This is a genomic window from Paenibacillus whitsoniae (assembly GCF_003955665.1).
Taxonomy (GTDB): domain Bacteria; phylum Bacillota; class Bacilli; order Paenibacillales; family NBRC-103111; genus Paenibacillus_E; species Paenibacillus_E whitsoniae.
In genome coordinates, this window is record NZ_RXHU01000007.1 from 1 (window position 1) to 57,671 (window position 57,671).

At 49.5% G+C, this 57,671-nt stretch carries 38 protein-coding genes and 1 riboswitch (1 of these 39 running past the window's edge); of the genes, 33 read left to right on the forward strand and 5 right to left on the reverse strand.

Going from position 1 to position 57,671, the window contains the following annotated elements:
* The 7 genes from EJQ19_RS01325 to EJQ19_RS01355 all read left to right on the forward strand — a co-directional run.
* Window positions 1–980: Ger(x)C family spore germination protein (locus EJQ19_RS01325; protein ID WP_126139412.1), on the forward strand; the 980-nt coding region annotated here is incomplete at its 5' end.
* Between the two features lie 45 nt (window positions 981–1,025).
* On the forward strand, window positions 1,026–1,223 hold the full coding sequence (locus EJQ19_RS01330; protein ID WP_126139413.1) for a hypothetical protein: 198 nt from the start codon (window positions 1,026–1,028) through the stop codon (window positions 1,221–1,223).
* A 403-nt stretch (window positions 1,224–1,626) separates the two neighbouring features.
* Window positions 1,627–2,448, forward strand: a complete 822-nt coding sequence (locus EJQ19_RS01335; protein ID WP_126139414.1) for an AraC family transcriptional regulator — start codon at window positions 1,627–1,629, stop codon at window positions 2,446–2,448.
* A gap of 166 nt (window positions 2,449–2,614) precedes the next feature.
* Window positions 2,615–3,577 (forward strand): ABC transporter permease, encoded by a 963-nt coding sequence (locus EJQ19_RS01340; protein WP_420901654.1) that lies wholly within the window; start codon window positions 2,615–2,617, stop codon window positions 3,575–3,577.
* A 16-nt stretch (window positions 3,578–3,593) separates the two neighbouring features.
* A complete protein-coding gene (locus EJQ19_RS01345; protein ID WP_126139415.1) occupies window positions 3,594–4,466 on the forward strand; it encodes a carbohydrate ABC transporter permease in 873 nt (290 codons plus the stop codon).
* A gap of 68 nt (window positions 4,467–4,534) precedes the next feature.
* Entirely contained in the window at window positions 4,535–6,139 is a 1,605-nt protein-coding gene (locus tag EJQ19_RS01350) for an extracellular solute-binding protein (RefSeq protein ID WP_126139416.1), read from the forward strand.
* A gap of 78 nt (window positions 6,140–6,217) precedes the next feature.
* Window positions 6,218–7,837 carry a response regulator transcription factor gene (locus EJQ19_RS01355; protein WP_126139417.1) on the forward strand — a complete coding sequence of 540 codons (1,620 nt, stop codon included), beginning with the start codon at window positions 6,218–6,220 and terminating at the stop codon, window positions 7,835–7,837.
* Between the two features lie 16 nt (window positions 7,838–7,853).
* On the opposite strand, the gene EJQ19_RS01360 is transcribed toward EJQ19_RS01355, so the two are convergent.
* The gene (locus EJQ19_RS01360) at window positions 7,854–8,876 is read right to left on the reverse strand and encodes an S-layer homology domain-containing protein (RefSeq protein WP_164716258.1); all 1,023 of its coding nucleotides are present in this window, start codon (window positions 8,874–8,876) and stop codon (window positions 7,854–7,856) included.
* Between the two features lie 658 nt (window positions 8,877–9,534).
* Here EJQ19_RS01360 and EJQ19_RS01365 point away from each other — a divergent pair.
* The 3 genes from EJQ19_RS01365 (at window position 9,535) to EJQ19_RS01375 (ending at window position 15,351) form a co-directional block, all read left to right on the forward strand.
* A complete protein-coding gene (locus EJQ19_RS01365; RefSeq protein WP_126139419.1) occupies window positions 9,535–12,819 on the forward strand; it encodes an endo-1,4-beta-xylanase in 3,285 nt (1,094 codons plus the stop codon).
* A 210-nt stretch (window positions 12,820–13,029) separates the two neighbouring features.
* On the forward strand, window positions 13,030–13,698 hold the full coding sequence (locus tag EJQ19_RS01370; RefSeq protein WP_126139420.1) for a PepSY domain-containing protein: 669 nt from the start codon (window positions 13,030–13,032) through the stop codon (window positions 13,696–13,698).
* A gap of 123 nt (window positions 13,699–13,821) precedes the next feature.
* A complete protein-coding gene (locus EJQ19_RS01375) occupies window positions 13,822–15,351 on the forward strand; it encodes a glycine betaine uptake BCCT transporter (protein WP_126139421.1) in 1,530 nt (509 codons plus the stop codon).
* Window positions 15,352–15,413: 62 nt separating this feature from the next.
* On the opposite strand, the gene EJQ19_RS01380 is transcribed toward EJQ19_RS01375, so the two are convergent.
* Window positions 15,414–15,983: a DUF421 domain-containing protein gene (locus tag EJQ19_RS01380; protein ID WP_126139422.1), complete on the reverse strand. Its 570-nt coding sequence runs from the start codon at window positions 15,981–15,983 to the stop codon at window positions 15,414–15,416.
* Window positions 15,984–16,227: 244 nt separating this feature from the next.
* Here EJQ19_RS01380 and EJQ19_RS01385 point away from each other — a divergent pair, with 244 nt between their 5' ends.
* From EJQ19_RS01385 to EJQ19_RS01430, 10 genes are all read left to right on the forward strand, one after another.
* On the forward strand, window positions 16,228–17,244 hold the full coding sequence (locus EJQ19_RS01385; RefSeq protein WP_126139423.1) for a response regulator transcription factor: 1,017 nt from the start codon (window positions 16,228–16,230) through the stop codon (window positions 17,242–17,244).
* Window positions 17,241–19,040 carry a cache domain-containing sensor histidine kinase gene (locus EJQ19_RS01390; protein WP_126139424.1) on the forward strand — a complete coding sequence of 600 codons (1,800 nt, stop codon included), beginning with the start codon at window positions 17,241–17,243 and terminating at the stop codon, window positions 19,038–19,040. Before EJQ19_RS01385 ends, EJQ19_RS01390 begins: the two co-directional genes overlap by 4 nt.
* A gap of 102 nt (window positions 19,041–19,142) precedes the next feature.
* Window positions 19,143–21,350 carry a beta-glucosidase family protein gene (locus tag EJQ19_RS01395; protein WP_241242675.1) on the forward strand — a complete coding sequence of 736 codons (2,208 nt, stop codon included), beginning with the start codon at window positions 19,143–19,145 and terminating at the stop codon, window positions 21,348–21,350.
* Window positions 21,351–21,516: 166 nt separating this feature from the next.
* Complete coding sequence (locus tag EJQ19_RS01400; RefSeq protein WP_164716259.1) at window positions 21,517–22,974, forward strand: sulfatase family protein; 1,458 nt, start codon at window positions 21,517–21,519, stop codon at window positions 22,972–22,974.
* A gap of 113 nt (window positions 22,975–23,087) precedes the next feature.
* Window positions 23,088–24,602, forward strand: coding sequence for a type 2 periplasmic-binding domain-containing protein (locus tag EJQ19_RS01405; RefSeq protein WP_126139427.1), 1,515 nt, complete (start codon window positions 23,088–23,090; stop codon window positions 24,600–24,602).
* Window positions 24,603–24,624: 22 nt separating this feature from the next.
* The gene (locus EJQ19_RS01410) at window positions 24,625–25,581 is read left to right on the forward strand and encodes an ABC transporter permease (protein WP_126139512.1); all 957 of its coding nucleotides are present in this window, start codon (window positions 24,625–24,627) and stop codon (window positions 25,579–25,581) included.
* On the forward strand, window positions 25,582–26,436 hold the full coding sequence (locus tag EJQ19_RS01415; protein WP_126139428.1) for a carbohydrate ABC transporter permease: 855 nt from the start codon (window positions 25,582–25,584) through the stop codon (window positions 26,434–26,436).
* 39 nt (window positions 26,437–26,475) lie between these two features.
* Window positions 26,476–28,023, forward strand: a complete 1,548-nt coding sequence (locus EJQ19_RS01420; RefSeq protein ID WP_126139429.1) for a sulfatase family protein — start codon at window positions 26,476–26,478, stop codon at window positions 28,021–28,023.
* 13 nt (window positions 28,024–28,036) lie between these two features.
* Window positions 28,037–29,689, forward strand: coding sequence for a sulfatase family protein (locus EJQ19_RS01425; RefSeq protein ID WP_126139430.1), 1,653 nt, complete (start codon window positions 28,037–28,039; stop codon window positions 29,687–29,689).
* Window positions 29,686–31,002, forward strand: coding sequence for a sulfatase family protein (locus EJQ19_RS01430; protein ID WP_126139431.1), 1,317 nt, complete (start codon window positions 29,686–29,688; stop codon window positions 31,000–31,002). Before EJQ19_RS01425 ends, EJQ19_RS01430 begins: the two co-directional genes overlap by 4 nt.
* Window positions 31,003–31,032: 30 nt before the next feature.
* Here the strand turns inward: EJQ19_RS01430 and EJQ19_RS31665 are convergent, their stop codons facing one another.
* Entirely contained in the window at window positions 31,033–31,182 is a 150-nt protein-coding gene (locus EJQ19_RS31665; protein WP_164716260.1) for a hypothetical protein, read from the reverse strand.
* Between the two features lie 30 nt (window positions 31,183–31,212).
* Entirely contained in the window at window positions 31,213–31,395 is a 183-nt protein-coding gene (locus tag EJQ19_RS01435; RefSeq protein WP_126139432.1) for a hypothetical protein, read from the reverse strand.
* Window positions 31,396–31,600: 205 nt separating this feature from the next.
* A riboswitch (FMN riboswitch) is annotated at window positions 31,601–31,750 on the forward strand.
* 143 nt (window positions 31,751–31,893) lie between these two features.
* Here EJQ19_RS01435 and EJQ19_RS01440 point away from each other — a divergent pair.
* The 3 genes from EJQ19_RS01440 (at window position 31,894) to EJQ19_RS01450 (ending at window position 36,505) form a co-directional block, all read left to right on the forward strand.
* The gene (locus EJQ19_RS01440) at window positions 31,894–32,856 is read left to right on the forward strand and encodes a DMT family transporter (RefSeq protein ID WP_241242679.1); all 963 of its coding nucleotides are present in this window, start codon (window positions 31,894–31,896) and stop codon (window positions 32,854–32,856) included.
* Window positions 32,857–33,135: 279 nt separating this feature from the next.
* Window positions 33,136–34,779, forward strand: coding sequence for a response regulator transcription factor (locus EJQ19_RS01445; RefSeq protein ID WP_126139434.1), 1,644 nt, complete (start codon window positions 33,136–33,138; stop codon window positions 34,777–34,779).
* 37 nt (window positions 34,780–34,816) lie between these two features.
* Entirely contained in the window at window positions 34,817–36,505 is a 1,689-nt protein-coding gene (locus tag EJQ19_RS01450; protein WP_126139435.1) for a sensor histidine kinase, read from the forward strand.
* Window positions 36,506–36,515: 10 nt separating this feature from the next.
* Here the strand turns inward: EJQ19_RS01450 and EJQ19_RS01455 are convergent, their stop codons facing one another.
* Complete coding sequence (locus EJQ19_RS01455; protein ID WP_126139436.1) at window positions 36,516–37,529, reverse strand: DUF3231 family protein; 1,014 nt, start codon at window positions 37,527–37,529, stop codon at window positions 36,516–36,518.
* A 199-nt stretch (window positions 37,530–37,728) separates the two neighbouring features.
* Here EJQ19_RS01455 and EJQ19_RS01460 point away from each other — a divergent pair, with 199 nt between their 5' ends.
* The 10 genes from EJQ19_RS01460 to EJQ19_RS01505 form a co-directional block, all read left to right on the forward strand.
* Complete coding sequence (locus EJQ19_RS01460; RefSeq protein ID WP_241242676.1) at window positions 37,729–38,703, forward strand: ABC transporter permease; 975 nt, start codon at window positions 37,729–37,731, stop codon at window positions 38,701–38,703.
* Window positions 38,704–38,727: 24 nt separating this feature from the next.
* The gene (locus EJQ19_RS01465) at window positions 38,728–39,639 is read left to right on the forward strand and encodes a carbohydrate ABC transporter permease (RefSeq protein WP_126139437.1); all 912 of its coding nucleotides are present in this window, start codon (window positions 38,728–38,730) and stop codon (window positions 39,637–39,639) included.
* A 63-nt stretch (window positions 39,640–39,702) separates the two neighbouring features.
* On the forward strand, window positions 39,703–41,259 hold the full coding sequence (locus tag EJQ19_RS01470; protein WP_164716261.1) for an ABC transporter substrate-binding protein: 1,557 nt from the start codon (window positions 39,703–39,705) through the stop codon (window positions 41,257–41,259).
* A 12-nt stretch (window positions 41,260–41,271) separates the two neighbouring features.
* Complete coding sequence (locus EJQ19_RS01475; protein WP_126139439.1) at window positions 41,272–42,621, forward strand: hypothetical protein; 1,350 nt, start codon at window positions 41,272–41,274, stop codon at window positions 42,619–42,621.
* 239 nt (window positions 42,622–42,860) lie between these two features.
* Window positions 42,861–47,012 carry a glycoside hydrolase family 9 protein gene (locus EJQ19_RS01480; RefSeq protein ID WP_164716262.1) on the forward strand — a complete coding sequence of 1,384 codons (4,152 nt, stop codon included), beginning with the start codon at window positions 42,861–42,863 and terminating at the stop codon, window positions 47,010–47,012.
* Window positions 47,013–47,116: 104 nt separating this feature from the next.
* Window positions 47,117–47,887: a DUF975 family protein gene (locus EJQ19_RS01485; RefSeq protein ID WP_164716263.1), complete on the forward strand. Its 771-nt coding sequence runs from the start codon at window positions 47,117–47,119 to the stop codon at window positions 47,885–47,887.
* 624 nt (window positions 47,888–48,511) lie between these two features.
* Window positions 48,512–50,470, forward strand: coding sequence for a carbohydrate-binding protein (locus EJQ19_RS01490; protein ID WP_164716264.1), 1,959 nt, complete (start codon window positions 48,512–48,514; stop codon window positions 50,468–50,470).
* A gap of 238 nt (window positions 50,471–50,708) precedes the next feature.
* Entirely contained in the window at window positions 50,709–53,810 is a 3,102-nt protein-coding gene (locus tag EJQ19_RS01495; RefSeq protein WP_126139442.1) for a glycoside hydrolase family 2 TIM barrel-domain containing protein, read from the forward strand.
* The gene (locus EJQ19_RS01500; RefSeq protein ID WP_126139443.1) at window positions 53,807–56,413 is read left to right on the forward strand and encodes a glycoside hydrolase family 78 protein; all 2,607 of its coding nucleotides are present in this window, start codon (window positions 53,807–53,809) and stop codon (window positions 56,411–56,413) included. The genes EJQ19_RS01495 and EJQ19_RS01500 overlap by 4 nt, the downstream gene beginning before the upstream one ends.
* A gap of 108 nt (window positions 56,414–56,521) precedes the next feature.
* A protein-coding gene (locus EJQ19_RS01505) for a sensor histidine kinase (protein WP_126139444.1) crosses the window boundary here: on the forward strand, window positions 56,522–57,671 show its 5' portion. The gene runs 632 nt beyond the window's last position; the window shows 1,150 of its 1,782 coding nt (coding positions 1–1,150); its start codon is at window positions 56,522–56,524; the stop codon falls past the right edge of the window.

The window sequence follows — 57,671 nt, forward strand, 5'->3', positions numbered from 1 at the left end:
CCGGGACTACGCTTTTACGCAAAGCGACGGGTAAGGACATAGACGAGGCCATCATCGAGCTGCAGCGCAAATTGTCACGCTATTTATTCTGGGGGCACAGCGAGGTCATTGTGTTCGGAAAAGCGGCGGCGGATAAGGGGATTCGGCCCTATCTTGATTTTTTCCTTCGATACTTGCAGTTCCGGGAACATGCGTATGTGTATGTTACACCGGGCAGAGCGATTTCCGTGTTGGATCTGCAGCCGCTTCTTGAACGCAGCACATCAGAAGAGCTCAGGGAGATGGGCAATATGAAGCTCGGCATGCGGGTTACGCTGAAAAGACTGGCGCAGATGATAGAAGGGGAAAGTCAGTCGGCTGTACTGACAGTCGTTGATCCTGTCTCCTGGAGGCAGGTGAATAAACCGGCGCAGATGACAACCGCAATCCAAGACGTGGCTGTGTTCGACAAAGACAAGTTGTCTAGTATGCTGGACAGGCAGGAAACGATTGGACTGCTTCTTCTTCGCAACGAGCTGGAGACCATGAACTTTTCCTTCCGTTTGCAAGATACAGAAGGCGTAGTGGGGGTTCATCTGATTCAAGCGAACGCGCGCTTTACTCCCAAAATAACGCCTTTCGGAGAGTGGCGGATGGAAGTCGACATCCAGGCTTCCGGAGACCTGATTCAGAATACAACGAATACGAACAATATGAGTCATGATTTCATCCGGAAAGCGAAAGAGGCGTGGAAATTGCAGCTTGTGGAATCGGTTGAGTCCTCGCTGGCGAACGCTCAAAAAAAGCTGCAAATCGATGCGTTCGATTTCGCCGTTTTATTTCGGAAACACTATCCGCGGGAATGGGCGAAGAACAAGCAGCAATGGGATACAATATTCAGGGAGCTCCCGGTAGACGTTACCGTTCGAACCGAAATTACGCGAGTCGGCAAATCTGGTCTCCCTCAAGGCATGCCAGCAGATAAAATCCGCAAGAAATAGGGAGGGACGCGTCTGAAAATCCTTGCAGTAGCCGGTATCGTATGTGTGGCTCTGATTGTCTACTTCGGCTTGTCATCGGGCGCGCCGGGGATCAGCGTGAAGGAAAAGGCGGTGGCCGGAGGAATTACTTTGGCCGCCTGCCTATTATCCGTTATGCTTTTGTTCAAACCGGACATACCGGGGCCAAGCACCTGGATGATACCGGTGCTCAAGCCTCTTATTGATCTGCTGGGGTTGGATTGATCGCACATACGTAATTCATAAAATTTTGAAATACGATAACCCGAAAATTGATTTCGCTTTCAATTATCGGGTTATTTTAAAATAAATCGTGGATTGCTATTCTATCCTTTTTTTCTTAGGATGTTAGAATATTTTAGTGGGAGACAACAATAACGAGGAGGGAAGCAAAGGAGGAACTACATCCCACATAACGGCCAGTACGACAGAAGTGCACCTCGAATTCATAGCTCTTCAAACCAAACAGACTTGAACACCACCCACGAACAGCGAAAAGTCAGCTTAATTTCTAGACAAACCCTCATCTGGAAGATTCTTTGATCCATAGCTACATCATAATATAATATATACCAGTAGTAAGATTTGGTGTAATTGTATAATTTTATATGGAGAAAGGATAATTTCTATGGACGATGTCGAAATTAATCCTCAAATTGAATTATTCATTAATAGACACTCCACGCCCTCTTGGATAATTGAAGATGCGACAACGGATTTTATCGATTTAACTTATATTTTGAAAGGAAGAGCTTACTACGCAATTAATGGTACTACGTATGAGGTTAATCAAGGTGACCTCATCTGTATTCCTAAAGGCAGTCGCAGAAGCGCAACCACGGACCCTAAAAATTTGATGACCAGTTATGCACTGAATCTTCATCTCTATGATCTGAAAGGTCAAGACGTTCATTTGCCATTTCCTTTAATTACGCATATCGGTGAACCGAAAGAATTGAACTTATTGTACAATCAATTGAAATTGGAATGGTTAAGGCAAAATAAAGGTCATAAGTTGAAAGCGAGGGCATTGTTGCTTCTGATTCTTCATTACTACTTCAAATTTTTATACGATAAGAGCAACAATGGGAGTATAGACAACCGTATCCAGAAGGCAATTAGATACATATTAAGCAATTTGCAGAGCCAAATTGAAGTTGAGGAGCTAGCATCTATTGCCGGTTTGACATCAGCTTATTTTGGGACTCTGTTTAAGAAATACATGGGAGCATCGGTTAAAGAGTATATCAATCGAATGAAAATCAATAATGCTGAAAATATCCTGCTTAGCGGTGAATTTTCCGTTCAGGAGGCTGCTTATAAATGCGGTTTTGAAGATATTTATTATTTCAGCAAGTTATTTAAAAAAATAAAGGGTTTTCCCCCTTCTAGAATTCTCATAGATAATAGCAGATCGGATCGACAAGAAATGGACATCCTGGTCAAGTAGAATCCATTGGGCTTATCGCGGAATAGCGATAGGTCCTATTTATTTGCGTTTCGATTCATGAAAAAATATCCGTAATTAATACAAACGGTAAAAAGTTTATCCATGGAAATTGAAAGCGCTTAAAATTACAATTTAAATATAAAAAACAAAGAGGTGATTTCACCGAATGGAGAGGAATGATGTAATGAGAACTGAAGTTAGCACCGATACCTCAACTCTTTCAGTCAAAGGAAGTGGCATCGCCTATTTGAAACGACAATGGCCACTATACGCGATGATTGTCGTGCCGATGGCATTTTTCATAATTTTTAGGTATATACCAATGGCCGGCGTTATGGTTGCATTCAAAGATTACAATATTTTTAAAGGGGTGTGGGCCAGTCCGTGGGTAGGATTCGCAGTATTTAAGGAAATCTTCTCCATGCCTGAATTTTACAAGGCCCTTCGGAACACGCTGATGTTGAATGTGCTTGGCTTGCTAACGTTCCCGGTTCCCATTATTTTAGCGCTTCTTCTGAATGAACTTCGGACGCAATGGTACAAGAAGGTAAGTCAGACATTGATGTATTTGCCCCATTTTATTTCGTGGGTCATCGTAGGGGGGATGGCTATCGAGCTGCTGTCCACCAATAATGGTTCCATTAATCATATGTTGATTGCGATTGGCGCATCTCCTATCCCATTCCTGGAAAAGCCGGCGCTATGGATTACAACTTATGTTGGGACTGGGGTTTGGCGCAACGCCGGATGGGGAACGATTCTCTATTTGGCGGCGCTTACAGGCATTAACAAGGAATTGTATGAAGCTGCAGAAGTGGATGGCGCAGCCCGAATGCGCAAAATCTGGCATATTACTTTACCTGGCATTAAGCCAACAATCGTCGTCCTATTCATTCTTCAGATCGGGAATATGGCCAATATCAGTTTCGAACAACCTTATGTTCTGAAGAACGCATATGTGATGGATTACGCTCAGGTAATAAGCACGTATGTCTATTCGGTAGGCATTCAGTCGGCAAGATTTGCACTTGCTACGGCTGTCGGTTTGTTCCAATCCGTCGTTGGCTTGATCCTTCTTCTATCGGCAGAGTTCATTTCAAGAAAAATCAATCAACAGGGTATTTTTTAATGGAGGTGCAACATGTATGGTTCAAAATCCGGCTGAGAAAATCGGCAATATGGTTATTATCATTCTGCTGGGCATCTTCTGTCTGTTTTGCATAGTGCCCATGATCCATATCTTCTCCTTATCGCTCAGCGGTAATCGGGCCATCATGTCGGGCGAAGTGACATTATGGCCGATCGATATAAATTTCGAACCGTACAAGAACGTATTTGGTGATATGAGCATGATTCGCTCGCTGTTGTTTACGATTTGGCTTGTCGCGGGCTACACCATTGTGAGCTTGATCGCAACGATCCTGGCAGCGTATCCGCTTAGCAGGAGAAATTTCAAGGGGAAGAACATTCTGTTTGCCTTGATCATCATAACGATGTTTTTTAATCCGGGGATTATCCCCAACTATTTGTTAATCAAAGAGCTTCATATGTTAAATAGCGTATGGTCGCTGATCTTGCCACTACTTATCAATGCCTTCTTGTTGATTATCCTGAAAACATCGTTCACACAGCTCCCTGCCGAATTAGAAGATTCCGCTTGGATGGACGGATGTGGCCACTTTCGCTATTTACTGCGAATCGTACTGCCGCTGTCTTTACCGATTCTAGCGACATTGGCTCTGTACTCAGCGGTCGATCGATGGAACATGTTTCAGGACGCGTTATTCTATATTAACGACTCAAACCTATATCCGATTCAACAAAAGCTATATCAGATTGTGATTAACAGCCAGGTGAATGACGCCACGGCTCAGGAGGGGTTTGGCGGTTCTGCTCCGGTGCCGGAGAGCTTGCAGGCGGCAAGCATTATGTTTGCAACTGTGCCAATTTTACTCGTATATCCATGGCTCCAACGTTATTTTATCTCAGGCATGCTGGTAGGTGCAGTGAAAGGCTGATAGCTGTCTCGACCGTTTCATTCGGTTGAATTCACTATACATTCAATAGGCTTAAGGGAGGATTAAACATGCGAGTAAAATTTCATAAAACCATTCATGTCGCAATGTTAGTTTTAGCTTCGACGGCTATTGTGCTTGCAGGCTGCAGCAATTCACAAAGTAGCCCAAGCAGCTCAGCAACTCCGGGAAGTTCGACAGGGGCAAGCGAGTCCCCGAAGGGGCCGCCGATCACTCTAAATGTCGAGCTGTTTGATCGCAGTAATGCACCGGCGGGCGCTCCTCCAATCACTGATAACTTCATGACGCAGTACGTTCAGAAAAACTTTGGAGATCCGAACAATATTACAGTCAAATTTATCACGGTTCCTCGCTCCGAGGAGGTCAAGAAACTGAATGTATTAATGGCTTCCGGAACGGCGCCGGATCTCGTCTTCACGTACGACAAACCGACTGTGCAAAGCTACGTGCAAAGCGGTGGCATTGCGGATCTTGGTCCGGCGATTGAAAAATACGGACCTCAGTTGAAGAAAGTACTTGCTCCAACACTGAAAGACGGCGTTTTTAACGGCAAGCAATATACGATTCCAGCGCTACGGGTTATTCAATCGCAAACAACAAGTATCATTCGTAAAGATTGGCTTGATAAATTGAACCTGCCTTTGCCGACGACAACGGATGAATGGTATCAAGCATTAAAAGCGTTCAAAGAGAAGGATCCAGGCAACACGGGCGGCAAAGTCATTCCTTTTACATTGATCGACATGTTCCATATCAAACCGCTAACCAACTCCTTCTGGGATTGGAATAAAATCTCCGAAGAAGATCTATTCGCTGATCCAGATGGGTGGACACTGCCTGGTAACAAGGAAGCTTTCAAGTTCCTAAATAAACTTTACAACGAAGGCCTGCTCGATAAAGACTTCCCTCTGGAGGCAGACTTCAGTCAGACGTTTAACAAGCAAGTCGTCAGTGGCCTCGCGGGCTCGGCTACACCGAATACAAACGATCCGGTTTACAGCGGATATTATGCAACCCTGAAGAAAAACAATCCTGAAGCTGTCCTCGCGACGATTGATCCATTCAAAGCATCGAATGGTAAGTATCCGAAACCGATGTATTCTCCTAGCGGTGTCTATCTGATGGTTCCAGCCGCAAGTAAAAACGTTGATTCGGTGATCAAATATTTGAACTGGATGGCAGAGCCGAAGAATCTGATCGCACTGCAATTCGGACAAGAAGGCGTATCTTACAAAACGGGTGATGATGGCATTCCATTTGCCTTGACAACGCCTGAAGCCAATCAAATTCTCTTTAATAATCAAGATTACGCCATGATTATGAATGGGAAGTACGTGAGTACGGATGCACCTGAAAAGAACATGGCAGCGAATGCAACCGACCCGCAATTTAAAGACTTCACCATCAGCAGCATTAAGACCGGGGCTCGTGACGGCTATACAGGCCCGCGCGTTGACATTCCCATCCAAGCTGAAATTAAGTATTCGCAGATTCTGACCGATAAGGTCAAACAAATGTTGGCAAAAATTATTACAGCTAAGTCTACCGAAGTTGACAGCATCTATGACCAGCAGGTTAAGGAATGGAAAGATGCGGGGGGCGAAGCCGTTATGAAAGAAAGAAGACAGGCGTATCAACAAACCTACAAGAAATAATCGAATCCAACCTGACATACTCGGTTCTCTTTCAATGGGGACCGAGTTTGTTAATTTTAAGGAAAAAGGTGAGTCGAAGTGAAAAAAGTCATGCTAGTCGACGATGAAATTTCGAACAGGGAAGCGATAAGGACCTGTATTCCATGGGAGGAAGAGGGCTTTATATTGTGCGGGGATGCCTCTGATGGCGAAATGGCATTGACGTTAACAGAGCAATTACGACCTGATATCGTTATTACAGATATTAGGATGCCCTTTATGGATGGTCTGGAGTTTAGTGCCATTGTTCGAGAGCGAAATCCGGAAGTGAAAATTATTATTTTGACTGGCCATGAGGATTTTGGGTATGCAAGAACCGCTTTACGTATAGGGGTACACGATTACTGTTTGAAGCCAATCCGCGAAGCGGATCTCATCCAGCTTTTGCGTAATGCAAGCGAGTTGATCGATAAAGAACGTGAAGTAAAGGCCAACATTGAGAAATTGAGGCAGTGCGAGCTTGAGAAAATAGAGATTTCACGTGAGAAATTGCTTAATGATTTGTGTAGTGGTTTTGTAACAACAATGGAGGCTATTCGACTCGGTAGGTCTTTGTCGCTTGATTTGCAAGCGCGATATTACGTAGTGGTGATTGCTGATGTTCGTACTTTCGGAGACAACCCATTTCAACAAGCTCTTGATCGGAAAGATCTATTCCAGTTTAAGCGAAGCCGCACTGAAATTTGTTGGCTTATCAAAGGGGAGACACTCGAACAAATACAGCATGGTCTGAAAATTTTCAAGAATATACGTCAGATAAATAGAGAGCAAACTTCCACGGCGTCGGTTTCTATCACTATGGGATTCGGCAGCGTGCAGGAACGGCTTATGAATATTCACCTCTCTTTCCTGGAAGCTGTTGAGGATATGCATTGGAAGAGATTATCCAGTCAAAACCGGGTCACGCGCTGCGAATCGATTTCAGGATCTATGGAGCAGTACGTCTTCTTGGATCGCACGTGTTTCGTCAACTTCTTGAAAATAGGATCGCCATCACAATTATCATCGTTTATTAAGGAATACGCCTCGGCTTTAAAAGGCATAGACTGGGCAACATCCCCATTTGGTTTTTACATTCTAAATGATTTGACATTCGAAGTATTTCGTTCGGCGAAGGAGGTGTACCGGCATCGGGATACGCCCGAAGATACGCTTCAGCAACTGCAGCAAATGATCAAAACGATTCGTTCTTTAGACGAAGCGACGCAATATTTGATCAGCCTCACCAACCAATTCTGGTCATGGCGCTCTCAAACGAACGACAGATATGGCGAAATGCTCAGGAGAGTTAAAGCATATATTCATTCAAATTACAGCAATGACACGTTTTCTCTTCAGGATGCAGCGGAGCATGTCAACGTGAGCTCAAGTCATCTTAGCAAAGTGTTTAGTCAAGAAACAGGCCACACTTTTATTGAGTATTTGACGCAATATCGGATAACGAAAGCGATGGAGCTGTTTAAAACGACATCGTTTAAATCATTTGAAATTGCATTTCGGGTCGGTTATAACGATGCTCATTATTTCTCAACACTCTTTAAACGCATAACAGGGATGACAACCAAGGAATATAAGAAAAGTATACGTATAGATCGTACGCTCTTCGTCATGAATCGGAGCGATACCTTATCAAAAAAGCTCCCCTCCCCGGTGAAGTAGACGGGAAGGGAAGCCTTTAGTTCAACGCAGCCAAAAGCCTTTTCAGCACGACAACGGATTCCGCTCGACTTGCATATTCTTGCGGTGCAAATTCTAGTTCTGTTCTACCGTTCATTAAGCCGGATTCGACCGCGAGTGCGACGGCTTTTTTGGCCCAAACGTTGATGGCCGACTCATCGCTAAATGTGAGGGACTCGTTGACCGTCATATCATCCATATGGATCCCTGTCGCATGGGCCTTCGCTCTCAATAACATGGCTGTCATGTCCTCGCGGGTGATCGGTTGTTCCGGCTTGAACGCGTCATCCGCTACTCCGTTGATAAGTCCTGCTGCATAAGCTTTCTTTACGCTGCTTTCAAACCAGGCACCTGGGGATACATCAGCGAAAGGATTTTTCACGGTATCCTCTTTCAAATCTAATGCTTTGGCGAGCAACGTAGCAAATTGAGCTCTCGTTACATTCATATCGGGTGCAAAATGATCATCGTCCATACCTTCAACGACTTTTTTATCCACCATTAGCATAATATCGGATTTAGCCCAATGATCTGCAAGGTCGCCGAAGATTTTAATAAAACGAATAGATGAGTTAAGAGGAAAAGATTTGCTAACCAGATTGGCGTCTATGACTTTGATGCTAGTCCAATTAATGGTTGTTGTTCCTGGTTTTTTGGCCTTAAACGTGAGGGTTCCAAGGTCTACGTCTCCATTCTCACCGCTCGCTTTCCCAACTTTCGTATGAGCAAAAGTAAGTTCATTGTTCTTCAATATAGGCGGAACGGAGAAGCCGTTCATAGCCGTGGTCGCTTTAACCACTTCGACATGACTGACATCGATGCCAAGGTTTACTTCATAGGCGAATAAATCTCGGAGATCATGTCCTTTCAAGGTGACTGTAAATTCACCGTTGTCTGATTCAGTAACTGGAGCAGTCATCTCGAAGCTGATCTCGTCCGCTGCAATCGCAGGGGCTGCTGAGGCCGCTGTTAAACATAGATTGCAAATTAAAGTTGTTAGTATCAGTTTGCGTGTAAACATATGTCCCATCCTCTCAAATATGACGAGGGGGATGAAATTCTCCCTCCCGTAACACGGAAATGTACCATGAAACGCATATTAGTAGACAAGAACTTAGAACGGTTTCTTTATGCACTTTTATTATAAACCTAGGTCATAGCTGGAATCGATGAAGTATTTCATCTCAAAACGTCTAAATATTTATTTCATATTTGGATCAAGGACCAAATAACAAACTTTTCGAATAAATGATTCTACTTTTTGCTCATCTCACTTCAACACCGCACCAATAGGAACCGTCGGGCTAAGTTGTAAGCGCTCTCGAAAAAAATACAAATGATCTATTATCCATCCATGGAGTTAATGATTAGGTTTGGATATCATAGTATCAAACGCCAATAACGAGTGGCAGGGATAAGAACATAGTCAACACGATCGTACCAACATCGGATCTGCGTTCAACTGGAAGGCCGTCGATGGCCGAGACCTTGTATTGGTCTTAAATGAAAGCGTTTTCAAATCGTTAACCAACATGAAAAGGAGGTGATTAATTTGATCGTCAAGCCACGTATGACGTAGCCCAAGGGACAAATGCTCCGTAAGAAAGGGGGGCATTTTGATGGTCAATTCATCAAAAAATCAAAATTCCGAAATCCAAAATTAAAGGAGTACACCGAAGATGAACCGTGAAAAAACCTTAATCAACGTCTCACGCTTCCTCATTGCCATCATACTGATCTCTTTATTCGCGTTTACCCCCGTCCCGGCAGCAGCGGCCGGAGGGGAACTGACCCATGAACTGAACGACCTCATTGCACAAGCCGAAGCTTTAAAAGCCGGCAACGAGGAATTCCCGCTTCAGATTAGCTACACTGATGGTGGATCCGATGTAAACAAAGCGTTCCCCTGGGTGTACGCCGATGAACTCAAAGATCTGGATAACGCGCTTGAATTCGCGCGCAACGTGCTAACTCCCGCCAGCGAAGCCATAGCCAGCCTTGAAAATGCAATCGTGAGTTTCACTGGAAAGATCAAAGCCGACGGTTCAAATCCTTATTTCCGTCTTGATCCGGGTCCTGGTAAAATACCTGTAAAAATTACAGCGCCCACCAATGTCTGGACCGCAAGAACTCCGCTTGACAACCGTGTCCCTGCCGACTTTGCGGGTGGTACATTCAAAATGATTCCATACCCTTTTGCAGATTCCCAAGGCAAAGCCGACGTGCTGCAGATCAATTACGTTCATAACGGAAAAACCACCTTCGGAGGCATGTCCCTGCAATCTCCGTTGTCTCCGAGTGTAGATGTCCCGGCAGGTTCAACGATTGAGTTTGATGTCTACTATCCCAAGAGCGCGCAGGGGAAATTCATGAGGTGGAGAATCCGAAATGCCGGCTCTGACATCGATTCCTACCTCAGGGAATACGAGTACAACAACCTGAACCCCGACTGGATTGGCAGCTACAACGGTGAAACCTGGTTATTGAAGCACACCAGCATTACTGCTACAGCAGGCACTTCCTCGAACTTCATTCTTGAGCTCCATGGCGAGAACGGCCGTCCCGCAGAAACCGGCATGCTGCTTGTCGCCAACATCAAAATTACGGCACCGGATCCTAACGGCGTTGCGCTTCCTAACGTCTTCAACAAGGAAAACCAGAGTGTCGTAACGCCTTTAAAAAATGTATACAACAAGCAAAACGGCACGTTCATGGTCGGTACGATCGGAACCGGCGCCGTAACCGGAACCAGAGCCAATCACTATGAGATCTTTGTCGACGGCAACAATCTCAAGGCCGATGCAACGCATCCCCGTGGCCCAAGCTGGCTGAAAAGCTTGACTGGCGATGCTCTAAGCGGTGCAACCACCACCCCTGGTGTAGGTGAATACAGTTTCCCGACCAGCGCTTATCAAGCGATCAGAGATTCCGGAACTCCCGGACAGTATAAGTCTCACGCCCACGTTCTGGCCTGGTATAATCAGGCCCCTGCATGGATGAGACAGATGATCCCCGCGACCCTTACCTTGGGATATAATGGAACAACTGATTATTATGGATTGGGCAACGGGGTTACAACCACGGTTAAGGTAGACAAAGAAATGGCCAGAAGAGTGCAGTTTAACCACACCATGTATGTAATGCGGCACTTCCTGACCACAGATGCGAAGTATGGCTCAAGTGTATCCCGCGGAGTCATCCCCTTCAATTCATGGGACGTACTCAATGAAGAGGTTCACGAAAGCCGCCACAGCGAAACCATACCCGCGGATCCGAACAGCTGGAGACAGACACTCAAAAACACCAACTGGCTTGCTGCCATGTCGGATGATCGCATTGGCGGCGACATCTCCGAGCATTACATTTACTTGCTTTTCAAATACGCACACATCGCGGCTCCCAACGCCAAGATGGCGGCGGCTTACAAAGCCAACTACGCTAGCCTTCCCGAGTACATGAAGCTCGACGGACACGACAATGTGGGCAGCATTGACGCGTATATCGTTAACGATCCTCCGAAACTGACTTATAATGATTACGACATTTCTAATCGCACCAAAGCGAGGACTGTCTACAACATGGTTCGCGCACTGAACACAGCATGGCTCTCCGATCCGCTGTATGACGGCAGACCCCTTATCGAAGACATCGGTATTCAGGGACACGATTCGATTGGAAAGACCCTTGCCAGCGATAACCAATATGCCATGGCTCTCTATGCTTCCCTCATTGACGAAGGCCTGCTTTCCGGTATTGCCTACTCAGAACTTGACCTTAAGGTGCCGACAAACACCCCAGGCGGTGGCGCGGTCGCTCCTGCAGTGCTCAATGTCAAACAGTCTGACGCCCTTGGTTATGAGTACGCGCTGATGTATAAACTGTTCAACAAGTTCGCCCCTTACATCGATCACATCATCAGCTGGGGCGTGGCCGGTTCGGGATGGCAGGGAAGCTATGTGCTGTTCGACAGTCAGAGCAATGCCAATGCCGGCTACTATGGCGCCGTGAATCCGGACAGATTCGTTCTTGGACATTCCTACCTGGATGACTTCTTTGCAGGCGAATACGCGAAACTCCAGGACAGCTACGCCATTGACCTTGGCGATCTTGGCATCTATACACCCGGTAATGGAGAAGCCAAATCGCTTACAGCAACAATCGCAGCGAACAACAGTGTGATGCCTGAAAGTACGTTCACAGCAGCTGTTAGCCTGGACAGTGTGACAACAAGCGTGTACGCACAGGATATCACGCTAAGCTATGATTCCAGCGTTTTCGATTATGTCAGTGCAGCAGGGGCAACCACGAACATTCAAGTGCTGAAAGTAGATACGGCGACCCCTGGAAAAGTAAGAATCATTTCAGCTAATATCGGAGGAGTGATGGGAGCCAGTACACCCGTTTTGAATATCAACTTTAAGGTAAAGTCCGGTGTTCAGAATACAACGGGAACTATTGCAGTCTCTCAAGCGAAGGCCGGTGCTCTAAATGGAACCGTAACCTCTGCGGCGCTGAGCAGCAAGACGATATCCGTTGGAAGTATTGTTCATCAAGTGGATAAAACGGCTTTAAATGCAGCAATTACAAGTGCACAAGCCCTGTCCAACGCGGCTATCGTAGGTACTGGGCCTGGCCAATATCCGCAAGCGGCTAAAGACGCGCTCCTTGAAGGAATAAACATCGCAATTGGTGTAAGAGACAATGCAAGCGCAACGCAAACCCAAGTTGACAGTGCGCTCGCAGCACTCAACACTGTCGTGGATACCTTCAAAGCAGCAGTGAATAAGTCTGCAGACATTAACGGAGATGGTGACACCAACGTAGGTGACATCGCGATTGTAGCTTATCACTATGGCAAGAACGCTGCCAGCGCAGATTGGGCACAAGCCAAGGTTGCTGATATGAACGGCGATAACAAAATTGATATCTGGGATCTTGCATATGTTGCAACCAACATCAATTAATTCATTACTTTAACTGATCCGTAAAATAGTAATCCCAATTACAAATGAACTGCCGCTATGAGTGATGAAGCGGCAGTTTTTTTGTGGGCTATCGACAACCTTGAACAGTCCGGTTTCGGCGGTAATGCCAACGTTTCCTGAGTAATAATTTCAAAAATTTAGGTGATACTGAAGAAGATAAGAATTAATGTGTGGGGAGGGGCATTTTACATGTTAGCTTCAAAGATGTGTCTGTCTCTTTTGATATCACTTTCTGTATTAACACAAACTTCTGAAGGCCCCCCTGATTCTAAAAGAACACAATCACTTGTGGATAAGCTTCGAAAGGAAAGCCAGAATTCGTTGTCTGTGAGGTGGAGTGAGGTTACACAGACACCTGAATTAATTGAGGGAAACTTAACCAAACCTTCCCGCCATTCTCCAGAATGGATTACCTATGAATATTTTGAAAGAATTAAACTTCTGTATGACTTGAAAAATGTAAAAGAGGATCTGCGCATTCTTTCGGTAGTGCCCGATCATAATGGCACTAGATTATATCTGCAGCGACTTTTATATGGAAAACCTGTATGCGGTGAACAATTAGTTGTGGAGATAGATTCTCGCGGCGTTCTTCAACGGATCGAGGGTGCGCTGCACGCCGGGCTAGAAATGAAACGATTAAGAAGGCCTATGTATGCGGCTGTTACCCTTGAAGAGGCAAAGAGAGCAGCACTAGCCTACGATTCATCGTTAAAGGGGAGTGCAGTGCTTCGTATGGACTCGTGTTATTTGCCGGATAGAACTGGCGTCCCCCTCGTACATAAAATTACTTTCGAAAAAGAGAACCGCACCGTTGCGGTGACGGTTCACTCCATGACTGGACAGGTAATTGAATAGCTTTTTTGGTGTAAGCGGTTGGCCACTTTGAGATGAAATGATCTTGAAGTGGCTCTCTTTATACATTGTTTTCCTTTTATAGGTAAAGGTTAAATAGAAATGAAGGTAAGGAAGGTTGAGGGCATGGTACTGTATATTTCCATTGGCGTTATTCTGATTTTTGTTCTTTGGGGGGCCATTGCTCCTGAAAAACTGGCTTCAACCGCGACCTCGCTTTTTGATTTTTCAATTGCCAATTTTGGATGGTTCTTTTTAATTTCAACGTTTAGCTTCTTGGTCTGTGCTTTCTATCTAGCGTTTAGCAAATACGGTCGAATTAAGCTTGGGCAGGACGATGATGAACCTGAGTATTCAACTGCGTCCTGGTTTGCCATGCTGTTTAGTGCAGGTATGGGGATCGGCCTTGTATTTTGGGGTGTAGCGGAGCCCTTATCGCACTATCTTACACCGCCTGAAGGAGCAGCAGGGGCTTCAACAGAAGCTGCAAGATTGGCTATGCGTTATTCATTTTTTCACTGGGGAATTCACCCTTGGGCTATCTATACCATGATTTCTCTAACACTAGCTTACTTTCAATTCCGTAAAGGTAAAAAGGGGCTTATCAGCGCGGTTTTTTCGCCGATACTTGGCAAAGTCTCCGAAGGGTGGGTTGGAGGCGCAATCGATACACTCGCGATAATTGCTACAGCATTTGGCGTCGCAACTTCGCTTGGTTTAGGGGCGCTTCAGATTAATGGCGGACTCAACCATATGTTTGGGATTACGATCCATTCTACCGTTCAGGTCATCATCATTGCTGTCGTTACGGTGCTATTTCTCCTTTCGGCAACAACTGGGTTGGACAAAGGCATTCGTATTTTAAGTAACACTAATTTAATCATTGCCGTACTGCTGATGACATTCGTTCTGGTGGTTGGCCCAACTTCCTTTATTTTGGATCTGTTTACTTCAACATTAGGCGGATATTTGCAAAATCTGATCTATATGAGTTTAAGAATGACTCCATTTACGCAAGGAACCTGGGTAGGCGTCTGGACGTTATTTTACTGGGCCTGGTGGATCGCTTGGGGACCTTTTGTCGGCACTTTTATAGCTCGTGTATCGAAAGGAAGAACAATCAAGGAGTTTGTATTAGGGGTTCTCCTGGTTCCCAGTTTGTTCAGCTTTATTTGGTTTTCCGTATTCGGTGGCACGGGGCTGCACTTGGAGTTATTTGACCATTACCCAATCGCAGCCGCGGCAGATAAGGATGTTACCTCCGCTTTATTTCTTACGCTGGAACAGCTGCCTGTCGGTCATGTGATTGCCTTTATTGCTACACTGTTGATTCTTACATTTTTCGTGACCTCTGCAGATTCAGCCACTTTCGTCCTTGGCATGCTCTCTACGAAAGGAAATCCGAATCCGTCTAACAGGGTGAAAATTGTTTGGGGAATCTTGCAGTCAGCCATTGCCATTGTACTTCTCATGAGCGGCGGTTTAAGCGGCTTGCAAACAGCCTCTATTGTGGCCGCAGTCCCTTTTGCCGTTATCATTATTGGCATGTGCGTTTCGTTAATCGTGTCCCTAAGAGAAGATGAGAAGAAATTGAGAAGTAAAGAACAAAAACGCTTAAGGAAAATAGACGAGTTATTACGGGAAAATGAAGCTTGAGCCCAAAAAAAGAAGAGCCGCAACGCAACGCGGACTCTTCTTTTTTGGAGGGGGAAGGAAAATCAATGAATATACTCATCATCAAGGTTAGCAAATAAATTATTTTGTGGTTGACTTTGGATTACCGAGAGTGGCTTGTCCTGAAAATATGTCTTCATTAATTTGCCTAATTCGCCCATGGTGACAGGCTTGGCATGTGGCATGAGTTCGTATCCGAGCTCTCCATTCGCTTCAATGGTGGCTGATTTTACATCCTCAAAGGAGGAAATGCCGACCATTCGAAGTCGCTTTTTTAAGTCTTCTTGGGTAAGGCGTAGCTTCGCCATAGCTGAAAGGTTCATCTCTCCCTCAGAGATAACGAGAACGGCTTTTCCTTTAAGCAGGCTTTCTGCCGCATTCCATTTGAGTGTAATCCATTCCATCAGGACCAGAAAAGCTATAAAAATACTGGTGCCCAGTATGGAATAGAAGAGTCCTTTCCCGCCTACTTCCGAGCCAAGAATAGAACCAATTGACAATAAGATCGCCAGCTGTGGAACGGTCATTTGTGAGATCGATTTTCGCCCAGAGATTCGCAGTAAGATGACTCCGGCAACAACCAACGCTATTGATTTTAATATAATTGACCACATGATAGTTCCCTCCTTTATTTTGCCGGTTAGTTTTTCCTATTGATAAGTTTCTATCCAGTGAATCCGTCTCAGTTCCAGCTGCTTGGTATCAGCCTTTTCTTACAGCTAAAAAAATAATGCAACAAACAAAAAAATTGGATAATGCATAAAAACCACGTGCACGCTATACTTAGTTTCTTACACTATGACTGCGAATGAATGAAAACGATTACAAATGCATGTTCTTTCCGAGAGGAGCGCATATATGTATCAAGTGCTTGTGGCCGAGGATGAATTCTGGATACGGAATCAAGTGATTGAGCTGGTGGAGAGAAATGAAGGCTTTAAAATTATCGGGGAAGCGCAGGATGGTGAGGAAGCGTGGAAGCTTCTCAACGAGCATTGGCCGGATATTTTGATTACGGATATTATGATGCCGCATATGGATGGGCTTGCTTTGCTGAAAAGAATCTATGAGTACAACATCTCCGTTTCTCCCATTATCATTAGCGGCTATGATAACTTTACCTATGCCCAGCAAGCGATCCGGTACGGAATTTCCGAATATTTGCTCAAGCCGCTGTCTGAAGAGAAAATCAAGCTGGCGTTGGAGCAAGCCGTTCAACATATGGAACGAACGCACCGGCATCGGGAATATTTTCTGCAGATTCATGCGTTCACACATAAGCTGGACACGTTGGAACAGGCCGGCGCGTGGCGCGAATTGTCGGAGTTGATTAAATCCATTCTGACGATCAAGACGGCGCTGGCCAACGAGAAATTGGGCATGCTTCGCATCCTTTCCGATAAACTGGCTGACCAGATGCGTTTGAAAGGGGAATCGCAGGAGTGGGGAGCTCTCGCGCTTAACGTGCAGGATAAGGAAGCGGTGCTCAAATATTTTTATGGTTTGTTGGAGACGTGGTTCCGGAATGTTGAGAAATCGCCGGATTCGAATAAGCAATTGATTATCAAGCGGGTTCAAGAGTATGTGCACAAAAACTACATGAACGATATTACGCTCTCCCAGATCGCCGAGGTCGCAGATCTTAGCGTGTCGAGGTTTTGCGTTATTTTTAAGCAGCAGCACCACGACTCGTTTGTGAACTATGTGAATCAAGTCCGAATTGATAAAGCGAAGGAGCTGCTTTTGGAGACTGATTTGAAAATCTATGAGGTGGCGGATATGGTTGGTTTCTCTACACTTCCTTATTTCAATCGGTTGTTTAAGTCGGTTACAGGACAATCGCCCAACGAGTATAAGCGGAGCTTGGGGCTATGAGGCAGCGGTTCAAGTTTATTCAAAAAACATCGCTTACAGCAAGAATGTTCACGCTGTTCATTAGCCTTTCCATTCTGGTAGTCGTCATCATGGCCAGCTTCTCCTTCTATTTTTACAATAAAGCGGTCAAACATGATTTTCAAACGATCACAGGCGAAGCTTCCGAACGGCTCAGCTATCATCTCGAGTTTTATTTGAAGCAGATGCTGCAGTCGACCGGTACGATGATTACGAGTACGTTGACACAGGAATGGCTGAAAGGTGAGCGCCCGTTTACTTCCGATGAGGTGAATGAGCTGTATAAGGCATTTGAAATGTACATTTCCTTTAACTTTCGGGAAATTGTCAATCTCTATCTGGTGTCGTCGGATAAGCGCGTCCTGGCATTGAACCCGCTCAAGAATAACGATTACTCGTATGAACCGTGGTTTCAGCAGGTCCCGTCGGGGAAAACAACAGCATTGCCGACGTATCGTACGTCGAACGGACAGCCTGTGATGAGCATGATGATTCCTGTGTACAGCACGCAGGATGTGAATTTAATCGGTAATCTGGTGGTTGAGTTTTCCCTGTCCGAAGTGACGGGGACTTTTATGAAATCTCGTCTTGGTGCGAACGGTTTCTTCTTTATGCTATCGGATCAAGATACGGTGATTTATTATCCGAACGTCAACTGGCTGGGGCTTCCGCGTCAAGAGACGGAGCTGGCTTCTCTCGATTTAACGAATCTAAGCAAATCCACGATTCAAACCTGGGAGGGCCGCAAGTCGCTTGTGGATGTCACAAGAGTCGAACAAACCGGATGGTACATCGTTGCCATTGTGCCTTATCAGGAAATCGCGAGTGGTTTGAATTCGGCCATCAATTCGTCGATCATCACCGTTGCGATCATTATTATTTGTTTAATCGGGATCATCCCCTTGATACTGCGTAAATTCATTGAACCGGTCAAAAGGATGAAATCGGCGATGGAGCGCGTATCCCGGGGGGATCTCTCGGTTCGGGTAGAACACATATCGGACATCAACGAGTTCCAGAGCTTGAGTCTTAGTTTTAATAAAATGGTGGAGCAACTGACCGAATCGATTCAATTGGTGGCGGAATTGGAGCTGAAGGAAGTGAAGCTGCAGCTTCACCAGCAAGAAGCCACGATCCATGCGCTTCAAAATCAGATCAATCCCCATTTGCTTTACAATACGTTGGGGATTATCAGCGGAATTGCTTCGATTGAAGATAGTCCGCTCATCGGGACCATCTCGCAAAATTTGGCGGATGTTTATCGATACGCGGCTAGTTTTTCCAATATGGAAGTGAAACTACGCGATGAATTGACGATTCTGCGGAAATACTTGGACATTATCCATGTTCGCTTTCCCAAAAGTTTCAATAGCAAGGTGGTCATTCATGAGAAATATCTGGATGCTCGTATTCTAAAACTTACCCTGCAGCCGCTTGTAGAAAATGCCGTGAAATACGGCGTAGAGGCGCGTGGAGGCGGCGGGGCGATCATTGTGACCGCTTATGCGGAAGCGAACGACCTGATCATTGAGATTGCCGACAACGGTCCAGGCATTGATGAAGCGAAGCAAAGAACGTTCCGGCAGGAGCTCCTGGTGAGCTCGTCCGACGATCCCATTCATGGCCGCGAGTCCTTGGGCTTGCCGAATGTTCACAATCGGATTCGGTTGAAGTATGGGGAGCATTATGGCGTCGCGATACACTCTTTTCCCGGTCGGGGGACGGTAACCTCGATCCGCATTCCGCTTAAAGCGAAGGAATCGGCTGCTGAAGGATAAATCAAGAAACAAAAAGATCGTGGAATGTGAAAATCGCTTTAACCTTGTATAGTAAGGGGGATTGCATGAACCCCAGGAATAAGGGAGGCGTTTACGATTCAAATGGAAGAACGAATTCGACAGATGACGATTGAGGAAAAAATTAATTTGCTGGCGGGGGCGTCCTTTTGGACGACACAGGCGATTGAGAGGGTGCAGCTGCCATCAATCACCCTAACGGACGGTCCGCATGGACTTCGACTGTCTGCAGGGACAGATATGGGGGACATGCTTTCGCAAACGAAGCCGGCTACGGCATTTCCGATCGAAGCGGCCATGGCCGCGACTTGGAACGAAGCGTTAATTCAAGAAGCGGGTGCTGTGATAGCGGAGGAATGCCAGCATTACGATGTCGGCATTTTGCTGGGACCCGGGCTTAACGGGAAGCGCTCTCCGCTCGGCGGACGCAACTTCGAGTACTTTTCGGAAGATCCTTTTTTGACGGGCAAGATGGGTACCGCCTTCGTTAAAGGTGTTCAACAAGGCGGCGTCGGCACCTCGATTAAGCACTTTGTCGCCAATGAGCAGGAAACGAACCGGATGGTCGTCAGCTCCGAGGTTGACGAGCGGGCGCTCCGTGAGCTGTACATGCTGCCATTTGAAATGGTGGTTAAGGATGCGCAGCCTTGGACGGTCATGTGCGCGTATAACCGGGTCAACGGCACGCATATGGCGAATCATGACTGGTTGTTGAACGGCGTTTTGAAAAATGAATGGTTGTTCGACGGGCTTGTGATGTCCGATTGGGGAGCCGTCGTCGATAAGGTCGCTTCGGTCCAAGGCGGACTTGACCTGGAGATGCCGGGGCCGGGGACGCGCGGTGCCGAGGTTTTGGCGGCCTATCGCGAAGGGAAGCTTTCGGAGAAAGTCATTGACGAGCATGTACGCCGCGTTCTGAACGTGATTGACAAGGTGCTGACGAATAAGCGGAATGTGCCTAATCTTGATGTGGAACGTCATCATGCCGCGGCGCGAAAAGTTGCAGAAGAAGCCATTGTGCTTCTGAAAAATGCCGAAGGGATTCTTCCGCTTGCCAAGGGGGCGAAGGTCGCGGTAGTGGGGCAATTCGCTGTAGAGCCGCGCTTTCAAGGCGGAGGCAGCTCCCACATGAATCCTGCTCGATTGGATAGCCCGTACGAGGAAATTGCCAAGTACGCACAGGCTGTGTACACTGCGGGATACGATGAAACAGATAACGAAGCATCCCTGCAAGAAGCCTGCAGGGTCGCTGCCGATCAGGATGCGGTCATCGTATTCGTCGGCACGACGGAGAAGATTGAGAGTGAAGGGTACGATCGAACCGATCTTCACATTCCTCGCAGCCATACCCAACTCATTGAAGCGGTTTCGAGCGTAAATCCGAACGTAGTTGTCGTGGTGAATAGCGGCTCAGCAACAGATATTGGTGCCTATGATGAGCAGTGCAAGGCAATCTTGCAAGCATGGCTGCCCGGTCAAGCGGGCGGGTCTGCGATTGCGAATATAGTGTTTGGACAAGTGAACCCTTCAGGTAAGCTGTCGGAGACGTTCCCGCTTGCTTTAGAACACACCCCGTCCTACCTTTCCTTCCCGGGAAATGTGAAGCAGGTGACGTACGCGGAGAGCATCTTTACGGGGTATCGCTATTACGACAAGAAGAAGCTTGACGTGAAATACCCGTTCGGGCATGGTCTTTCGTATACGACGTTTGAATATGCCAATCTGCGTGTCTCTGCCAAGCACCTTCAGAATGGGGATACGTTGAAAGTCAGGGTAGATGTGAAAAACGTCGGAAGCCGCACGGGGCAAGAAGTTGTGCAGGTGTATGTGCATGACCGCGTGTCTTCGGTTCCCAAAGCGGTGAAAGAGTTGAAAGGCTTCGTCAAGCTGGAGCTGGCGCCCGGGGAAACGCGAACGGCGGAAATTGAATTGAACGAACGGGCCTTTGCTCATTACGCCGAGCATCTAGGAAGGTTCGCTGTAGAATCGGGCGAATTTGAGATTCTCGTCGGCGCTTCATCGCGGGATATCCGATTGACGCAGGTTGTTGAATTTCAAGCGGAGGAAGACGCGCGTGAGCCGCTGACCATGGAGCATTCGCTGCAAGCATGGCTGAAGGACGACAGGCATACGGAGAAGGTACAGCATGTTCTGAGCCAGATGAAAATCGAGCCGGAGAACCCGATGTACCCGCTTTTCTTGGGCATGCCGATCCGCACCATTCTTATGGTTTTGCCGCGCAGGGGCTATCCCCAGGAGAAGGTAGATGAGCTGTTGAATCTTTTCAGCTAGTCGAAAAGCTATGAATAACGAGGAGCCTGAGCTTGCTCAGGCTCCTTTTCTATGCCCGTTATCGGGCAAAAAGATCGGATAAGAAATAAAAAAATACAGTAAATCAATGCCGCTTCTTCTGGCGTATAGTTGTCTTCGTAGTGATTTCAGCACTGGAGGGTTATCTATGTCCCAGAGAAGGAAAAACATTATTTTCCTCATGACGGATCAGCATCGGCTCGATCATGTGAGCTATCACGGTTTTGGCAAGATGCAGACGCCGAATATCGATAAAATTGCAGAAAGCGCAGGCTTTACGAATTGCGTCTCTGTCAATCCGGTCTGTACGCCAGCCCGAGCAGCGCTCTTAACCGGCAAGTATACGCATCAGATTGGGATGACCGCCATGTCGGGCGACTTATCGTTGCAGCACCCAACTTATCCTCGCGCGCTGCAGAAGAACGGCTACCGCACCTATGGCATCGGGAAATTTCACTGGCTGCAGGGCTGGAAGTTCGGATGTCCGATCGGGCAAGGCCACCCGCTTACAAGCATCAAAGAGGAAATGAAACAATATGGATTCGATGAAGTCTGGGAAGCTTCGGGGAAACAGCTTGTGAGCCGGAATTACTGCGATTATGCGGAGCATCTGGACCGCCAGGGCTTGCTGGAGAAATACCGCGAATTTAATGCTCGGAGCGGAACGAATACCAACCTTGCCGAAACCCAGAACTTTACGGGAGAACCGTTTCCGTTTGGCGAGCACAATTATATGGATGTCGTGATCGGCGACAGAATCATTGAAGCCATTGAAGAGCGTCCGAATGATCAGCCGTTCTTCCTCTTCGGCTCGTTCGTCGGTCCCCATCCACCTTACGATGCGCCTCAATCCTATTTGGATAAGGTGCCTTACGAAGAAGTCGACGATTTTCTGCCGGGGCCGCAAGGCGAATTGTCTGAAGCTGCTAAACAGCGGCTTTATCTCCTTCGGCGTTCCTATCGAGCAATGATTTCGATCATCGACGAGCAGGTCGGGCGCATCTTGGCCAAGCTCGAAGAGCAGGGCATTCTGGAGGATACGGTCATTCTGTTCACGGCGGATCATGGCGAAATGATGGGGGATCACGGACGCGCCCAGAAGCAGTCACCCTTTCATGCCTCGGCTGTCGTGCCTGCTGCGATTCGCCACCCGGACTATCTGCACGGCATGATCAACGATTTACCCTGCGAGCTGACCGATTTGACCGCAACCATTCTGGATGCCGCCGGAATCGATCCGCAAGAGGCGCTGAGCAAGGATTGGCCGGCCTTTCATGATCGGGTTCCGTGCCGTTCGCTGCTTCCTGTTCTCAGAGGGGAATGCGAAAAGGTGCGTGATTATGCCTTCTCGGAGTGCTCCGGACAATGGCACATGATTCAGTCCTCACAATGGAAATATATTCGTTATCTGCAGTATAACGATCCCGACCAGGTGCCAGAGCAATTGTATGATCTGCGAGAAGATCCGAATGAGCTGAACAATGTCATCGGCAATCCGGCCTATGCGGAAGCGGCGGCGTGGTGCCGCAGAAGAAGAGATTATGTACTGGATCGAACGCCTCCCGCTCAGCTTAGATGGGCTCCGATTATTGGAGGCGCACAATAGCGTAAAAAGAAAAGACAAGAAACAAAAAGATTGAGTAACGAAAAGCAGCTGCGGCTTGGGTATAGTGAAGATGTGACCTGGATCACCTATATGAGAAAAGCGGGGGGAAAACGATGAAGAAGAAAATAGCTACACTGGCGCTGTCTTCTTTACTGATTGCAAGTCTTGTCGGATGCGGGAAAGGTGACGATACGCCGAAGTCGACCGCAGGCGCGGCCGGCCCAGATCTGAGCAAGAAATTGACCATCGACTTAATGACCTACAGTGCGGCAGGAGGCGGATGGTCCAACAGCAATGCCGTGATTGAGAAATTGAATGAGAAACTGAACATTGACCTCAAAATTCAATGGGTTCCGCTGGATGCCGTTGCCCAAAAAGAGAATGTGATGGCGGCTTCCAATAGCTTTCCCGATGTATTCTATGTTCAGCAGAATGAGTTTGTCAAATGGCGTGACAAGAACGTGTTCATGGATGTCAAGCCGTATTTAAACAACTATCCGAATCTGACTAGCAAGATTACCCAGGATGCGCTGAAGTTGAACAATCCCAAAGACAAATATTTCGGACTTCCTTACTATATTCAGGATACACGCGATTCCATGGCCATTCGCAAAGATTGGCTCGATAAGCTGGGACTGAAAATGCCGACGACGGTAGATGAATTCGCCCAAGTTGCCAAGGCGTTCGCTACGCAGGACCCGGACGGCAATGGCAAGCAGGATACCTCCGGCTTTTCGTTCGGCTTTGTCAATAACCGCTTCAGCGGTCTGGAACCGATTCAAGCGGCGTTCGGCCTTGGCAACGAATGGCTCCTGAAGGACGGGCAGCTGATCAATTACCGCACCCAAACGAAGGAACTCAAACAATTTGTGACCTTTTTGAACAAAATGTATCAAGACGGCGGCTTGGATAAGGACTTTGCAACGAATAAAGCCAACGACCATAAGGACAAGTTCTCGTCAAGCAAAATCGGGATTGCGGAATACGTGCCGGGCGAGCTGATGAGCACATCGTTCCCGGCACTGAAGAAGGCCCAGCCGACGGCAGAAATTGCGCAAATTGTCCCGCCTAAAGGACCTGACGGCAAGCAGGGCTCGCAAACGAATCCGATGACGCTGGCGAAAATCGTGATCAACAATGCGATCGATAAAGAGAAGCAGCAGCGCATTCTGATGCTGCTGGACTATATGGTATCGGACGAGGGCTACGATTTGATCAAGAACGGCATCGAAGGCGTTCACTACAAATCGGACAATGGCAAATTCGTCAAACTGGATGCCTATGATAAAGAGCGTCCGCAGCTGTTGTCGACCTGGTTTTTCCGTCAGTTTGACCCGCTGATTCAGATGCATAAATGGGATGACCAGACGGTTGTGAAACAGCTTCAAACCTGGATTGATACCAATGCAAAGTATCCATGGCCGAACGCAGGCGCAGAAGTGGTTTCCGACTCACAGGCCAAGCTCGGACCGACTGCCGAGCAGAAGTGGATGGCAGCGATCATCAAAATTATTATGGGGCAAGCGCCGATCGACGCCGTCGACCAAGCCGCCGCGGAGTATCTCAAGAATGGCGGAGAGCAAATTGCCAAGGAGTATAACGAGCAATACAAACAGCTTCATCAATAACTTCTGGAGTTGATCAATGAACATGAATATGGAGCGAGCTTTAAATGGAAATCGTGCGGCAGTAGAGTCGAAGAGCCTCACTAAGCAGCTGTTCGGGAGCCGAAGCTGGCCGATTTATCTGATGATTCTACCGGGACTGCTGTTTTTTCTCGTGTTCCGCTATATCCCGATGGGTGGTCTGGTCCTTGCATTTAAGGACTACGACCCCATTACGGGGTTTGCAGACAGCCCTTGGGTTGGCTTGGCTAATTTTCGTGAGCTGTTTACGGATGCCGATTTCTGGATCATCATGCGCAACACATTTGTGCTCAGTGCCATCAACTTATTTTTGTTTTTTCCGATTCCGATCGTCGTGGCTCTTCTTTTGAATGAAGTGAGGAAGCCCTGGATCAAGAAGATTGTGCAAACGACAATCTACATTCCGCATTTCGTTTCTTGGGTCGTCGTAGCCGGGATCACGGTCATCCTGTTCGCGACGCAGGACGGCGGGATCAACATGTTCCTGGCTGAGCATGGGTTTGAGCGTTTCGAATTGTTGACGGATCCTTCGTATTTCCGGGCCTTGTTCTTATCCCAGAACATCTGGAAAGAGATGGGGTGGAACAGCATCTTATTCCTTGCTGCGTTGGCTGCCGTTGATCCTGGCTTATATGAAGCGGCATATGTGGACGGAGCGGGGCGCTGGCGGCAAATGTGGCATATTACACTGCCAAGTCTTCGCAATATTGCGGTTGTCCTGTTTATTCTGCGAATCGGACACGTCATGGATGTGGGCTTCGAGCAAATTTTATTACTCCAAAATCCGTTAAATATCGGCGTTTCCGATGTATTCGACACATATGTGTACCGGAACGGGGTACAGCAAGGAGAGTTCAGCTATTCAACGGCTGTAGGCTTGTTCAAATCCGTCGTCGGACTCGTGCTGGTCATGACCTTTAACCGGTTGGCGAAAAAATTCGGAGAGGAGGGCGTCTACTAAATGAAAAAGTCTAACAGGCTCTTCGACAGCTTCATTTACCTCATTTTGGTCGTCATCTTTCTCTTCATCGCCTTTCCGTTTGCCTACATTTTGTTTAGTTCCTTTTCCACGAAGACGGAGTTTTTAACGCGCGGGTTCTTTCTCTTCCCGCACGATTGGACGATGAATTCCTACGGCTATCTGCTCTTGAACGCAAATTTTGTACGCTCGTACGGGAATACCTTTATCATCACGATCGGCGGCACGGCGATTTCCTTATTCTTTACGATCTTAATGGCGTACGGCTTGTCGAAGGTTTGGCTGCGAGGCCGAAAAACGATGAATATGCTGGTCCTGATCACGATGATTTTTAACGGCGGCCTGATTCCGACGTATCTGGTCGTTCGCCAGCTGCATCTGATTAACAGCTATTGGGCTCTTTTTCTGACAGGTGCCATTTTCCCTTTTCTCTTAATTCTGATGCGAAGCTTCTTCTCCAATATTCCGGCGGAGCTGGAAGAAGCGGCGAGAATGGACGGCTGCGGGGAGTGGAGACTGCTCTATACGATTATTGTTCCGCTGTCGATGCCTTCGCTGGTCACGATCGGGCTGATGTATGGCGTAGCTCGCTGGAACGATTATTTTCAGGCGGTTCTGTATCTGAACGATGCCAATAAATGGCCGATTCAGACATTCTTGCGGCAGTTCCTGCTGGATTCGGACACGGGGATGCTGACAAGCGTCGGCGGATTCGAATACGGGCCTCCTGTCAAAATGGCCGCTGTTGTTGCGACGGCGCTGCCTCTGCTCATCTGCTATCCGTTTTTGCAGAAATATTTTAATAAAGGCATGATGGTCGGTTCGGTCAAAGGGTAAGATTCGAAGTTGATTTAAAAGTAGGAAAGGATGGGGACCATGCGCATATTGTTTCTCGATTTGGATTCCACAAGCCCGGACCATTTGGGCTGCTACGGGTATCACCGCAATACGTCACCGAATATCGATAAAATTGCCGAAGAAGGCGTACGGTTCACGAACTATTATACCTCGGATGCGCCTTGCGCACCCTCGCGGACAGCGCTCATGAGCGGTAAGTTCGGTATCGTGAACGGCTTGGTGGGACATGGCGGCACGGCCGGCGATATGAAGCTTGAGGGCAAATCGCGCGAGCTGATGGGCAAGCTGTCGCGGGGAGGTTCGCTTCCGACATATCTCGGGCTCACGGGGGATCTGAATACGGTGCTGATTAGCCCGTTCGCTCAAAGACACTCAACGTTTCATTTCTATGCAGGGTTCAATGAAATTCTGAATACAGGCCGGTACGGCAATGAATCCGCCGAGCATGTTACGCCGGTCGCGCTCGATTGGATTGAGCGAAATGCCGATCAGGATAATTGGTTTTTGTACATCAATTATTGGGATCCGCATACACCTTATCGTGCGCCGCTGGATTTCGGCAACCCGTTCGCCGAGGAGCCGCTGCCTGCTTGGCTGACAGAGGACGTGCTTGAGCGGCATAAGCAAATGGTCGGTTCGCACTGCGCGAATGAGCTGAATATCGATTATCAGAATAAAACGTATGACAACCAGCGGCCTGCCGCCTTCCCGCGCCACCCCGGCGAGATTCAGAATATGGATGATATGCGTGAAATGATCGATGGCTACGACTGCGGCATCCGCTATATGGATGAGCATTTGGGACGGCTGTTCGCCGCCTTGGAAAAGCAGGGTGTGATGGACGATGTCATCATTCTCATCTCCGCCGATCATGGCGAGAATATGGGGCAGCTGGGCATCTACGGCGAGCACGCCACTGCGGATCAAGGCACCTGCCGCATTCCGATGATTATTCGCTGGCCGGGCATGAAGATGGGCACCGTGGATGACGGGCTGCATTATCATCTCGATTTGCTGCCGACGTTCGCCGACATGCTGAATCAGCCTGTTTACCCGGATTGGCAAGGCAGAAGCTACGCACCTGCGTTACGAGACGGTACCGATTGCGGCCGCGATTATCTTGTCGTATCGCAATGCGCACACGTCGTGCAGCGCAGCGTTCGGTTCGGCGATTGGATCTACATTCGATCGTACCATGACGGCTTCCATCTTTTCGATGAGGAGATGCTGTACAATCTGGCCGAAGATCCGAAGGAGCAGCATAATGTGGCTGCCGACAATCGCAGCGTCTGTATGGAAGCGGTTTACTACCTCAATCAATGGCACGATGACATGATGCGACAGAACACCGATGCAGTCGATCCGCTATGGACGGTCATGCAGGAGGGCGGGCCTTTCCACGCCAGAGGCTATCTCAAGGGCTACATCAAGCGATTGGAAGAGACGGGCAGAGGGCATCTCGTACCGGAATTGGTTCGCCGTCATCCCGAAGAGTTCCCGCAGGAGCGGAACCCGTTTCTGAACCAACTTCAAGCGAAGATCGGTGCCCGCATGGCAGGCAGATAAGGAGGACGAGCACGTGACATCTTCCACAGAGAGACCGAATATTTTATGGATATCGCTGGAGGACACCAGCCCAAGGTTCGGATGCTATGGCGATCCGCTTGCGCGGACACCGCACATCGATAAACTGGCGGCTGAGGGGACGGTATATCGCAACGCTTTTGCAACGGCGGGGGTCTGCTCCCCCAGCCGTTCTTCCATCATTACCGGGATGTATCCGACTGCGATCGGCACGCATCATATGCGGACGGAGCACACGAATCCCTATACGCCGGAGCTGCCGACACCTTATTTTCCTGTTCCGCCTGCCTATGTCAAAACGTTTACCGAATACTTGCGGGCAGAGGGCTACTTCTGTACCAACAATTTTAAAACAGATTACCAGTTCGCCTCGCCGCTGACCGCATGGGACGAAGATGGTACTTCCGCACATTGGCGGCACCGCGAGCCGGGGCAACCTTTCTTCGCCGTGTTCAATCACATATATACGCATGAAAGTTCGATGTGGGGCAATCTCATGCGTAAATCTTACGGATCATCGAGCGATGTGTCGCCAGTGACAGATCCCGATCAGGTTACTGTTCCCCCTTATTTGCCGGACACGCCGAAATCGCGGGCGGCGCTTGCGAAGTATTATGATTTGATCGAAGAAGCGGATAGAGCCGTCGGCGCCCTGCTGCAGCAGTTGGAGGAGGACGGACTCGCCGAGAATACGGTCGTCATCTTGTGGAGCGACCACGGTGAAGGGCTGCCGAGAGCGAAGCGCTGGCCGTATGATGCGGGTATTCGCGTGCCGCTCATTGTCAAGTGGCCTGGTGTCGTTCAAGCGGGAGCGGTCAGCGAGCAAATGGTTAGTCTCATCGACCTCGGACCTACGGTTTTATCGATCGCAGGCGCGGCAATCCCTTATCATTTGCAAGGGCAGCCTTTCCTTGGGAATCGGGAGGAGCCGAGAATGTATGTCTACGCCACCCGAGACAGGTACGATGAATCCTACGATATGGTGCGAGCTGTGCGGGATCGGCGGTTTAAGTACATCCGGAATTACGATCCGCAGCAGCCTTATCTGCAATGGATCAAGTTCAGTCATCATCATCCGATGTTTCAGGAGCTGTGGCGGCTGGAGCTTGCCGGACAGCTGGAAGGGGATGCCCGCATCTTGATGCAGACCCAGCGCCCTGCCGAGGAGTTGTATGACTGTGAGAGCGATCCCTACGAGATTCATAACCTCGCTGCGGATCCCGCTTATCAAGCGGATTTGGGACGGCTGCGGACGGCGATGGACGATTGGCGGATGCAGTATGATGTCTGGGGAGACGTGCCGGAGGAACAGATGGTGAGAAGCATGTGGCCCGGCGGCATTCAGCCGCAGACAGCCGCTCCTATTTTTATCGCCATCAATTCACAGAATGCGGGCATTGAGCCGGCCGCACAGGAAACATTTGACGAGCCGACGGCGATTTGGCTTCACTCCGCTACGCAGGGAGCTTCGATAGCTTATACGACGGACGAAGGGGAAGCGCCGCGATGGAAGCTGTACACAGGCCCGATTCGGCTGGTCAGCAGCGGTCGGACGACGATTCGTGCGAAAGCAGTCCGCCTCGGATATAAAGACAGTGAGGAGGCAGTCTCCTCTTTTGTCATTGTGGGAAGGAGTCAGAATCTATGAGAAATGTCATCATGATTTCAACCGATCAGCAGCAGGTCAATGCGATGGGCTGTGTGGACAGCAGCTACTATACGCCCAATCTCGATAAGCTGGTCGACCAATCCGTGCGGTTTACCGGGGCCATCAGTACGTCCGCCCAGTGTTCGCCATCGCGCGCGACGTGGATGACCGGCAAATATCCGCACCAGGTAGGGGTTTATCAGATCGGACATGTGCTTGATCCGGCCGAGTGGGGGATCGCCAAAGCCTTTAACGGGGCCGGGTATGACACGGTGTATTTGGGCAAGTGGCATCTAGGCTTGTCGCCGGCCGATCACGCATTTCAAGTCACGGACTATCGTACGGACGGCCTGGATTTGGCAGGAGCGAATGAAGATCCACGCTTTCATAGTCACCGGGATGCCGTTACAACCGCGCAAGCCTTGAATTATTTGGAGGATTACGACGGCGAGAAGCCCTTTTTCATGAAGCTGAACTGGTATATGCCGCATCCGAATGCTCCGGTCGATCAGCCGTTTGAGCTGCTGGAGCGGTATGCCGAGCAATTTCCGTTATCCGACATGCCGATTCCGCGCAGTTACTATGAGGATGATCTGTCGACGAAGCCGCCGTTCCAGAGAGAGCGGGCTTCGGAGGGCGAATCCGAGCTGACGGTGGCGCTAGTACGTCGGGATGCCCAGCGGTATCGGGCGATGCTGGTTTTGATGGATTTGTACTTGGGACGCATCATGGAGAAGCTAACGGAGAAAGGAATGCTGGATAACACCGCCATTCTCTTTACAAGCGATCACGGGGATATGCAAGGAGCCCACCGCCTGCGTCTGAAGGGCGTGATTCCTTACAAAGAGCTGTACAACGTCCCACTCCTTCTTTATGTGCCGGGCGAAACACCGAAACGCCGAGTCATTCGGGATCTTGTATCGACTGCGGCTGTAACCGGAACGCTGCTCGATGCGGCGGGAATCCCCGTGCCGAAGGAATGCGAAGGCGGGTCGCTGCTGCCCCTTCTGAACCGGGATGAGGCGCCGGCGGAAGAGCAAATCTTCTTTGAGCATTACAAAGCGTACTGGGGACGCCACCCGATGATCGGCGTACAGACGAAGCAGTGGAAGTATGTCTACTACTTAGAGGATGACTTGGAAGAGATGTACGATCTGCGCAGCGATCCGGACGAAATCGTCAATGTTGCAGGGCATGGCGAGCACGATGAGATTCGCAAGAACTTGCGGCAAACCGTAGAAGCTTGGTGGACAGCGACGGGAGCTTTGACCAGACCGGCGATTGATGATCCGCATAGCAACTGGGGGAAGTAGTAGCGTTATATCAGAGAAGGGAGGAGATACTCAATCCTCTGGCGTGCGGTCAAGATAAAGGCGTGTGACTGAAGTAAAGTCCCCCTTTTGTACTTCTTCGTCTGTTGCTTTTTCTTCGAGCTCATCATGAGTATTCATGCCAGGCGCGATTTTGTTATCGTCAAATTGGTTGTTATCCATCACGTTCACCTCCAAGGATAGTATAATGGCCTATAACCGACCAGGTTCTTTATTCACTTCAAAGTTAGTTGTGTCACTATAGCTTTCACCCATAGCCTGATAATTTGATGGGACTCCTTCGTCAGTATGTTCGACTTGATTAATTTCAGTTTGTTCAGACGGGTTGGATGTCATTGCCCAGCTTGGTTTTTCATATAATTTCTTTTGATCCATCGTAGTAGTCCCTCCTGTAATGTATGGGTCTTGGTGACGAGGATATTATGCCGCTGGTTAATCGTGCTTATTCAAAACAACTCAAGAAAGAATGAGCTATCGAAGGTAAAGCAAAGCAGGGATAAAAAAATCCTTGCTTTTTTTTATTTCTGGTGCTAATATACATGAATAAATTTACTTATTTTTTGTAAGTGAACTATCAAAGTTGAACCTTCGGGGCAGGGTGAAATTCCCTACCGGCGGTGAGGATACGTGTGTAGGTATCTCAAGCCCGCGACTCCCGGCCTGTTAGGCTGGGACTGACTTGGTGGAAATCCAGGGCCGACGGTTAGAGTCCGGATGGGAGAAGGTGAAGATCAGCTTGTCAAAAACTCGATGTTTTTGGCAGGTCTGTTTGTCAATGCCCCCGCAGATTATGAAGCGGGGGCATTGTTTCTTTCAGAAGGTTCAATTCAAAATATTCCTTAGGAGGTTTTTGAATTGGAAGATGTATTTAAGATTGGATCACAGCGTAGAAATGCGATTCTGACGCGCTCTGGCGGTATCAGTGGGGTGTGGTATGTCGCCCTTGGAGCAACCCTATGGGGACTCGACCCGCTATTTCGGATTTTATTGCTAAAAAGTTTTACTTCGGCACAAATCGTGTTCATTGAGCATTTGCTCCTTGCCTGCTATGCGCTGCCGGCTATGGTGAAGTACCGGAAAACCTTGAGCGGCAAGCTGTCGCTAGCCGTCATTGGCGCCTTACTCTTCATCTCGTGGGGCGGTTCGGCGATAGCCACCATTGCCTTCACAGCTGCTTTCTCATACGGCAATGCCAACGCGATCCTGCTCCTGCAGAAGCTGCAGCCTTTATTTGCGATCATTCTTGCTCGTGTGATGCTCAAAGAGACGCTGCCTTCCAAATTTTTTGCCTATATCGCGGTGGCGCTGATGGGTACGTATTTGCTGACATTCGGCTTTTCACTGCCAGAGCTTGGTTTCAAGGATCTAGGCACAATCAGCTGTTTATTCTCAATTGTTGCAGCTGGGTTATGGGGCGGATCGACCGTCATGGGCAAGTTTTTGCTTCAGAAAAAGCTGGATTTCCCCATCGTCACTTCGCTAAGGTTCCTTCTCGCCATACCTTTGCTGACGGTTGTACTTCTGACTAGCAACGATGAATGGCACGTAACCGGCACTAGCGGCGGTTTGATGCTTATCGCTGTGAACTTATTATTCCAGGCATTCTTCCCTGGTCTGCTCTCGATGCTCCTCTATTATAAAGGGTTGACTTCGACGAAGGCGTTCTTTGCAACGCTGGCAGAGTTGGCCTTTCCGGCGGTTGGTGTCTGCATGAACTGGCTTGTTTTCGGGCAAAAAGTAACCACAGGCCAGCTTACTGGCTTCATTCTGATTTGGCTTACCTTGTGGATGATGAACCGGAGTCAAAACAAGACGCAAGCCGCTTGGGTAAGTTAAGAGTCGCATTTATAGAGTTTTATACAGCTTGATTGTCAGTCTGGCGAAAATCCTGCAACGTTTAGGTCTGTGCCAGTCTGTCGATTCAAAAAAGCGAATCAATTTGGTTAAGGGGGAGCTCGCTGAATGCGAGCTCTTTTTCTCATCCACTCGCATTCCGGCTCTCTAAGAAACATCACAATTTCCCTCGAAAAGATCATCGACAACGCAAAAAACGCTGGCTACCATGATATCATAGAAGTGGATTGGCAGCAGGTTGCCTGACAAGGGGGAGCTTCCATGTATAAAGTGTTGGTCGTCGATGATGAGCCCACCGTGAGTGCGGGGATTAAAAGCTATTTAATGAAATCAGCGCTTGGCATTCGTCATGTGGAAACCGCGCTGAACGGATTTGAAGCGTTGGATTGCTTGCGCCTCGACAATTATGATCTTGTATTGACGGATATTCAGATGGGGATGATGAACGGTATTGAACTGATGGAAGCGATTCTGCTGGAACAGCCGTATCTCCCCGTCATTGTCATCTCTGCACACGAGAAGTTTGATTTTGCCAAGAAAGCGCTGAGGCTGGGGGCGAAAGATTATTTAATCAAGCCTGTAGAGCTGGATGAATTAACGCGCGTTGTCGGGAAAGCCCTCCAAGAAAAGAAGGAAATGGGACGGCTGACCCTTCAGCGACCTGGCACCGATACGAACCTCATCGATGATCATATTCGCAAGAAAAGACATGAAGCGCTGATCGAATTAGTAACGGAAACCGATCTGCAGGAGAAGGATTACGAAGATTTGCTTCGCGAAATCGGCAGTTCGCTGAAGGAGCAAGGGTATTGGTACGGCATCGCAGCCGTTCACTTGAATTTGAGCAGGGGCGGATTCAGTAATCAGGACATTACGCTGATGGATCGCAAGCTGCTGAAGTACGCTTCCGTCAACATCTTGGAAGAAAGCTTGGCCGATTGGTGCGGCGTTGCTTTCTATGGATTTGGGAATCAACTCGTCTGTGTCATTCAATTGGAAGCTTCAGAGCCTGCGGATACGAGGCTGAATAGGAATTCCCAGCTCAATCTGATCGGTCAGACGATCATTGTCAATCTCAAGCAATATCTGAATGTAGACGTGACGGTTGGCATGAGTACGCTAAGCCCGGATTTAACGATGCTGCCCAAGCTGATGGAGGAGGCGAGTGCCGCCATTGAATGGCGCAAGCTGCATCCGGACAATAACGTGCTCTATTATGAGGATATGTCGGCGCTGGGCAGTATGCGAGTGATGGAGTGGGCGGCCAAGGTAGAAGAACTCGCGCTTCACATAAAAACAGCAGATGAGGCAAGTTTAGCCAAAGAACTCCAAACTGCAATCAAAATCCTCTCTAACCTGACCCATCGGGAAGGTTTGTTTCATAGCTTTTTCGGATTGTTAGTGTACCGGTTGTACGGCTTGTTGTTTGATAGCGGACAAGAATCAAGCAACACCTTCCGTCAGTGGGATCCGGATGTGTACTTCAAAGGCATGGAAAGCGGCCGCAAAGTTACTCAGCTCCACGAATACGTGCAAGGACTCGCGGACAGCATTCGAGCTTCCATGAGCGAGCGAGATCTTTCCGTTGTCTCCCGGATCACGGCGTACATCTACAATCACTACGGCAATCATGAGCTTAAGATTCAAGACATTGCCGGAGAAGTGCATTTCAGTGCGGCTTATGTGAGTTATTTATTCAAAAGAGAAACCGACAAAAACATATGGGACTTCGTGTCCGAGGTTCGGATCGAAGAGGCGAAGCGGTTGCTGGGCGCAACCGATTTAAAGCGTTATGAAATTTCGTACCAAGTAGGGTACCAGTCCCCGGAGCATTTCAGCCGTATGTTCAAACGGTTCACCGGCATCTCGCCGGCCGATTATCGCAAAGAGGTCAGGGGGAATTAAGCTGAAGCTGCAATATAAGGTAATTGTGGCCTTCTGTTTGTTCATCATAGGGCCGTTTCTCATTGTCGGCTGGATTTCGTTCTCACGCACATCGGCTACGATTAAAGATGAAGTTGGAAAAACGATGCTTCAGTTGGTGAAGCAGAATCACGCCACGATGGAGAACACGTTATCTTCGGTTAGAGATAAAACGGTGACGTTTCTGGATAATCATTTTTTCAGCAATCCGAAACAATTTGCGTTCTGGACGCATATTGACAGCATTAGCGCACTGAGCGAGGCAGATACGATTCTGGATCGCTGGTCCACGGACGGCACCGAATATGCGATCTACATGGAGAATACGAGCAATCAGCCTTTTCCATTAAATGCGCTCTATAAAAAGCAAGGACTTATCTATCTGGATAGCAGCATGGGGTACCCGGGTTGGGTGCAGCAGACACAAGCGGAGAAAGGGGCCGGTATGCTGCGACTGGCAACGTCAAGCAACGGACAACCGACGATCACGTTTACACGAAGTATTTTGCATCCGGAAAAATATGATCAATCGATCGGCTTTCTTGCCGTCTCCAAGCTGGAAGTGCTCTTGAACAAAAATCTCGTTTCGGTGCAGCTGCCTGAGCACGCCGGCGTCTATTTATTCGATGACCTCGACGAATTGCTGATGAAGTCGGGTGCAGCCGACATGGCGCTATCAGAGCTGCCGGAGGATCTTCGCAACCAAGCTTCGGGTTATTATTTTGGCGAAACGAACAACCAGAAGGATTTATATGCGGTTTCTTATGAATTTAATTTTCATACGAGACTGATTTACAAGATTCCGCTCCAATCCATCATGGGGAAGCAAACAAGCTTTCAACAGCTCATCATGGTCATGCTGGCCATTTATTTACTGCTGGTTCTGCTTTTCGTCGTCTATTTGCTGCGCAATATTATTAAGCCGTTGGCGCGCTTAGTCATGTTTACACGCGTGTACGAGCTCGGGAAGCCGTTTGACTTCGGCCTGGAGTCGTCCCGTACCCGTTCCGACGAATTTGGCCTCTTGTATACCGCGTTTATCCGGATGACAGCCAGGCTTAATGAATCGATTGAAGAAAACTATGGGATGAAAATCAAACAAAAAGAGCAGGAATTGAATACGCTTCATTCGCAGATTACCCCACACCTGCTCTACAATACGCTGGATTCCATCTATTGGTATGCCCTGGAAAGCGGGAATCACGACGTGGGAGGCATGGTCAAAGATTTGTCGAAGCTGCTGCGCATCGGCCTTAGCCGAGGGAAGAGTGTCATTCCGGTAAGCGAAGAGCTGGAGCACGTGCACGCCTATATCCGGCTGCAAATGAAGCGGTATCCGGGCAATTTTGAAGTGTTCTGGGACATTGATGAAGTACTGGACGCTGTCAAAATGCCGAAAGTCATCATCCAGCCGCTGGTGGAAAATGCGATATTCCATGGCATTCAAAGTATGGACGGGGAAGGCCAGCTGTGGGTTCGAGTGAAATGCAAGGAAGCTGAGATGCATATCGTGGTCGAAGACAATGGATTTATCCCGGTGAATCTGGAAAAGCTGCGCATGATTGTCAGCGGCGAAATCGATGACAAAGGGTATGGGATCCGCAATGTTCACCAGCGCATTCAGCTGCACTACGGCGATCCCTACGGGCTTACCTACCTTCAGCGCGAAGGCGGAGGACTCATCGCGACGATTATCATTCCGCTTTAAGAAGAGAATATCACTTGATTTTGGCTAATTCTTTCCGATTGGGTGCGTGTGGCGGCTCTTCCAACCATTTTCGGTCGATCAATATATCCGTGCCGTCTTTCCCGTATTGTAATATTTCAGGAATGAGTTTTAAGTATTCACTTGCTAAATCAACTCTTGAAGAAACGGACAACGCATGGCCAACAAAAGACACGCCTTGACTATTAAGCATGGTAACCAAACTCATAATTAACTTATCTGAAAAAGGGGATACCGTAGAAGTGGATACTTCAGAATTCACCATGATGGATCCCATGAGGTCCTCATTGATCAGTGTATGATTTAGAAATTGAATTTGTTGAAGAGCTAAATCTTTCCCCTTTTTCAAGTAGTGCTGGATGGTTTCATCCTTCGTAACCTGAATAAAGCCTGTGAGCATAACGAGGCCAAAGTAGTTTCGTTCAATGTTAAAGAACATCTCGGATAGCTCAAGTACATTCAACGGGCGTTTCTGCTCAAACCATTTTGAAAGAAAAGTTTCCTTTTTTGAAACAAATTCAACGTGATCCGGGTAAGGGATCATAGGCGGACGGTCGTAAATTCCTTTTGTAAGCATCAAATCAATCGCTTCATTGTACAAGTCTTTCGTTGATGTCAAACATTGTGAGAAAAAGGATCGAATATCCTCGCGAGCAACATTGGATAAGAACAAACCGTAGGAGACCAGCCCCATTCGACTCATCCCATAAACATAACTCAATGGAAAAAGATCAAAAAACAATGGAGGGGCATTTAGATTAACATCCTCGTCCGAAAATCCTATCGGAATTTGACAGTTTTCCTTCTGAAGAATGTGTGTGATCTCTTTGAGATGTTGTTCGGATAAAGCCATTGACTTGGCAATGATCGGTTTGATATCCTCATTATTTGCATGATGCAAAAAATGCTTAGAAATACAAATTGACATACTGTCATTGATATAGTTCGTCCATAATCCGGCGATTTCCGTCGAGGAAAGACCTACTGTATGCAGCTCCGCACTCATACCATCGAGCTCCTTTAATTGTTTAAATGGAGTATCTGCAATCCAAATTTAATTATACGCAAACCTTTAACATACGGAATCCGTATGTTTTTTTGTTCTTTCAGACTGCGAGAATCCATCACACTCTTAGAGGGATACATCATCGAATTGAGAGAATCTGTCCTCTATACTGAATTCAACAGAGAAAGGAGTGGACGCAGTGAGAGAGACAGTTGCATCTCCTGGGCAAGTAAAGTCAGCGAGTGTACAGACAAAAAGATTTCGGTTTTTTAAAAACTTTTGGCAGTTCAGGCATTTGACGTTGATGATCGTGCCGGCGGCCGTTGTGCTGCTGCTCAATAACTATTTGCCGATGTTCGGGCTGTTCATTGCCTTCAAGAAAATCAATTATGTCGACGGCATTTGGGGGAGTCCATGGGTTGGCTTCGAGAACTTCACATTTCTATTCAACAATGGATCTTTGTGGAGAATTGTCAGAAATACCGTCGCCTACAGTATGACGTTCATGATCTTGAACTTGATTTTGTCGGTGGCCATTGCAATGGCATTGAATGAGATCCGCAGCCGAATCGCGGTCAAAAGCTATCAGAGCTTTTTGATTATGCCGCATTTTCTATCGATGGTTGTCATCAGTTATCTCGTCTATGCGTTCCTGCATCCGACACATGGCTTCATGAACGCCACCGTGCTGCCGTGGTTTGGCAAAGAACCGGTGTCCTGGTATATGGCGAAGGAATACTGGCCCTTTATTCTCACAATCGTCAACGCTTGGAAAGGCGTCGGCATCGGTGCCGTCATCTACATCGCCGCAATCGCAGGCATCGATCCCGAGTATTACGAAGCGGCAGTCATTGACGGAGCCTCGAAGTGGAAGCAGATCCTGCATATCACGCTGCCATCGATTATGCCCATTATCATCATTATGACGATTCTGAATATGGGGCATGTCTTCAATTCAGACTTTGGCCTGTTCTATCAAGTCCCGATGGATTCGGGCGTGTTGTATCCGGCTACGGATACGGTCGATACGTACGTCTATCGCGTTTTGATGCAGCTGAACGATATTGGGATGTCTTCGGCCGCGGCGATGGTACAGTCCGTTCTTGGGTTCATTATGGTGTTTCTGACGAATGGCGCGGTACGCAAAATCAACTCGGATCAAGCTTTATTCTAAACGATTGAATAGGAAGTGAATCTCATGCTCATCCGATTGCCTCACAGGGAAAATCGCATATCTCCGCTGACGGAGTCGATCCTTCATCTCATTTTCATTCTCTTCTCGTTAGCTTGCATCATGCCGGTCATTCTCGTCATTATCGTCTCCTTCACACACAATGACTCGCTGGTCAATGAAGGATACAGCTTTTTCCCTTCCAAGTGGTCTCTGATCGCGTATCAGACCGTGTTTAAAGATTTTACGACCATCGCAACTGCGTATAAAGTTTCGATTGGCATCACCGTCATCGGCACGTTATCAAGCGTTTTGCTCATGGCGCTGTACGCCTATCCCTTATCCCGCAAGGATTATCCATACCGGTCCTTGTTCACGTTCTTTCTTTTCTTCACCATGCTGTTCAATGGCGGGTTAGTCAGCAAGTACATGATTTACACGCAAACGCTGCATTTAAAAGATTCGTATATCGCCTTGATTTTGCCGTTATTAATAGTTCCGTTCAATGTCATTATTATGAGAACGTTTTTCCAGACGACGATCCATCCCGCTTTGATTGAGTCGGCCAGAATGGACGGCGCCAGCGAGCTGCGGATCTTCTTCCGGATCGTAATTCCCTTATCGCTGCCGGTACTGGCGACGATGGCGCTCTTCGCCACCATCCTGTATTGGAACGATTGGTTCAATGCCCTGCTTTTCATTAATAAGGAGCCTATGTATCCCGTTCAGTTCCTCATGATGCGCGTGCTGAAAGACGTTCAGTACATCCGCGAAAATATGATGCTGGCCGCCCAGAATCCGGAGCTGCTCAGGAATTTGCCTAACGAATCCTTGCAAATGGCTTTAGCCTTTATCGGCATGGGGCCGATCCTGATTGTGTATCCGTTCTTCCAAAAATATTTTGTCAAAGGCTTAACCGTTGGCGCCGTAAAAGGTTGATGTCAGTAATACCGGTTGCGTATGCGGCCGTCTGTTATAATATTCCTTACAGGAGGGTCCACAATGAAACGTAGAAAAACCGTAATGCTCGCCCCAATGGCACTCGCACTTGGTTTAACCGCTGTCTTGCCCGCTTGTTCCAGCAACAACGCCGCAAGCACGGCAAGTCCTGCCCAGACAGCTGCCGGCTCGGCAGCCCCAGCTAGTCCGAAAGCGACGCTGGAACCGTACGATGTTTCCCTGGTCTATCAAGCGAAGCCGATGAAGGACGATGCACTTGTCCAAGAGAAGCTGAATGAGTACCTCAAAGAGAAAATCAACACGACGGTCACCCTGCAGCCGATCGCTTCTGCCGATTACAAGAAGAAGACGGAGCTGATGATGAATACCGGCGAGAAAATGGACCTTGTCTTCACCGCATCCTGGCTGGATTACTCCGCCAATGTCACGAAGGGAGCGTTCCTGGAGCTCGATTCGCTCTTGGATAAGTTTGCGCCGGAGACTAAGAAATTGCTCCATCCGTTATACCTGGAGGCGCCTCGTTACAAAGGCAAATTGTATGCGATTCCAACAAACAAGGAAATTACGCAGGGCAAGGCTTTTACGTTCCGAAAGGACATCGCCGATAAGTATCAAATCCCTGTCGACAAAATTAATAAAGTCGAAGATTTAGAGCCTTATTTTGAAAAAATCAAAGCAGCAGAGCCGGATATGATCGACTATTATGTGGCTGGCGGCCCTGCAAGCTTCATGATGTATGAAACCAAATCCAATTACCGCCCGATCGGGCCCGTACCGGCCAAGCTGCCGATGTTCTTCCTGGACTACAAAGCTACGGATATGAAAGTACACACCGTGCTGGATCAGGATATCATCGATTTGAATAAACAGGATGCCGAATTGTTCCGGAAATATTATGAAAAAGGCTACATTAACGCAGATGCGGCAACGGTGACAACGAACGTAGCGGATATCCGCAAGCAAGGGAAGCTTTGGGTGCAATCCACAGTATGGAAGCCAGGTGCTGACATTGAATTGAAGCTTTCCGACAACTTTGATTGGGTTTCCCATGTTGTTGAAGAACCGATTGTCACCACGGATTTGGCGACAGGCTCGATGCTGTCCATTTCGAGAACGTCGAAAAATCCGGAAAGAGCGATGATGGTGCTGAATTACCTCCATACGGATCCGTACGTCATCAACCTGCTTGTTAACGGCATCGAAGGCAAGCACTACAAAAAAGTAGGGCCAAACCGCATCGAACCGATCAAGGATTCCGGTTATGACAGCCAAGTATTCTGGGTATTGGGGAATCAGTTTATCAACTACTTGAAACCGGGTCAACCTGACGATTTGTATGAGAGCTGGAAGAAATTCAACAATGATGCGAAGCGCTTTCCGTTAATCGGTTTTGTTTTCGATGATACGAAAGTCAAAAATGAAATTGCGCAATTAACGACGATCGTCAACGAATACAAAGTCATCTCGACAGGGGCTGTGCCGAACCCGTCCAAATTGCTGGATGAGCGTAATGCGAAGCTAAAGGCAGCAGGACTGGAAAAAGTGGCAACAGAGCTGCAAACGCAAATTGATGCCTGGTGGAAAGAGAACAAAAAATAGAGGTGATTCCTGTTGAAACCCCAGAACCTCATCTATACATTCGTCAGCTATGCGTCCCATTATGATACGCCCTGGGGGCATGGAACGGCTGTTGAAGGTGTAGAGCGGACAGCAAGATTAGCCCATGCGCATGGCATTCCCGTGACATGGATCGTGAACCGGGGCTCCATCCCCGTACTGGGGGAGCATATACGGCAGTGGCATGACGCCTATGGCGACGATATTATTCTGCAATGCCCCTTCTTCATGGAAGATGCCGCCATGTCCAAGGATGTCTTAAAAGCGAGTTTAGAGCGCGATTGGGCGCTTGTAAAAGAAGCATTTCCTTGGGCGTCTACCAAGATTGCGGGCAGAGGGAAGATATACAATGAAGTGATCGAAGTGTTGGAAGAGCTTGATTTTCAGGGGATGTGGGGCTATTGCTGGGAGCAGGTGTGGTGGGACGGCATAACCCATAAGGGCATCCCTTGGGGCTCCTGGTATGTGGATAGCCACCGTTACAAGGTGCCGCACACGGGCAAAGGCAAGGTTGTAGCCTGCGAATGGACGGCCCGGGATTTGCATTTGTCGTACCATACAGGCAGCCCGGTCATCTACTCGACAGATCCCAACGACGTGCTGCGCGCGGGCTTGTGTACAGGCGACGAAATTGCGTACTGGCAAATACTCTTTGACGAGTATTTGGACAATACGGCTCACAATGATCAGGTGTATTTCCTGCAGCAGCAAGAGGCGCATGAAATGGAGTTCAGCGATCGCTTTCAAGTGTTTCCGGCATCGCATGTCGAGGCTTGTGCAGGGATGCTTGACCGCTTCTTTGCTTACGTGGCGCAGAGCGGCGCAACGCTGACCACCGTGCCGCAAGCGCTGGCCGCTTATCACGCGAGCCATGCCATCACGGCGCCGTCCTACATGCTGACGCGAGATAAGCCGATTCGTCCCGCTGTGAACGACTACACGATGACGCTGGGCGGTGTGGCGGCCGGGCCTTGGCCGGATACGTTCTTTTACTACGACAGCCAGTGCCAGATGGCCTTTCTTAAAGGGGAGTGCAAGCCGCGGCTCCTTCGCAATTACATCGGTCAGTGGGATATGCAGGACGAGTTCGAGGAGAAAATCCCGCCGATCTTCATCACGCAGTATGAAAAATCGGGTGAGCGTATCGAAATTGTCTACGAGATTGGAAACTGGAAGCCGATGCCTTTCGGGCTTGTGTACTGGGACGATGAGCTTAGCGGCTACGACCTCGAAACGTGCTCCAGCGATGTGGAAACGAAGATGATACAAGATGAGTTGGTGTTCCTTCGGTTTCAATTGACGGGAGAGAAACGAACAATTCGCTTGGTGTTAAGGAAAAAGTAAACGACCAGGAGGGCCCTCGCTGAAACGCGGGGGCTTTTTCTTTTCGCTATGCCTAGATCTAACGGAATTGATCACAAGAAGTTGAGATTACATCATCGATTGTGAAAAAATGGCAGCTTATAATATTGGTGTAAGCGATTTCATCACACTTTGCATGGGAGGAATGATTAATGTCAAGCACCACGCGAACGAAAGGAAGAGCAAGGAAATTTTGGTGCACGTGTTTGGGCGTGTTACTCGTGTTAAACACTCTGCTGCTTGCACCAAGTCTAAGCTCGGCGGCCGTCACGCCGCTGCCAGGACCGGGTAACCCGCTGCTGTATGACGATTTTAGCGGAGGCGGTATCTACAAGCAGAATTGGATGAACTGGTACAACCAAGCAGGAGGAACCGGCACCTTCTCGAAGACGACTGTCGATTCGCGCCAGGTGGGCTTATTTACGCAAACCCCGGCGTCGAGCTCGTCATGGGCCAAATTTCAGCCGATGAACGAGACGGTGGATTTGACCGGATACCGTTATTTGAATGTCACGATGAAAAATCCAGGGTATCCCAATTCGCAGATTCGCGTTGCGATCGGGGACGGCACGACCACCTATAATTTGACGGGCGGTTGGGTGGCAGTGCCAACGACTTGGACAACAAGTCAATTTGATTTGGATGCGCTGACGCCAGCCTTGAACAAAAAGACAGCCAAGCTTGAAATATGGCTCCGCCAATCCGGCGGCACGTATGGCGAGACGCTGATCGATGACATTTTCGCCTCTACGGCCAGCAGCGGTACTGCGCCTACTTTGACCGGCAGCATGACGGCCAATTCCGCAGGCGGCTATAACCAGAACACCTCCTTTACGTTCAAAGCGACGTATGCCGATGCCGACAATCAGAAGCCGTTTGCGCTTCAACTCGTGATCGACGACACGGTTTATGACATGAGGGAAGATGATAACAACGATATAACCTATACGGATGGAAAAACGTATACCTACATCACGAAGCTGCCCGTGGGCACGCACACTTATTATTTCCGAACAACAGATTTGACATCAAACCAAGTATCGACAGCCGTGCAAAGCGGTCTTGTCGTGGCGAATACGACACAGGCGATCGATGTGAATGTCAGTCAAGCGGGCTATAACACAGGTGCATTTAAGAATGCAAAAGTTACGGCTCAGCTCCCGCTCACGGACTTGTCCTATGTCGTGAAAAACGGCGCATCCGTTGTTGCTTCCGGCAACATGACGTATGAGGGATTGTTCTGGAATAAGCACGTCTATTCCATCGACTTCTCTTCGATCACGGCGAGCGGAACGGACTACACCGTCGTGACGAACGGAATTTCGTCTTATCCATTCGCGATCCAGGCGAACATCTGGAGCAACTACAAGGATGAAATGACGGCGTTCTATCGTATCCTGCGGGCTAGCGTCGCAACGTCGGATGCTTATCCGGCCGGCTATAGCTCGGTCGCGCCATCAGCAGCGATTTTCCATGGGGCCGGTCATTTGGACGATGCCCAGTCCGCCGACAGCACAACACACTACGACTTGACGGGCAGTTGGTACGATGCCGGCGATTACGGCAAATACGCGGGCAATCAATGGGTCGGTACCGAAATTGCGCTCGCTTATATCCGGAATGCCGATGCCGTCAGCTCCAAATTCGATAATGACAACAACGGGATCCCGGATCTGGTTGATGAAGCCGTCTTCGGCAGCGAGTATTTGATCAAATTCGCCAATCAACTGGGCGGCGCCATGTATGATCTCAAGAATAATGCCAGCTTCGTTCACCCGGAAAAATCGACGGACAATATAAACGGCACGGCGGACGATCGCAAGCTTTCGGGCCTTGGCGTAGGTGGCTCGGCCAAGGCGGCAGGGACACTTGCAGCGACGGCAAGAGCGATCCATACGGCAATTGCCAAGGGCGATATTGCACCGGCCAAGGTGGCGACGCTCACGACCTTTGCGAACAACTGCGAAGCGGCTGCCGTTACTTTTTACAATTACGTGGTGGCGAATCCGGATGGACCGGTCGGTTCCTACGCGACGCGCGGGGGCATTCCGAATTCCAAGCTGCTTGCGGACGTTGAACTGTACTTATTGACGAACAACAATGCGTACAAGAATGCGGCAACCGCCAATATTAACACGCTGACATTTAATGATTTGGCTTCCACGAACTATTGGGATATGCGGCCGATGTCGCTGGCGGAATTTTATCCGGTGGCAGATTCGACTACCCAATCGCACATTCAACAATTGCTGAAGGAGCAAGTCGACTTCTTCTTAACCTCCACCGATGACACGCCTTACAGTGTGCTGAACCAATTCAAGAACTTCGGCGTCAATGAGCCGCATGTGTCTTATTTAGGCGATCTTATGCGCTATTACGAGTTGTTCCATGATCCTGCTGCGCTGCGTGCGGTGGAGAAGGGCATCTATTGGGTTTTCGGCGAAAATCCGTGGAATATCTCCTGGGTGTCCGGTATCGGCTCTGACTTTGTGACCTATCCGCATACCCGATTGGATGAAACGGCGAATACTTCGACGGGTACAGGCGTTGTATTTCCGGGAGCGATGGTGAGCGGGCCGAACATGAAGGATACCAAGGATAAACTGAGCGTAAGTCCGTGGTACGTAGACCGTTCGTTGTATTCGGATGATACGAATCAATGGCGCTATAACGAATTCAGCATCAGTATTCAGGCGGGGCTGCTGTACACGATCATGGGGTTAAGCGCGAATGCTTCCGCTAGCTCCGCAGGAGGGACGACACCTGCTGCGCTGCCGATCACGTCACCGACCATTGGCGACTATGTGCGAGGGAATGTTACGGTGTTTAGCGGATCGGCCGCAGGCCTTACGAACCTCGAGTACTCAACCACAGGCACGACGGGGACTTTTGTACCCATGTCCGTTTCGGGCGCCGTATATGCGGCAACCATCAATGAAACCGCGTCTCCTGCTTATGCCAATAAGCGCGTAGATATTCGCGGAACGGATGCGGCAGGCAGACAGAGCTACAGTTCCACGCATTATACCGTGGCGGCGCCTCTGCCCGATCCTTCCACTCCGCTGCTCTATGATGATTTTGGAGGCGGCGGCCTATGGGGCTCAGTCGGAGGCTCTGGTGAATGGGTGAACTGGTACACGCAAAACGGTGGAACGGCGTCGTTCGAACGGACAACGCTGGACGGTCTTACGGTGGGAACATTCAAGCAGACGCCAACGGCCACCAATTCCTATGCCAAATTCCAACCGTGGCACGACGTAGTGGATTTGTCCGGATATCGCTACTTGAATTTCAAGGTCAAAAACCCGAATTACGCCAATTTGCGGATGAAAATTGAGCTGAATGACGGTTCGCGCACGTATAACCTGACAGGCGGCTGGGTCGCCGTTCCGACGACCTGGACGACGTTATCCTATAACCTGGATGCGCTGACACCGGTCGTCAATAAAAAGAAAGCGACGCTTGCCATCTGGTTGAATCAAACAAGTGTTGGTTATGGCGAGATGTTCATGGATGAGATTCAGGCTTCAAATGTCGCCAGCGGAACCGCACCAACCCTGAGCGGCATCAGCGTGGATCACGCATCCGGCGATGTGGAGACCGCATTCACTTTCAATACGACGTACACCGATGCGGACAATGAGAAACCGTTCTCGATGGAGCTTATCTTGGATGGCGTCGTTCATCAGATGGAGGCAATTAATCCGGCAGACAACACGTACAGTGACGGCAAGGCGTATCAATTCACGACCAAATTGCCTGTAGGCGTTCATTCCTATTACTTCCACACGACAGATACGACCTCGAATGCGGTCAGCAGCGCCGTTCAATCTGGCCCTGTTGTCAGTCAGGAGCTGTTCTCCAGCGATTTCAACAATGGCACCGCCGCAGGCTGGACACCGACCAGCGGTACATGGTCCGTACAGTCAGGCCAGTATAGCGGGCAAGCGGGAAGCTCGAACAGCTATTCCATCGCCGGTGACGCCTCCTGGACGGACTACACTTTGGAAGCGAAAGTGAATGTTACCAACAACATCAACGGCAACAAAGATGCCGGGCTGCTCGTACGTTATACCGATGCGGACAATTACTACCTGCTGCTACTGAAAAATAATGATCGTTCCGGCAGAAAAATGGAGCTGATCAAATCCGTCGCCGGCGTCAAAACGTCGCTGGCCTTCACCAACCCGAGCATTGCGGCGGATACATTCTATACGTATAAGATTGTACTGGGTGGCAGCCATATCTCGGTCTACCAAGATGGCGTACTGCAATTTAGTGTCGTGGACACATCGCTTGCCAACGGAAAGATCGGGGCGCGCACCTATGCGAATACGAAAGCGTATTTTGATGATGTCGTGGTGACGCGATAACGGTGTTGACAGAAATTTAATCAAAATTTTGTTAAAACCTGGTGCTAATTTTAACTTCTCCGAGCTACAATAGTATGAAAACAGATTGTCTTAGGAGGGGTTACGTGGATTGGTCACGAGGGGAATTAAAAAGCAGAGCTAAGGATACGCTGCGCACATCCTACTGGAAAGGATTCCTGGTCAGCCTGCTTCTGGCTGTTGTCAGCGGCAGCCTGCCGAGCTGCAACTGGAGGTCGAATCATGGGGCGACGGGAGGCGGCTCGGGAGGTTCCTCCAGCTTCACTTGGAACATGGACGGATTTCCGGATGTGTTTAATGGCTTCGGCGCAGTCATTGTGGGCATCCTCCTGGTTGTTATCGTTATCGCGGTACTGGCGGGCATTGCGCTTGAGATCTTCGTGCTTTCACCGTTGAAAGCAGGCAGCTATCACTACTTCAAACGCGCCTCGCAGGAGGATGTCGACATGGGGTATGTGGGTTATGGGTTCAAAAAAGGGAATTATCTAGGAATTGTCGCCGGGATGTTTTGGCGGGGATGGCTCAATTTTTGGTGGTTTGTGCTCTTCATTATCCCTGGTATCGTCAAATCGTATTCGTACGCCATGGTGCCTTACATTTTGACCGATAACCCGGGAATTGGACGGAAGCGGGCGATTCAGCTCAGCCGTGAGATGATGCACGGGCAGAAATGGCGAACTTTTGTGCTGGATCTGTCGTTCATCGGCTGGTTCTTGCTGGGCGCAATTGCGCTGGGTGTCGGTGTGCTGTTTGTGCTTCCTTACTACAACTCGACGAGAGCGGAACTGTATCTCGCTTTGCGGCAAATGGCGCTGGATGAAGGCTTGAGTTCGCAGGAGGAGCTGTGCATCCTCTAAGCTGCAGGCACAATAGGAACAAGATGAATATGTCGGGTGACAAGAACATAGTAACATTGAAAGCCGCATAAATTGCGGCTTTTTTGTTTTGAATAAAAATGCGCAGGGGAGGCATGTCCGCAGGGCGGAGGTGGCCACCCTTCACTGTATAAAGCTCCTGCAAAAATCTGCCCTTAAAGTGGGTTTACCCGCCTTATCCGGATGCGCCAATCCGTTTATAATCAGGTTGTAAGCGAATACATTTGGGATATATAAGGGGGAACTTCCAATGATGAACTACCAATGATGGACTACCAATGATGAACCGTATGCTAATAACATCTCTGAGCCTGGTCCTGGCTCTAGATTGGAAGCAGGCTGAGGGCGGAAATGCGGAGTAACAGTGGGGCCATGTGCCATGATTGGAGCGGCTTGCGCTGAGAATGTGCATGAAGTGCAACAATGCTAGATCAATAGCAGCGACAGTGGGGAGATTGTGGATAAAATGTAACAATACAGCTCAGTAGTAGCGACCAACGCAGAAATCCTGCACAAGGTGCAACAAAAACCGGGGCTGTACTTTAAAAGGAAACTTTGCTGATGCAGAAAAGGTTAGTATAACTCTGCCGAAAGAGGTGTTTATTTATGCTAAAAAAGTTAAGCTTATTAAGTTTAATTGTTTGTATGCTCGTCTGTCTGTTAGTTGTCGTTCCTTTGACAGCAAGCGCGGCGGGTACAATTGTAAGCTATCCATTACCGTCGATTTATACCACGACCAGTCAATACACGGTAACAGCAGACTCTACAAATATACCGGTAATCGACACTTCGGAGGTATTTGTAAACTATAATTATTGTAATTTCTCTTTTTCAGGTACGACTACAATCACAATAACAGCAAGCGAGACAATCAATACCTATAATATTTCTCCCAAAGCTTTGGGAATCACTGCAACAAAGAGCGGAAATACACTTACATTTACACTTTCATCACCAACATATCTTATCGTTAAAATCAATAACCTGAAGGATCTGGTTATTGCGGCAGATGCTCTCGAAACCAATGTTCCGGCTTCATCCGGTACAGGCATATACAATGTTAAAACGCAATACGGTGCCGACAGTACCGGTGCCTCTATGGCTACAACTGCAATACAAAACGCCATAAATGCGGCTAACGCAGCAGGGGGCGGTATAGTATACGTTCCGGCCGGAGTTTATAAGTGCGGAAACCTTGTTTTAAAAAGCAATGTTTCGGTTTATCTGGCGGGTGGTTCTGTTATAAGGGGTTCAGGAAATCCGAGCGATTACACTACCCATTTTCATAAGAATTCTCTGGGTAAGGATGGAACATGGTTTATTTATACCGAAACAAATGCAAACAATATTAAAATATACGGCAGGGGGACTATTGACGGCAATGGCCATTATATGAGAAATACAAACAATTATTTGAACAATATTCTTGTGCCCTTGCAGACCAGCAACTTCACAGTTGACGGCATAATAATAAGAGACAGCGGGGGCTGGGCTACGATCGTTACCAGATCTAATAACGTAACCTTCCAGAATACAAAGCACTTCAACAACAATGAACTTGATTATGAAAATGATGCAATAGATATTCAAGAGAGCCAGAATGTACTCATAAAGCATACTGTAGCAGTATCGGAGGATGACACCTACTCATTTAAGACCTGGGATGTAGCAACTACCGATATTGCTGCTAACTGGCCCGGAACTCCTGAGAATCAGTCAAATGTAGTTGTGGATGATGCTTTGGCCTGGAGCAGATGCGGAGCATTCAAGGTTGGAGATGGAGTGAAACAGCTTCAGGATGGCATCGTTGTTAAAAACTCTTTTATATTCAGGTGCTGGCGCGCTTTAGCGGTAGGTCATCTGTATGGGACTCCAGCGGCACAAAACATTGTTTTTGACAATATCGATGTCGAAGGCTTCTGGCCAAGGTCCGGCGTACACTCCAGATGGTTTGATCTTTCTGCAAAAACCGGTCCGATCAAAAATGTGGTCTTTAATAATATCAATTTACGCGCTTTAGGTGAAGTTTCAATAATGAAGGGTTGGAGTGATACATCTACTGTCTCCGGAGTTACATTAAACAATGTACGCGTCGGTGGAGTTGCGGCAACGAATTTGACAGATTTGAAAATAACAGATACGAACAGCTATGCGGCAGAACCAAAATTCAACACATTGAAATTTGAAGCGGAAGGCTATAACCTTAGCTCAGGTGTTCTTTCCTATGAATCCAGCACAGATGGCGGGCTGGATGTGGGTGGAGGAAGCAATGGCGACTATATAGCATTTAAAAATGTAGACTTTGGCAGTACAGCTAAAACAAGTATTGATCTGAAGGTTGCATCGGCTAATTCCGGCGGAAGGATCGAATTCCACTTGGATAGCCCTACAGGCACTATGCTGGGTTATTGGACGGCAGAAAGCACAGGCGGATGGCAGGCATGGTCAGTCAAGAATATCTCGCTTAATGCCGGGACAGCTGTAGGAACCCATACGGTATACGTTACTTTTGTTAAGTCAGATTCAAGCACAGTTGCAAATTTAACTTGGTTCCAGTTCAAATAGAATGGAAACGGTTTGAAAGGTGTTATCAAGTTCTTGTCATCCGACAATACCACGGTGCGCTCTGCGGAGGCTCGTGGTATTTTTTTTAGGGTTATTCGTAAAATTTCAAATTATGGCCCATAGTCTGTTAAGTGCAGCACGGATTATATAACAAAAAGAGTCGGAATCTTGAATGTTCACCTAAGGCCTTCATCCGCTATGCTGAATAGGATCGGGATGAAGATGGAGGTGTTTCAGCTTGGAACCGAAGGAACAACCGGATTGGAAAAATATGAACATCTTAACACGGCATACCGAGGAGCCTCGCGCGAGCTTGATTCCTTATGCCGATGCCGAGACCGCTCTGGAGGGCGAACGGGCGAGCTCTCCGTTTTATCAGTCGTTGAACGGCAGCTGGCCGTTTTATTATGCCGAGTCTCCACTGGGAGCGCTGGCAAACTTTTATGAAGATCATTACGATGCGAGCGGCTGGGATACCCTCCCTGTGCCTTCGAACTGGCAGCTGCACGGCTATGGCCGCCCGCAGTACAGTTCCTGCCCGTATCCATTCCCTATAGATCCGCCCAATGTACCGCTGGAAAATCCGACCGGCTGCTACCGGACCGAATTCACGCTCAGGGAGGGGTGGGAAGAACGCCGCGTGCACCTTGTATTCGAAGGGGTGGATGCCGCTTTTCACCTTTGGGTTAACGGCAAACCCGTCGGCTACAGCCAAGGGAGCCACTTTACGTCAGAATTTAATGTAAGCCCTTACTTGCGTGAGGGAATGAATACAATCGCCGTTCAAGTCTACCAGTGGTCGGACGGCAGCTACTTGGAAAGTCAGGACAAATGGCGGCTAAGCGGTATTTTTCGCGATGTATACTTGACCGCACATGCGGCGCTCTCACTCCGGGATGTGAGGGTGCGGACCCGGTTTCCAAATGGATACGCGAGTGCGGTGCTGGAGTTCACAACGGAGCTCGCTTTCCCTGATTCAGAAGCCTGCAAAGGCTGCACTCTCCGAACGACGCTGCAGGATGCCGAAGGAAACGCTATATTCAACCGTGAGCATAGGGTTGGACCAGAAGAAGTCGTGCTGGAACTAACCGAAACGATCCATGCTCCACGGCTGTGGACGGCGGAAACGCCGCACCTGCATGCGCTGCTGTTTACGCTTTGCGACGAAGAGGACCAGATCCTCGAAGTCAAAAAAATCGATGTCGGCTTCCGTGACATTGTCGTCTCGGAAGGCCGGCTTCTCATCAATGGCAGCCCGATTATCATCAGAGGTGTCAACCGCAACGAGTTCGATCCCGAGCTCGGCTATGTAACGACGATGGCTTCGATGGTGCGGGACATCATCCTGATGAAGCAGCACAATATCAATACGGTGCGTCTGTCGCACTATCCGAACGATACAAGGTGGCTGGAGCTCTGCGACCGCTACGGGCTGTACGTCATCGACGAGACGGATTTGGAGACGCATGGGTTTCATTTTTACGGAAATGAAAGCTATCTGGCGCAGCATCCCGACTGGCGGGAAGCCTTCGTGCAGCGGGCGCGAAGGATGGTCGAGCGGGATAAAAACCATCCGTCCATCATCCTCTGGTCCCTCGGCAATGAGTCAGGCTACGGAGAGAACCATGACGCGATGGCGGCCTGGATTCGGGAGGCGGATCCGACGCGTCCGATCCATTACGAAAGGGCTTACGATGCGCCGGTCGTCGATATTGTCAGCTCCATGTACCCGGCTGTCGAGACGGTGGTCGAGGAGGGAGAGAAGGACGATCCGCGCCCCTACCTCATGGTCGAGTTCGGCCATGCGATGGGCAATTCCACCGGCAACCTGCAAGAGTATTGGGACGCCGTGCACAAGTACCCAAGGCTGCTGGGCGGCTTGATCTGGGAATGGTCGGATATGGGCATCCGGCAGCGCAATGAGCAGGGTGAAGCCTGGTACGCCTATGGGGGCGATTTCGGGGAGGAGCCGCATAGCGGGCATTTTTGCCTGGATGGGCTGCTCTTTCCCGACCGAACGCCGAAAGCGTCGTTGCTGGAATACAAGAAAGTCATCGAGCCGGTCAAAATCGAAGGAGATCCAGCGGGTATCGGGAGGCTGTACGTGTGGAACCGCTACGACTTCTTGACGCTGGGTCACCTGCAAGGGACCTGGCGTCTGCTCAGGGACGGCACCGTCATCGAGGCAGGGGAGCTGCCAAGGCTAAGCACGCCGCCGCGCGGTTCGGTGAAGCTCGAGCTCCCGTTGCAGCCCCAGCAGTTGGAAGCAGCGGGAGAGTATTGGCTGCACGTGCAATTCACACTGCGGGAAGCGGCGCTGTGGGCTGAGCCCGGACATGAAATCGCCTGGGCGGATATCCCGCTGAAGGCAGCGGCGGATTCTCAGCAAGTTCAGCAGGCCAAGCCTGTGCTGACCCAGCTGGAACTGAAAGAGACGGCCGGCGAGTTCATCCTCACCGGGGCGAAGAGCGAGCTCCGCTTCAGCAAAGCGAGCGGCACCCTCACGACCTGGACGCATCAAGGCACTCGCTTGCTGGAGCAAGGACCGAAAGTCAACGTGTGGCGTGCGCCTGTTGACAATGATGTGCACCTCGCCAAGGCGTGGGTGACGGCCGGGTACAACCGGCTGGTGCTCCACGCACGCGAGGTTACCGCCGAGCAGACGGCGGATGGCGGCTGCCGTGTCGTGACCCGTGCGGTGCTCGGCGCCCGGGGCGCCAAACCGTTATTCGACGTGAGCGTTAGCGTCGTCGTTCATGCAAGCGGCGAGCTCGAGCTGACGCAGGAGCTCGTCCCCCGCGATCTCGGCAACGGGGACGCGCTGCCGCCGCTGCCGAGATTCGGGGTTGAGCTGGCGATGCCGCAGGGCTTCGACCGGCTCGCATGGTTCGGCCGGGGGCCGCACGAGTGCTATGTGGACCGCAAGGAAAGCGGGAAGCTGGGCGTATACAGCGGCTCCGTGCAGGAGCAGTTCGTGCCGTATATCAAGCCGCAGGAGAACGGCAACAAGAGCGACGTGCGGTGGGCGGAGCTCACGAACGCAGAGGGCGTCGGGCTGCGGTTTCAGGGCACCCCGGCGGTACAGCCGCATTTTGACTGCAGCGTGCATCAGTACACGACGGAAGACCTCGCAACCGCCAAGCATGTGCATGAATTGACGCGGGTCGACCGTTCCATCGTCAAGCTCGACGCCCGACAGAGCGGGTTGGGCAACCACAGCTGCGGCTACGCGCCTACGCTGGAGAAGTACTTGATACCTGCACAGAGACAGTCCTTCACGCTGCGCATGCAGCCGATATCACCGAACGAATCCAGAGAATCTTGGAGGGATCCCCTATGACTATCCGAATTACATCTTGTAAAACCGAATACATGACGAATCCGCTCGGCCTGGACTGCCTTCAGCCGCGGTTATTTTGGCAGTTGGAGTCGGACAGCCCGGGCGCAAGCCAAAGCGCCTATCACATTCAAGTGGCGACAAGCCCGGAAGGGCTGGCGCAAGGCGAAGCCGATATGTGGGACAGCGGTGAAGTGCGCTCCGACGCATCTACACACCTTCCATACGATGGAGCGCCTCTGCAATCCGAAACCTCTTATTACTGGCGAGTCCGGGTATGGGATGAAGCAGGCCAGCCGACGGCCTGGAGTGATATAGCCTTCTGGTCGATGGGCCTCCTCTCGCGCGGCGAATGGAAAGCGAAATGGATCGGCCGCGCAGCCGAGCCCGGGCTCGAGATGCAGCCGTCGCCGTATTTCCGGAAGGCGTTCGTTCTGAACAAAGCCGTTCGCCGCGCCGTCGCTTACGTGACTGCGCTCGGCGTTTACGAGCTTCACCTCAACGGGGAGCGGATCGGTGACTGGTTCGCTCCGGGCTGGACGGATTATAACGTCCGTGTGCAGGTGCAGGCCGTAGAGCTTACGGATAAGCTGCGGGCGGGCGAAAATGCGCTCGGCGCCATCGTTGGCGACGGATGGTATGCCGGCACTGTCGGCTTTCTCGGAGACAAGGTGTACGGGGAGCGCCCTTTTATCCTCCTGCAAATGACTGTTGAGTACGAAGATGGGACGAAGGAGCGAATCCTTACCGATGCTTCCTGGAAAACAAGCCGGGGCCCGATCCTTTACTCCGATATGATTAAAGGGGAAGCCTACGACGCCCGCGAGGAACTCACCGGCTGGGATCTGCCGGGCTATGACGACGAGGCTTGGGAATTGCCGGACGTTCGCGCAGGCTACAACGGCCTGCTGGTCGCCGCGGTGGAGCCGCCGATCCGCATCACGAAGACGATGCGTCCGATCAGCATGGAGCGGACGGCGGCAGGCACCTATATCTACGATATGGGGCAGAATATGGTCGGCTGGACAGAGCTAAAGGTGCAGGGCGAGCGGGGCACGCAGGTGACGCTCAGCCACGCGGAGATGCTGAATACGGACGGGACGCTGTATCTGGACAATTTGCGCCTTGCTGTCCAGCAGGAGCATTATACGCTGAAAGGGGAGGGCGTAGAGCGTTTTGAGCCGCATTTTACGTTCCACGGCTTCCGTTACGTCGAGCTGATCGGTTACCCGGGCGAGCCTGATTTGGAGACGATCACGGGCAAAGTCGTGCATTCGGATACGCCGGTCGCAGGGCAGCTCGAAACGTCCGATCCACTGGTGAACCGGCTGTATGCGAATATTACATGGGGGCAGCGCGGCAACTTCCTATCCGTGCCGACCGATTGTCCGCAGCGGGATGAGCGGCTCGGTTGGACGGGGGATGCGCAGATTTTTGCAAGGACGGCGGCATACAACATGGACGTGTCGCGCTTCTTTACCAAATACGTGCAGGATATGGTCGATTGTCAGCAGCCTTCTGGCGCTTTTACAGATGTTGCGCCGGATGCGGGCTGGATTCGCCACAAGAATTGGAACACGCGCCTCAACTGGTTCGCGCCGGATAACTCCGGCTGGGGGGATGCCGGTGTCATTATCCCGTGGACGCTATACCTCATGTACGGCGATGTGAGGGTGCTCGCCGCCAACTACGTCGCCATGGTGAAATGGGTCGAGTATTTGAAGCATACGACGGACGATCTCGTCCGGCCGGGGTATGCGAACTACGCGGACTGGCTGTCCATCGGCGCGGATACGCCAAACGAGGTGCTTGCGACGGCGTACTTCGCCTACAGCACGAAGCTGTTGGCCCAAATCGCCGATGTGCTCGGCAAGACGGAAGACGCGCAGACATACCGTACGCTGTTCGATGGCATCGCCGCAGCGTTCCGTCGGGCGTTCGTCGACGGGGATGGCCGCATCTACGGCGATACCCAGACCGTGTACGTGCTCGCACTGCAATTCGGGCTGCTGACGGAATCGCAGCGCGATCAAGCTGTGCATCGTCTGGTGGCCGACATTCGCGGCCGCGGCTACCGGCTGTCGACAGGTTTCCTCGGCGTCGGCTACCTGCTGCCGGCTTTGACGGACCATGGCTGCCTGGATGTTGCGTACAGCCTGCTGACGCAGGAGGCTTTTCCGTCGTGGATGTACTCGATCAAGCATGGTGCGACGACGATCTGGGAGCGCTGGGACGGCTGGACGGAGGAGAACGGCTTCCAGACGCCGTCGATGAACTCCTTCAACCATTATTCGCTGGGCTCTGTCGGCGAATGGATGTTCCGCTACATGGCCGGCATCGAGGCCGATCCCGCAGCGCCGGGCTTCAAGCACGCCCTCATTAAGCCGAAGCCGGGCGGCCGTCTGACGTCCGTAAAGGCGAGCTACGCTTCGCTCTACGGCACGCTGCAAGTCGCTTGGCAGCTCACCGGTGAAGGTGATTTCCGGCTGGAAGTCGAGGTGCCGCCAAACACGACGGCAACGATTCACATGCCGGATGCGGAAGGCACAGTTCACACGGTAAGTTCAGGAAGCTATGTGTTTGAAAGCGCTTCTATGCTACACTAAAGGAAACTTCCTTGAAACAGTCCGAATTCGGGTTCGAAGGGTGAGCGATTCAGCCGCCCCTCTTCCGGGTTCGGCTGTTTGCGCATAGAAAGAGAGGCGGGACACCCGATGCGATGGCTGCAAAGTCTACCCAACATTTTCATGGCCTTGTTTCCCAGAATCCGTACGACGCTGCTGCTGAGTTATTTCGTTATCATTTTGATCTGTATTGCCTTAATTTCCACCGCTTCCTTCTACATTTCCTACAATTCTATGGCAGAACGCGTGGAAACGGCCAGCGCGCAGATGGTGCGGCAAATCGAATTCAATATGGATAACGACTTTCATAATAAACGCAATCTGCTGCTCGCTCCTTATTATAATCAGGAGTATATCGATAATATCAATGCTTACCCGGGGATGGACAATCAAAATAAATTTCTGTTCCGGCAAAAGCTCGGCGACTTGTTCCTCAAGGGCTTCAACATTACGCCGATTCCGGACTTTATTCGGTTTCAGATCTACTACAGCAACGGTGAACTGCTGAATTCCTCCGACAATTCGTCCTTCGGCAGCGCCAGCGAGGTGCTAAGAGCCGATTGGTTCCGGCAGGCGGTGGCGAAGGACGGACTGGTTACCTTCTTCAACTCGCCGGGCATGTATTCCACGGCTATGCTGATTCGCGATTTCTCGAATCCGATCGGCTTCATTGTGGTGCGGGCGGACTACACGTTCGGGCTGTTTGACGGCATCCGCCAGCGCGCGGACCTGACCGTGAACTCTCGGTTTCTCATTTTGAATGATAGCAACGCTCCGATCTATGATTCGGCCGATGGGCGCCAGGCGTCGATCGATTCGGAGACACTTGCCCAAATTCATAGCGATAGCGGCAAGTTCTGGACAGGTAGCGGCGACGCCAAGATGCTCGTCTCTTATACCCGTTCCCAGTACTCTAACTGGAAAACCGTGCTCATTATGCCCAAAACCGAAATTTTCTCTCCCCTCGATAAAATCAAAACAACCGCGATCTGGACAGCCCTCGCGGCGCTCGTCGTGTCGACGATTCTGTCGCTGCTGTTCGGCCGAAGCATCACGAAGCCGATTTTGCATCTTTACAAAACCGTGAACCATATCAAACGCGGGGACTTCTCTGTGCGGGTAGATATTAAGCGTAAGGACGAGATCGGCCGCATCGCGATGAACTTTAACGCCATGCAGGATGAGCTTCAGAAGCAGATCGAGACGAAGTACGTGTATCAAATCAAGCTGCAGCAGATGG

Bases quoted from the DNA above. Each gene is read 5' to 3' on its own strand.
- EJQ19_RS01370 (WP_126139420.1), top strand. From the start codon at position 13,030: ATGTTAGCTTCAAAGATGTGTCTGTCTCTTTTGATATCACTTTCTGTA.
- EJQ19_RS01445 (WP_126139434.1), top strand. From the start codon at position 33,136: ATGTATAAAGTGTTGGTCGTCGATGATGAGCCCACCGTGAGTGCGGGG.
- EJQ19_RS01350 (WP_126139416.1), top strand. From the start codon at position 4,535: ATGCGAGTAAAATTTCATAAAACCATTCATGTCGCAATGTTAGTTTTA.
- EJQ19_RS01455 (WP_126139436.1), bottom strand. From the start codon at position 37,529: ATGAGTGCGGAGCTGCATACAGTAGGTCTTTCCTCGACGGAAATCGCC.
- EJQ19_RS01465 (WP_126139437.1), top strand. From the start codon at position 38,728: ATGCTCATCCGATTGCCTCACAGGGAAAATCGCATATCTCCGCTGACG.
- EJQ19_RS01470 (WP_164716261.1), top strand. From the start codon at position 39,703: ATGAAACGTAGAAAAACCGTAATGCTCGCCCCAATGGCACTCGCACTT.
- EJQ19_RS01360 (WP_164716258.1), bottom strand. From the start codon at position 8,876: ATGTTTACACGCAAACTGATACTAACAACTTTAATTTGCAATCTATGT.
- EJQ19_RS01390 (WP_126139424.1), top strand. From the start codon at position 17,241: ATGAGGCAGCGGTTCAAGTTTATTCAAAAAACATCGCTTACAGCAAGA.
- EJQ19_RS01345 (WP_126139415.1), top strand. From the start codon at position 3,594: ATGGTTCAAAATCCGGCTGAGAAAATCGGCAATATGGTTATTATCATT.
- EJQ19_RS01435 (WP_126139432.1), bottom strand. From the start codon at position 31,395: ATGGATCAAAAGAAATTATATGAAAAACCAAGCTGGGCAATGACATCC.
- EJQ19_RS01420 (WP_126139429.1), top strand. From the start codon at position 26,476: ATGCGCATATTGTTTCTCGATTTGGATTCCACAAGCCCGGACCATTTG.
- EJQ19_RS01380 (WP_126139422.1), bottom strand. From the start codon at position 15,983: ATGTGGTCAATTATATTAAAATCAATAGCGTTGGTTGTTGCCGGAGTC.
- EJQ19_RS01430 (WP_126139431.1), top strand. From the start codon at position 29,686: ATGAGAAATGTCATCATGATTTCAACCGATCAGCAGCAGGTCAATGCG.
- EJQ19_RS01365 (WP_126139419.1), top strand. From the start codon at position 9,535: ATGAACCGTGAAAAAACCTTAATCAACGTCTCACGCTTCCTCATTGCC.
- EJQ19_RS01405 (WP_126139427.1), top strand. From the start codon at position 23,088: ATGAAGAAGAAAATAGCTACACTGGCGCTGTCTTCTTTACTGATTGCA.
- EJQ19_RS01375 (WP_126139421.1), top strand. From the start codon at position 13,822: ATGGTACTGTATATTTCCATTGGCGTTATTCTGATTTTTGTTCTTTGG.
- EJQ19_RS01340 (WP_420901654.1), top strand. From the start codon at position 2,615: ATGGAGAGGAATGATGTAATGAGAACTGAAGTTAGCACCGATACCTCA.
- EJQ19_RS01415 (WP_126139428.1), top strand. From the start codon at position 25,582: ATGAAAAAGTCTAACAGGCTCTTCGACAGCTTCATTTACCTCATTTTG.
- EJQ19_RS31665 (WP_164716260.1), bottom strand. From the start codon at position 31,182: ATGGATAACAACCAATTTGACGATAACAAAATCGCGCCTGGCATGAAT.
- EJQ19_RS01400 (WP_164716259.1), top strand. From the start codon at position 21,517: ATGTCCCAGAGAAGGAAAAACATTATTTTCCTCATGACGGATCAGCAT.
- EJQ19_RS01410 (WP_126139512.1), top strand. From the start codon at position 24,625: ATGAATATGGAGCGAGCTTTAAATGGAAATCGTGCGGCAGTAGAGTCG.
- EJQ19_RS01395 (WP_241242675.1), top strand. From the start codon at position 19,143: ATGGAAGAACGAATTCGACAGATGACGATTGAGGAAAAAATTAATTTG.
- EJQ19_RS01335 (WP_126139414.1), top strand. From the start codon at position 1,627: ATGGACGATGTCGAAATTAATCCTCAAATTGAATTATTCATTAATAGA.
- EJQ19_RS01490 (WP_164716264.1), top strand. From the start codon at position 48,512: ATGCTAAAAAAGTTAAGCTTATTAAGTTTAATTGTTTGTATGCTCGTC.
- EJQ19_RS01385 (WP_126139423.1), top strand. From the start codon at position 16,228: ATGTATCAAGTGCTTGTGGCCGAGGATGAATTCTGGATACGGAATCAA.
- EJQ19_RS01500 (WP_126139443.1), top strand. From the start codon at position 53,807: ATGACTATCCGAATTACATCTTGTAAAACCGAATACATGACGAATCCG.